At 36.5% G+C, this 57,671-nt stretch carries 51 protein-coding genes and 2 riboswitches (1 of these 53 running past the window's edge); of the genes, 24 read left to right on the forward strand and 27 right to left on the reverse strand.

The window, feature by feature from the left end; translation table 11 throughout:
• Positions 1-144: 144 nt before the first annotated feature.
• From DCS32_RS13820 to DCS32_RS13830, 3 genes are all read left to right on the forward strand, one after another.
• Complete coding sequence (locus DCS32_RS13820; RefSeq protein WP_108878813.1) at positions 145-594, forward strand: KTSC domain-containing protein; 450 nt, start codon at positions 145-147, stop codon at positions 592-594.
• A 79-nt stretch (positions 595-673) separates the two neighbouring features.
• Positions 674-2,014, forward strand: coding sequence for a DEAD/DEAH box helicase (locus DCS32_RS13825; RefSeq protein WP_108878814.1), 1,341 nt, complete (start codon positions 674-676; stop codon positions 2,012-2,014).
• Positions 2,015-2,112: 98 nt separating this feature from the next.
• Positions 2,113-2,949 (forward strand): phospholipase A, encoded by an 837-nt coding sequence (locus DCS32_RS13830; protein ID WP_108878815.1) that lies wholly within the window; start codon positions 2,113-2,115, stop codon positions 2,947-2,949.
• A gap of 96 nt (positions 2,950-3,045) precedes the next feature.
• On the opposite strand, the gene DCS32_RS13835 is transcribed toward DCS32_RS13830, so the two are convergent.
• The gene (locus DCS32_RS13835) at positions 3,046-4,686 is read right to left on the reverse strand and encodes a hypothetical protein (RefSeq protein WP_108878816.1); all 1,641 of its coding nucleotides are present in this window, start codon (positions 4,684-4,686) and stop codon (positions 3,046-3,048) included.
• 270 nt (positions 4,687-4,956) lie between these two features.
• On the opposite strand from DCS32_RS13835, the gene DCS32_RS13840 reads away from it, so the two are divergent.
• Both DCS32_RS13840 and DCS32_RS13845 read left to right on the forward strand, forming a co-directional pair.
• On the forward strand, positions 4,957-5,526 hold the full coding sequence (locus tag DCS32_RS13840; RefSeq protein ID WP_108878817.1) for a hypothetical protein: 570 nt from the start codon (positions 4,957-4,959) through the stop codon (positions 5,524-5,526).
• Positions 5,527-5,571: 45 nt separating this feature from the next.
• A complete protein-coding gene (locus DCS32_RS13845; protein ID WP_108878818.1) occupies positions 5,572-7,599 on the forward strand; it encodes a M13 family metallopeptidase in 2,028 nt (675 codons plus the stop codon).
• A 67-nt stretch (positions 7,600-7,666) separates the two neighbouring features.
• Here the strand turns inward: DCS32_RS13845 and DCS32_RS13850 are convergent, their stop codons facing one another.
• From DCS32_RS13850 to DCS32_RS13880, 7 genes are all read right to left on the reverse strand, one after another.
• The gene (locus tag DCS32_RS13850; protein WP_108878819.1) at positions 7,667-8,407 is read right to left on the reverse strand and encodes an SDR family oxidoreductase; all 741 of its coding nucleotides are present in this window, start codon (positions 8,405-8,407) and stop codon (positions 7,667-7,669) included.
• A gap of 278 nt (positions 8,408-8,685) precedes the next feature.
• Positions 8,686-9,486 carry a type 1 glutamine amidotransferase domain-containing protein gene (locus DCS32_RS13855; protein WP_204161780.1) on the reverse strand — a complete coding sequence of 267 codons (801 nt, stop codon included), beginning with the start codon at positions 9,484-9,486 and terminating at the stop codon, positions 8,686-8,688.
• An 8-nt stretch (positions 9,487-9,494) separates the two neighbouring features.
• Entirely contained in the window at positions 9,495-10,655 is a 1,161-nt protein-coding gene (locus DCS32_RS13860) for an iron-containing alcohol dehydrogenase (RefSeq protein ID WP_108878820.1), read from the reverse strand.
• Between the two features lie 35 nt (positions 10,656-10,690).
• Positions 10,691-11,689, reverse strand: a complete 999-nt coding sequence (locus tag DCS32_RS13865) for an NADP-dependent oxidoreductase (protein ID WP_204161781.1) — start codon at positions 11,687-11,689, stop codon at positions 10,691-10,693.
• A 13-nt stretch (positions 11,690-11,702) separates the two neighbouring features.
• Positions 11,703-12,335 carry an NAD(P)H-dependent oxidoreductase gene (locus tag DCS32_RS13870; RefSeq protein ID WP_108878821.1) on the reverse strand — a complete coding sequence of 211 codons (633 nt, stop codon included), beginning with the start codon at positions 12,333-12,335 and terminating at the stop codon, positions 11,703-11,705.
• A 28-nt stretch (positions 12,336-12,363) separates the two neighbouring features.
• Positions 12,364-12,948: a TetR/AcrR family transcriptional regulator gene (locus DCS32_RS13875; protein ID WP_108879301.1), complete on the reverse strand. Its 585-nt coding sequence runs from the start codon at positions 12,946-12,948 to the stop codon at positions 12,364-12,366.
• 244 nt (positions 12,949-13,192) lie between these two features.
• Positions 13,193-14,092 (reverse strand): EamA family transporter, encoded by a 900-nt coding sequence (locus tag DCS32_RS13880; protein WP_108878822.1) that lies wholly within the window; start codon positions 14,090-14,092, stop codon positions 13,193-13,195.
• A gap of 161 nt (positions 14,093-14,253) precedes the next feature.
• Between DCS32_RS13880 and DCS32_RS13885 the strand changes: the two genes are divergently transcribed.
• On the forward strand, positions 14,254-15,816 hold the full coding sequence (locus DCS32_RS13885) for an SDR family NAD(P)-dependent oxidoreductase (protein ID WP_108878823.1): 1,563 nt from the start codon (positions 14,254-14,256) through the stop codon (positions 15,814-15,816).
• 61 nt (positions 15,817-15,877) lie between these two features.
• Positions 15,878-16,069 carry a cold-shock protein gene (locus tag DCS32_RS13890; protein WP_013752123.1) on the forward strand — a complete coding sequence of 64 codons (192 nt, stop codon included), beginning with the start codon at positions 15,878-15,880 and terminating at the stop codon, positions 16,067-16,069.
• Between the two features lie 127 nt (positions 16,070-16,196).
• Here DCS32_RS13890 and thiE (DCS32_RS13895) read toward each other — a convergent pair whose 3' ends face one another.
• The 4 genes from thiE (DCS32_RS13895) to DCS32_RS13910 form a co-directional block, all read right to left on the reverse strand.
• Positions 16,197-16,847, reverse strand: coding sequence for a thiamine phosphate synthase (gene thiE / locus DCS32_RS13895; protein ID WP_108878824.1), 651 nt, complete (start codon positions 16,845-16,847; stop codon positions 16,197-16,199).
• A 172-nt stretch (positions 16,848-17,019) separates the two neighbouring features.
• The gene (locus DCS32_RS13900; RefSeq protein WP_108878825.1) at positions 17,020-17,580 is read right to left on the reverse strand and encodes a DUF4494 domain-containing protein; all 561 of its coding nucleotides are present in this window, start codon (positions 17,578-17,580) and stop codon (positions 17,020-17,022) included.
• A 193-nt stretch (positions 17,581-17,773) separates the two neighbouring features.
• Positions 17,774-18,448: a fasciclin domain-containing protein gene (locus tag DCS32_RS13905; RefSeq protein ID WP_108878826.1), complete on the reverse strand. Its 675-nt coding sequence runs from the start codon at positions 18,446-18,448 to the stop codon at positions 17,774-17,776.
• Between the two features lie 253 nt (positions 18,449-18,701).
• Positions 18,702-20,024, reverse strand: a complete 1,323-nt coding sequence (locus DCS32_RS13910) for a Na+/H+ antiporter NhaC family protein (protein WP_204161782.1) — start codon at positions 20,022-20,024, stop codon at positions 18,702-18,704.
• Positions 20,025-20,072: 48 nt separating this feature from the next.
• Positions 20,073-20,169, reverse strand: a riboswitch (SAM-I-IV-variant riboswitch).
• Between the two features lie 396 nt (positions 20,170-20,565).
• Between DCS32_RS13910 and DCS32_RS13915 the strand changes: the two genes are divergently transcribed.
• Both DCS32_RS13915 and DCS32_RS13920 read left to right on the forward strand, forming a co-directional pair.
• On the forward strand, positions 20,566-20,994 hold the full coding sequence (locus DCS32_RS13915; protein WP_108878828.1) for a hypothetical protein: 429 nt from the start codon (positions 20,566-20,568) through the stop codon (positions 20,992-20,994).
• 327 nt (positions 20,995-21,321) lie between these two features.
• Entirely contained in the window at positions 21,322-21,750 is a 429-nt protein-coding gene (locus DCS32_RS13920) for a peptidylprolyl isomerase (protein WP_108878829.1), read from the forward strand.
• Between the two features lie 101 nt (positions 21,751-21,851).
• Here the strand turns inward: DCS32_RS13920 and moeB are convergent, their stop codons facing one another.
• The 9 genes from moeB to DCS32_RS13965 form a co-directional block, all read right to left on the reverse strand.
• Positions 21,852-22,907: a HesA/MoeB/ThiF family protein gene (moeB, locus tag DCS32_RS13925; protein WP_108878830.1), complete on the reverse strand. Its 1,056-nt coding sequence runs from the start codon at positions 22,905-22,907 to the stop codon at positions 21,852-21,854.
• Between the two features lies 1 nt (position 22,908).
• Positions 22,909-24,027 (reverse strand): 2-iminoacetate synthase ThiH, encoded by a 1,119-nt coding sequence (gene thiH / locus DCS32_RS13930; protein ID WP_108878831.1) that lies wholly within the window; start codon positions 24,025-24,027, stop codon positions 22,909-22,911.
• Between the two features lie 11 nt (positions 24,028-24,038).
• The gene (locus DCS32_RS13935; protein ID WP_108878832.1) at positions 24,039-24,809 is read right to left on the reverse strand and encodes a thiazole synthase; all 771 of its coding nucleotides are present in this window, start codon (positions 24,807-24,809) and stop codon (positions 24,039-24,041) included.
• Complete coding sequence (gene thiE, locus DCS32_RS13940) at positions 24,806-25,453, reverse strand: thiamine phosphate synthase (protein ID WP_108878833.1); 648 nt, start codon at positions 25,451-25,453, stop codon at positions 24,806-24,808. The genes DCS32_RS13935 and thiE (DCS32_RS13940) overlap by 4 nt, the downstream gene beginning before the upstream one ends.
• Complete coding sequence (locus tag DCS32_RS13945; protein ID WP_108878834.1) at positions 25,453-26,226, reverse strand: hydroxymethylpyrimidine/phosphomethylpyrimidine kinase; 774 nt, start codon at positions 26,224-26,226, stop codon at positions 25,453-25,455. The genes thiE (DCS32_RS13940) and DCS32_RS13945 overlap by 1 nt, the downstream gene beginning before the upstream one ends.
• A gap of 479 nt (positions 26,227-26,705) precedes the next feature.
• A complete protein-coding gene (locus DCS32_RS13950; RefSeq protein ID WP_108878835.1) occupies positions 26,706-27,293 on the reverse strand; it encodes a thiamine phosphate synthase in 588 nt (195 codons plus the stop codon).
• Between the two features lie 107 nt (positions 27,294-27,400).
• Positions 27,401-29,260: a phosphomethylpyrimidine synthase ThiC gene (thiC, locus tag DCS32_RS13955; protein ID WP_108878836.1), complete on the reverse strand. Its 1,860-nt coding sequence runs from the start codon at positions 29,258-29,260 to the stop codon at positions 27,401-27,403.
• A gap of 55 nt (positions 29,261-29,315) precedes the next feature.
• Positions 29,316-29,519, reverse strand: coding sequence for a sulfur carrier protein ThiS (gene thiS / locus DCS32_RS13960; RefSeq protein WP_108878837.1), 204 nt, complete (start codon positions 29,517-29,519; stop codon positions 29,316-29,318).
• A gap of 94 nt (positions 29,520-29,613) precedes the next feature.
• Positions 29,614-29,708, reverse strand: a riboswitch (TPP riboswitch).
• A gap of 166 nt (positions 29,709-29,874) precedes the next feature.
• Complete coding sequence (locus DCS32_RS13965; RefSeq protein WP_108878838.1) at positions 29,875-31,332, reverse strand: sensor histidine kinase; 1,458 nt, start codon at positions 31,330-31,332, stop codon at positions 29,875-29,877.
• Between the two features lie 450 nt (positions 31,333-31,782).
• Between DCS32_RS13965 and DCS32_RS13970 the strand changes: the two genes are divergently transcribed.
• From DCS32_RS13970 to DCS32_RS13990, 5 genes are all read left to right on the forward strand, one after another.
• Positions 31,783-33,930, forward strand: coding sequence for a response regulator (locus tag DCS32_RS13970; RefSeq protein WP_108878839.1), 2,148 nt, complete (start codon positions 31,783-31,785; stop codon positions 33,928-33,930).
• Between the two features lie 675 nt (positions 33,931-34,605).
• On the forward strand, positions 34,606-35,751 hold the full coding sequence (locus tag DCS32_RS13975) for a zinc ribbon domain-containing protein (protein WP_108878840.1): 1,146 nt from the start codon (positions 34,606-34,608) through the stop codon (positions 35,749-35,751).
• A gap of 3 nt (positions 35,752-35,754) precedes the next feature.
• Entirely contained in the window at positions 35,755-36,480 is a 726-nt protein-coding gene (locus tag DCS32_RS13980; RefSeq protein WP_108878841.1) for a hypothetical protein, read from the forward strand.
• 1 nt (position 36,481) lies between these two features.
• A complete protein-coding gene (locus DCS32_RS13985) occupies positions 36,482-36,742 on the forward strand; it encodes a hypothetical protein (RefSeq protein WP_108878842.1) in 261 nt (86 codons plus the stop codon).
• A gap of 12 nt (positions 36,743-36,754) precedes the next feature.
• A complete protein-coding gene (locus DCS32_RS13990) occupies positions 36,755-36,946 on the forward strand; it encodes a hypothetical protein (RefSeq protein ID WP_108878843.1) in 192 nt (63 codons plus the stop codon).
• Between the two features lie 430 nt (positions 36,947-37,376).
• Here DCS32_RS13990 and DCS32_RS13995 read toward each other — a convergent pair whose 3' ends face one another.
• Positions 37,377-38,234 carry a hypothetical protein gene (locus DCS32_RS13995; RefSeq protein WP_108878844.1) on the reverse strand — a complete coding sequence of 286 codons (858 nt, stop codon included), beginning with the start codon at positions 38,232-38,234 and terminating at the stop codon, positions 37,377-37,379.
• A 728-nt stretch (positions 38,235-38,962) separates the two neighbouring features.
• Between DCS32_RS13995 and DCS32_RS14000 the strand changes: the two genes are divergently transcribed.
• The 6 genes from DCS32_RS14000 to DCS32_RS14025 all read left to right on the forward strand — a co-directional run bounded on the left by DCS32_RS14000 (position 38,963) and on the right by DCS32_RS14025 (position 50,070).
• Positions 38,963-39,817, forward strand: coding sequence for an endo alpha-1,4 polygalactosaminidase (locus tag DCS32_RS14000; protein WP_162533664.1), 855 nt, complete (start codon positions 38,963-38,965; stop codon positions 39,815-39,817).
• Positions 39,818-40,070: 253 nt separating this feature from the next.
• Entirely contained in the window at positions 40,071-41,600 is a 1,530-nt protein-coding gene (gene pelF, locus DCS32_RS14005; RefSeq protein ID WP_108878846.1) for a GT4 family glycosyltransferase PelF, read from the forward strand.
• The gene (locus tag DCS32_RS14010; RefSeq protein ID WP_108878847.1) at positions 41,601-43,208 is read left to right on the forward strand and encodes a hypothetical protein; all 1,608 of its coding nucleotides are present in this window, start codon (positions 41,601-41,603) and stop codon (positions 43,206-43,208) included.
• A gap of 28 nt (positions 43,209-43,236) precedes the next feature.
• Positions 43,237-44,004, forward strand: coding sequence for an endo alpha-1,4 polygalactosaminidase (locus DCS32_RS14015; RefSeq protein WP_162533665.1), 768 nt, complete (start codon positions 43,237-43,239; stop codon positions 44,002-44,004).
• A gap of 10 nt (positions 44,005-44,014) precedes the next feature.
• Positions 44,015-46,021, forward strand: coding sequence for a hypothetical protein (locus tag DCS32_RS14020; protein ID WP_162533666.1), 2,007 nt, complete (start codon positions 44,015-44,017; stop codon positions 46,019-46,021).
• Positions 46,022-46,023: 2 nt separating this feature from the next.
• The gene (locus tag DCS32_RS14025) at positions 46,024-50,070 is read left to right on the forward strand and encodes a DUF2194 domain-containing protein (RefSeq protein ID WP_108878850.1); all 4,047 of its coding nucleotides are present in this window, start codon (positions 46,024-46,026) and stop codon (positions 50,068-50,070) included.
• Positions 50,071-50,141: 71 nt separating this feature from the next.
• Here the strand turns inward: DCS32_RS14025 and DCS32_RS14030 are convergent, their stop codons facing one another.
• The gene (locus DCS32_RS14030; RefSeq protein WP_162533667.1) at positions 50,142-50,690 is read right to left on the reverse strand and encodes a DUF4251 domain-containing protein; all 549 of its coding nucleotides are present in this window, start codon (positions 50,688-50,690) and stop codon (positions 50,142-50,144) included.
• Positions 50,691-50,806: 116 nt separating this feature from the next.
• On the opposite strand from DCS32_RS14030, the gene DCS32_RS14035 reads away from it, so the two are divergent.
• A complete protein-coding gene (locus DCS32_RS14035; protein WP_108878852.1) occupies positions 50,807-52,021 on the forward strand; it encodes a multidrug effflux MFS transporter in 1,215 nt (404 codons plus the stop codon).
• 50 nt (positions 52,022-52,071) lie between these two features.
• Here DCS32_RS14035 and DCS32_RS14040 read toward each other — a convergent pair whose 3' ends face one another.
• From DCS32_RS14040 to DCS32_RS14050, 4 genes are all read right to left on the reverse strand, one after another.
• Positions 52,072-52,515: a nucleoside deaminase gene (locus DCS32_RS14040; protein WP_108878853.1), complete on the reverse strand. Its 444-nt coding sequence runs from the start codon at positions 52,513-52,515 to the stop codon at positions 52,072-52,074.
• 1 nt (position 52,516) lies between these two features.
• Positions 52,517-53,914, reverse strand: a complete 1,398-nt coding sequence (locus tag DCS32_RS14045; protein WP_108878854.1) for an NAD-dependent succinate-semialdehyde dehydrogenase — start codon at positions 53,912-53,914, stop codon at positions 52,517-52,519.
• 203 nt (positions 53,915-54,117) lie between these two features.
• Positions 54,118-54,252: a hypothetical protein gene (locus DCS32_RS16295; protein WP_262497439.1), complete on the reverse strand. Its 135-nt coding sequence runs from the start codon at positions 54,250-54,252 to the stop codon at positions 54,118-54,120.
• Positions 54,253-54,324: 72 nt separating this feature from the next.
• Positions 54,325-55,044: a DUF1223 domain-containing protein gene (locus DCS32_RS14050; RefSeq protein WP_108878855.1), complete on the reverse strand. Its 720-nt coding sequence runs from the start codon at positions 55,042-55,044 to the stop codon at positions 54,325-54,327.
• 278 nt (positions 55,045-55,322) lie between these two features.
• On the opposite strand from DCS32_RS14050, the gene DCS32_RS14055 reads away from it, so the two are divergent.
• From DCS32_RS14055 to DCS32_RS14065, 3 genes are all read left to right on the forward strand, one after another.
• Complete coding sequence (locus tag DCS32_RS14055) at positions 55,323-56,606, forward strand: hypothetical protein (RefSeq protein WP_108878856.1); 1,284 nt, start codon at positions 55,323-55,325, stop codon at positions 56,604-56,606.
• Between the two features lie 104 nt (positions 56,607-56,710).
• The gene (locus DCS32_RS14060) at positions 56,711-57,199 is read left to right on the forward strand and encodes a CAP domain-containing protein (RefSeq protein WP_108878857.1); all 489 of its coding nucleotides are present in this window, start codon (positions 56,711-56,713) and stop codon (positions 57,197-57,199) included.
• A 73-nt stretch (positions 57,200-57,272) separates the two neighbouring features.
• Positions 57,273-57,671, forward strand: the beginning of a protein-coding gene (locus tag DCS32_RS14065) for a dipeptidase (RefSeq protein ID WP_108878858.1). Its footprint extends 918 nt past the window's final position; only the first 399 of its 1,317 coding nucleotides appear in the window; it begins with the start codon at positions 57,273-57,275; its stop codon lies off the right edge, out of view.

Genomic DNA, 57,671 nt, shown 5'->3' on the forward strand with positions numbered 1-57,671 from the left:
TTTCAATTAATAGAAAAGCCTGTCATCACTGACAGGCTTTTTTTTGTTTACTCTTTATTTATAGTGTCCTCGCTATTAACTTTTTATAATTTATTAAATTACATTAAAAAGAAGTACTTTCGCGCTCTGATAAAAGCCCTGATTATGAAGAGAATAAATGAGTACAAGAAACTCTTTGGAGTTGAAAAAGAAATTGACCTAAAAATGCTTAAAAAGAGCTATCGTAACCTTGTAAAGGAATGGCACCCAGATAAGTTTCAAGATGGTGATGCAAAACAAGAGGAAGCAGAGATACAAAGCCGTCGCATTATTGATGGTTACCACTTTCTAGTAAGCATGGCACCAGAGACCAAAGCTGCAAACCTAGAAGCATATACAGAGACGATAACTAATGCCGCTATCGCAGATTACCAGCACAAAGGATTACTACTAGAAATCACATTTACAGATGGGACTACTTATGAGTACTTTGGAGTTACGAAGCCTATATATATTAAGATGGTAAATGCTGGAAACCTTAATCGTTTTGCAAAACGCAACATTTACCCTAAGCATAACTACCGTAAGTCTAAAAGACACTTACAAGAAGCATAAGATTATTACATCCTCTTACTGAAATAGCTATTGAGTTTCATTGTTAAGAGGAGATTATTATTTAATAAATATTGAGACTATGACAAGTACTTTCACAGCATTAGGTGTAATGGATGCTATCCAAGAAGCCTTAAAAACACTAGAGATTACTTCTCCTACAGATATACAGCAGCAGGCTATACCTGCAATGCTCACATCCAAAAAGGATGTCATAGCGCTCGCACAAACTGGGACTGGAAAAACGGTTGCCTTTGGGGTACCGTTATTACAGCTTATAGATCGCACAAACCCAACTACACAAGCAGTTATTCTTGTGCCTACAAGAGAATTAGGGCAACAGATACAATCTAATATTGCGGCACTTGCTGCACATCTTCCTGAGGTGAGCACTGCTGTTTTTTATGGAGGTGTAACTGTAAAAGATCAAATAGAGCGACTTAAGGAACCTGCTCAAATTATTGTAGCAACACCTGGACGTCTTATAGATCTTATGGAACGCCAAGCTATCAATATCACGCAAGCCAATTATCTTGTGCTTGATGAGGCAGATGAGATGGTGAGCTCTCTTAAAGATAGTCTTGATACTATTGTTACTGCAATGCCTAATAATAGAAGGACTTTTCTGTTATCTGCTACTATGCCAGGAGCAATCAAACAAATAGTTCAAAACTACCTTTCTAAAAACCCAATAGAAGTGAGTGCCGAAATGGCAACCCTAGGTAGTCAGAAAATTACACATGAATATGTAGTTGTTGAGCCTATTGAAAAACTAGACGTATTAATGCATTTCTTGAACTCAAGAATAGGGCAGAGAGGTATTATCTTTTGTAAAACAAAAGCAGCAGTAAACAAACTAGCCAAAAATCTAGCAATTAATAAATTTTCTTCGGGAGCCATCCATGGAAGTTTAAGTCAGCCCATACGTGATCGTATGATGGGACAGTTTAGAGAAGGGCATATTGACATTCTGGTAGCAACAGATCTTGCTGCTAGAGGTATTGATGTAAAGGAGATTGAGTACGTAGTAAATTACCACCTTCCAGAATTTTACGACATGTACGTACACAGAAGTGGTCGTACGGCTCGTGCTGGTGCAACTGGATATGCGCTTACGATATTACAAGAAGAGGAATTAAAAGAAATCCCTGAGTTTGAACATGAGTTAGGTATTTCTTTTTCCGCTTTCGCGAAAGCGTCACCACAACAAATAGAGGATAATAATACGGTGCTTTGGGCTAAGAAAATCTTCAAAACGAAGCCTAACAGAGAAATTGCTACGGAGCTAAAAGAGAGTGTACACGCAGTTTTTCATCACTTGACTAAGGAAGAACTTATTGATAAACTTATGGCAGAGCGCATTGCATCTGTTCTTAAAAGTATCGAGCCTAAAGCACTTCCAAAGAAGAAGAAAAGGAAATAGGATCTAAGGACAGAGAGTTGTTTTTTTCTTTCACTGATTCAGTTTAAGTATTAAATTACAATAGCTTAGCTTTTACATTAGTAATTTCATATCTTAAAATGATGAAAAAACAACTTCTCATAATTGTTCTACTCTTATCTTACGGCCTTTCATTTGGACAAGAAATCACACGTGAAAAATTTAATGATTCTTTACAAGGTTTACCTTCATTTTCTAGTTACCAAGATAATTACTTTGTAACCGGCTTACCAACTAATAGAGATATAGATCGCAATAGCGCAGACGCTAAGTATCAAGTAAGTTTCAAGCAAATTATCTCAAGAGATTTACTTCCATTTGAGTCCTATTTGTACTTGACGTATACACAAAAGGCATTCTGGAATATTTATAAAGAGTCATTACCTTTTAGAGATGTAAATTTTAATCCCTCTATCGCGATAGGTAAAGCTATTTTCAATAAGGATAATCAATTAAGAGGTATAGCATCACTTGAATTTGAGCATGAATCTAACGGCAGAGACAGTATATCTTCTCGCAGTTGGAATCGTATTACCGCTGGATACACAACACCTCTTTTTAAAAATACTACGGCACGATTTGAGCTCTGGTTACCTTTTGGTTACCAAGAAAGTAATGCAGACTTATTAGACTATGTAGGAGTAGGGGAAGTGCATATTAATCATGAGATTAAGCATGATAAGCTCACGTTAAATCTTATGCTACGTAAAGGACTAGGTTTTGATGGCAGAGGTGTAGTGCGCTCTAGATTATATTACAACCCTTTTAAAACAAGTAAACTTAACCAATACATCATGCTTGAGTGGTATTTAGGTCAAGCAGAGTCATTACTTGATTTTCAAAAATCTAGTAGTATTATCAGACTAGGCTATGTGATTAAGAGTACAGAGTTTAACTGGTTTAGAAATAGGAAATAGTAGGCTTACTGTTAGAGCACAACTATCATTTGAGTCAAAGTAATGTGGTTGTTCATGTAAACAGTTTTCAAAAAGACTAAGGAAAATAGTAATAATTTATAGCTTGATCCTCAAAGCTCCACCTGCTGTTCTATACATATCACCTTGAGTAAGTCCGCCAGTTGCAGCAGCAGCGTCACCTGCAAAAACAGGCAACCCAGAAAAGTTTACATCTACCGCTTTAATTTTACCATTAACTTCTAGTTTTTCAGTTAAGACAGCATTGTTTGTACCTATCCCTACATTTCCATTATCATCAAGACGCATTCTCAATTTATTGTCAATAGTGCCGTCTGTTGATGTATGAAAGTCTATACGACCTGGCATGTCTGAAGCTCCAGTACGATTATTTGCCATAGAACCCATTCTAATAGCAGATGCATTACGATATGCAGTACCATCATAACCCTGAGCTTCCATGTTGTAGAAGTTTGCATTCGCCTTACCTGATACAGCAGTGGGATTGTTTTGTGTACCAAAAGCGCTACGTATGTGAAATGAAGTAATGTTTGTTCCGTAACTGTGAGCATCAAAATCTGCATCCCCACTAAAGTTATCATCTCCATGTATTTCCAGGGCTTCTCCTGGAGTATCTGTGCCTATACCTACGTGACCATTTTTTAAGATGGTGAGTGCATTATTGAATGTGGTAACGCCACCAGTCCTAAAACCATTTCCTACACTAAAAATACGATCTTCACCTACAGTTATAGATGTCGACGCTGGTGTGTAATCTGTGTTATATAAACCAACGGCAACTTCACTATAAGAACGCGCAAGCAAGTTGTTACCTAAGGCAACACTACGATCACCAGTAGCTCTAGATTCACTACCTATTGCTATAGCACCATCTGTATTAGCAATATTTGTAAATCCAAATGCAATACTATTAAGTCCTGAAGCTTGATTGAGACGTCCTAGAGCAAATGAGTTCTCGGCTGTTGCTTTACTTGTGTTTCCTAAAGCAATTGAATGTAGACCTGTTGCGGTACTAGCAACTACACCGGCTATTGAGAAATCGCCTGTAGCGGTCGTATTTCGACCCATCGTTGTACTATATGCCCCAGATGATTCATTAGAATATCCAAAACTTGTAGCACCTTGTCCTGAAGCAATATTATCACGTCCTAAGGAAACAGCATAATCACCTGAAGTATCACCTCCACGACCAATATTTGTGGAAAATTGACCGCTAGCAATAGTATTATAGCCTAGCGCTACGCTATAATTTCCTCGTTTTGAATCATCCCATGAATCGTCGTCATTATATCCAGCTCTAAAGGCTCCTCTACTTTTATCAAAAAATAGACGTCTATCATCATCACCTCCAGTGATATTTTCAAGAGTAGTGCTTCCTACTACAAAGTCGTCAACCTTTCTATTTGTGGTATTTCTTATAACACCACCTATACTTATAAACTCACCCTTATTATCAATAGGCACCCATATAGTACCATCAAAATACCAAAAACCCTCATTTCCATCATCTTGAAAAACCAACAGCCCTTTTACTGGAGAGTCAATATCTTCTTTCTCAGTTTCTGTCATTCTTGGAATGAGAATACCTGCTTCTGTAGAAGTGATATCGAGCATGCTTGATGGGTCTGGAGAGGTAGTACCTATTCCAACTTGCCCAGTTAACGATAAATTACCGAGTATGGTGCAAGCTACTGCTAAGAGGTGATTTTTGTAGTTCATAGTGTAATCTTAAATGTCAATGCGTTGATTTGGGATTCTAACATTGCCCGCAAGATAAGTATATTGCATATTTTTAATTTGTAAGATTATACATAGCTCATGGTTGCTTAATTCTTTTTAAATACGATTAAATGCGTAAAATTATAGATGTAGTACTCAAATACGAAAAAAGATGTAATTATTGTGTTATAAAGTGTTGATATAAAACTTTTTACAGTAGCTCTTAAATATTAAATAGCTGCACATTACTTAATTTAATTACATTTGAGAATGATAAAAAAGCTTCTTTTTCTCCTCGTAATCAGTTTAATTTCAGTTTCTGCCACTTCACAAACAGAGCTGCCTTCTCTACAATTTTGGAATAAGCTCAAGGCTCATTGCGGTAAAGCATACCAAGGAGTACTTGAAGAACCTAAAGAAGATGAGGCTTTCGGTGGTAAACAACTCACCATGCATGTTCGTTCTTGTAATGAAAACGAGATTAGAATCCCATTTTTTGTAGGTGATGACAAATCTCGTACGTGGATACTGACAATGAATGACGGTATTATCTCGTTAAAACATGATCATCGACACGAAGATGGTAGCGAGGATGAAGTAAACTTTTATGGAGGTACTGCTAGTAATGCTGGAAAAGCTAATATTCAATTTTTTCCTGCAGATGTCCACACACAGCAAATGATCCCTGGCGCAGTGACTAATGTATGGTGGATAACTATAGATGAATCTTCATTTACATATAATTTAAGAAGACTAGGCACAGATCGATTATTTACGGTTGTGATGGACCTCACAAAGCCTATAGAAACTCCTGGGGCTCCATGGGGATCAGAAGATTAATCTTAATTCTTACATTGATAGTATCTAGATTAAAAGTATAATATTATGAAAAATCTCATTTATTCGGCAGTGATTGCTGTTTTGGTAATTTCTTGCAACACTAAGAATGACGGTCAAGACGAAGCTCATAAAAAGCAACAAGCTATTACCTTTGACGGAATAGATACTTCCATTGCACCGGGAGATAATTTTTACAATCACGTCAATAAAACATGGTATGACAATGCCGTTATAGCAGATGACCAAGTAGGAGTAGGAGCCTATAGATTTTTAAATATTCCGCAGCAAGAGTTATTAAAGAATATCTTAGAAGAGATTTCAACGCAAACTCACCCTAAAGGTTCTGTAGAGCAACTTGTAGGTGATTTTTATGCTTCAGGTATGGATACTTTGAGTATTGATAAACGAGGGATTGAACCTATGGAGCCTATCCTCAATCGTATTGAAGCAATAAATAATATTCCTGAAATCATGAATTTTGTGAGCACGCAAATCATGAGCGGAGATTATTCGGTAATAGCTCCTTATATTGCTCCAGACCAAAAAAATAGTAAGGTTAATATTTTACATGTTGGCCAGACTGGTTTGGGACTACCTGACCGTGATTATTATTTTAATGAAGATAGCTCATCAAAAGCCATACAAGAGGCTTATAAAAAGTACCTAGCTACCCTGTTTGAACTTGTGGGTGAAGATAACGCTTTCGCGAAAGCGGAAACAGTATACAGCATTGAACAACAACTTGCGAGTGCTCATAAAACACGTATCGAGCGCAGAGTGATAAAGGATAATTACAATAAGTTTTCTGTGGAAGATCTAGCGGCTAAACAAGCTGCTATAGGTTGGCCAAAAATGCTAGAGAATTTAGGAGCAAGCGTAGATTCCCTAGATGTTAGACAGCCCGCATACTATGATGTATTAAATAGTATGTTGTCAAGGGTGCCACTAGCGCAATGGAAATTATATCTCAAGGCTCATTCTATAAGTAGTCATGATAATATCTTGAGCACTCCTTTTCAAGATGCTGCATTTGCATATACTAAGGTGATTTCTGGACAGTCTGAGCAACAATCTCGATCTAAACGCATGGTGCGTAATGTAGACAGGCAAATAGGGTTTGCATTAGGACAATTATACGTTAAGCGCTACTTTAATGAGGATGCTAAAAAGAGAGCGCTAGAGCTTGTAAATAATTTTCAAAGCGCACTTGAAGTTCGCATTGAGAACCTAGCATGGATGAGTGATAGTACTAAAGTAAAAGCTAAAGAAAAGCTGTATGCTATCAATAAAAAAATAGGATATCCAGATGTATGGCGTGAGTATAATGTTTCAATCGATAGAGGACAGTTTTTTGAAAACGTAGTAGCCTTACGTAAAGATAGTTACAACTATGAACTTAAACAATTGAACAAGGCACCGAATCGTGATGAATGGGGAACAACTCCGTCCACAGTAACAGCATATTACAACCCATCACTTAACGAAATTGTGTTTCCTGCAGGAATATTACAGCCGCCGTATTTTGACCTTTATGCAGACGATGCTGTAAATTATGGAGGTATTGGTATGGTAATAGGTCATGAGTTTACTCATGCTTTTGATGATCAAGGAGCGCAGTATGATAAGGAAGGAAATGTAACTAACTGGTGGACGGATGACGACTACAAAAAATTTAAAGCAAAGACGCAACAAATTATCGAACAGTATGATTCTTTTACTGTGTTAGATAGTGTGCACCTTAAAGGAGCACTCACAGTAGGTGAGAATACTGCAGATAATGGCGGAATTGCAATTGCGTACGATGCTTTTAAAATGACGGAGCAAGGAAAAGACACTGTGTCAATAGGAGGTTACACTCCTAATCAGCGATTTTTCATGTCTGTAGCTCGCATATGGAGAGTAAAGACAAGAGATGAGTATTTACGTAACTATGTTGCTACAGACCCACACTCACCACCTATGTGGCGTGTAAATGGTCCTCTTATGAACTTTACGCCTTTTTACGAAGCTTTTGACGTTACTGAAGGACAAGAGAACTTTAAAACCAAGGAGGAGCGTATAGAAATTTGGTAAAAAAATAGGGTATGCTTTCGCGAAAGCATACCCTACATTATTCTTATTATAATTCTTATATATGAGCTTATTTCTGCTCGCTAGGAACGATATACACATCATTAATATTTACACGTGCTGGCTGACTCAATGAGTAGTAAATAGCGTTTGCAATATCTTCAGACTCTAAGGTTGTCATTTCTTGCATTCCTTCCATCATTTCCTTAACATCCTCATCTGTGATTGTTTCAGTTAGGCTAGTACTTACGGCACCTGGCTCGATAGAGGTAACGTTAATTCCATATTCTGGAGCTAGCTCTTGACGTAATCCTTCAGAAAACATTTTTACAGCGCTTTTTGTAGCGCAATACACAGCTCCACCAGGGAAATAACGATGTGCTGCCATTGAAGATATATTTATAATATGTCCTCCTTTATTCTTTTTAAGTTCTGGTAAAACGGCTGCAACTCCATTTAATACTCCTTTAATATTTACATCTACCATTTGCATCCACTCATCTGTTTTGAGTTTTTCTACAAACGATAGAGGCATTAAGCCCGCATTATTGATGAGGCCATCTACTTTTCCAAATTCTTTTACTGCAGTCGCAACACCTTTATCAAAGTCATCCTTGCTTGTTACATCTCCTGCTGCTACAATTGCCTTTCCACCATTATCGGTAATTGATTTTTGTAACTCTTTTAGTTTATCTTCACTACGAGCCATTAATACCACATTTGCACCGTGTGATGCTAGTTTGTGCGCGGTTGCTTCTCCTATACCACTTGATGCTCCAGTTATGATTATTGTCTTATTTGTAAGTTCCATAATTTTGTTTTTTTATAAAGTTAAGTGGACTTTACAGCTTTACCATAGGTCTTAATGGTATTTTAAGAAGGTGATAAGAGTGTTTTAACGCAGTGAAGGCAACCTACCGGGTAGATGTTAATTTCACTAACATTCATAATTTTAATGTCATTTATAAGTTTTTACGCTTTCGCGAAAGCGTGACTTATCAAAATAGATTAGACTAAAGAAAACCATATTTGATTCCATAAAAAAAGGTTGCCAGATGGCAACCTTTTTTACTTTTAGAAGGGAATCAATTATTTGATGCTCTCTAATAATTTATCTGCTACTAGTTCTGATGAAGCTGGGTTTTGACCTGTAATAAGGTTTCCATCTTGGATTGCATATGCAGCCCAATCTTCTTTTTTAGAATAGATACCACCATTTTTAGTTAGCATGTCTTCTACTAAGAAAGGTACTACCTCAGTAAGTTGTACAGCCTCTTCTTCAGTATTAGTAAATCCTGTTACTTTTTTCCCTTGTACTAATGGGTTGCCATCAGTTCCTTTTACATCTTTCAATGCAGCTGGAGCGTGACATACGAAAGCAACTGGCTTATCTTGACTATTAAATTTTTCAATAAGTGCGATTGACTTTGCGTCATTTGCAAGATCCCATAATGGTCCGTGACCTCCTGGGTAAAATACCGCGTCAAAATCGTCTGCATTCATATCTGCAAGCACTTTTGTGTTTGCGATAAGATTCTTTGCAGTTTCGTCTTTATCAAAGCGCTCTGTAGCTTCTGTTGCAGCGTCTGGTGAGTCACTACTTGGATCTATAGGTGCAGCTCCTCCTTTTGGAGTTGCGATTGTAATATTTACACCTTTATCGAGTAATGAATAATATGGGGCAGCAAATTCTTCTACCCAAAATCCAGTTTTCTTTCCAGTGTCTCCTAATTGGTCGTGTGATGTTAATACAAATAAAACGTTCATTTCTTTTTCTTTTTTGGTTTCTGTTGTTACTTCCGAAACTTTTTCAGAAGTTGTTTTTGATTCTTTACAGCTCGTTGCCGTAATAATAGTAAGCACAAGTGCTAGTGATTGGATAATCTTCATAATTGTTATTAGTAAGCCATTTTTACTATTTTCTCCACATTATCGGGAGTTAATGATTGGTGTTCTCCTAATCCTTCCCAACCACGATCTGTAAAACGTTTAGAGATTTTCTCTGCGGTTCCTTCGTAATCTTCTGTATAATCAGAAAGTTTAGTGTCTATACCTAATTGTTGGAAGAATGCCTCCGTTTTCTCAATAGCAGCATAGGCTTTATCATCTACACTACCTTCAGTAATGTTCCAAACACGTTCTCCGTATTGTGCTAGCTTCTCTTTCTTTGCCTCAAAGTTGAATTTATAGTGACTAGGAGCAATAACTGCTAGTGTACGAGCGTGGTCTATCCCAAACATTGCTGTAAGTTCGTGCCCCATCATATGCACAGCCCAGTCTCCAGGAACTCCTTTTTGGATTAATCCATTAAGAGCCATTGTACAACTCCACATAAAATCTGCTGCGGCTTTGTAATCTGTTGGGTCCTTAATAACAGTAGGAGCTACCTCAATGAGGGTTTGTAAGATACTTTCTGCAAAGCGATCTTGTAAACGAGCACCAATTGGGTATGTCATATACTGCTCAAGAACATGCGTGAATGCATCTGTAAGACCATTTGCTAGTTGGCGCTCTGGAATAGAAGTAATTACCTGCGGATCTAAGATAGAAAATACTGGAAATAGTCCAGGACCTCCCATAGCAAGTTTCTCTTGAGTTTCTTCTCTAGTAATTACTGATCCTGAGTTCATCTCAGATCCTGTAGCTGGTAGTGTTAATACAGTTCCAAAAGGCATTCCTTTCTCAGTCTTGATATTCTGTGTAAGAATATCCCAAGGCGTATCTCCTTCATAAAGAGCTGCAGCCGATAAGAACTTTGTCCCATCAATTACAGATCCACCACCCACAGCAAGTAAATAAGTAATTTCTTTGTCCTTGATTACCTCAAGTGCTTCCATAAGTACTGCATACTCAGGATTTGCTGGTATTCCACCAAACTCAGTGACATCTACATCTGATAGCGCTGTTTTTACTTGCTCATAGATTCCATTTTTCTTGATACTTCCACCACCATATAATAATAGCACCTTAGCATCTCCAGGAATTTCTTCACTTAGCTTTGCAATCGTATCCTTTCCAAAAATAATTTTAGTCGGATTTTTAAATTCAAAATTGTTCATCGTATTTTTCTTTTTCTTTTCTCTTTCAATATTTCTTAGATCTTTACGACCATCTTCCCTTTGTTTTTACCTTCAAATAAATCAATAAAAGCCGTTGGGATATTTTCAAAACCTTCTACTACAGTTTCTGTGTATGTAAGTTTACCCTGAGATAACCAGGTAGCCAGTTGTTTCATTGCTTCAGGAAATTTCTCTGCATAGTTTGAGACAATGAAGCCTTGCATTAGTGCGCTATTCTTAACTAAAAACGGTTGTACACTCATACTCATAGGTATTTCTGTATTGTTGTATACAGAGATAGCTCCACAAATAATCATTCTTGCAAAGCGATTAATGTTTACGAGTACTGCGTCAGAAATTGGTCCGCCCACATTATCAAAATAAACATCAACACCACTAGGAGCTGCTGCTTTTATTGCTGCTGCCATATCATCTGTAGTGTTGTAGTTGATAGCTGCATCAAAACCAAATTTTTCCTTGAGCATTGTTACCTTCTCATCAGTTCCCGCAATACCTACTACGCGTAGTCCTAAAATCTTTCCAATTTGTCCTACAACGCTACCTACTGCACCAGCTGCACCAGAAACTACCAGCGTTTCTCCAGCCACAGGTTTTCCTATCTCGTGTAAACCTAAAAAGGCTGTAAGTCCAGTCATTCCTAAAATACCTAGGTATGCACTCAGCGATGCTTTTGACGGATCTACTTTAAGAAGACCTTCACCAGTATGCACTTGAGCAGTAGACCAGTCTAGCATTCCAGATACATAATCACCTTCATTAAAAGCGTCATTATTAGATGCTGTTACTTTTGCAACTACACCAGAATGAATAGGCTTTCCTATTTCAAAAGGAGCTATATATGACTTTGCATCACTCATTCTACCTCTTAAATAAGGATCTACAGAAACATATGCTGCCTCTACCAAGATTTCACCCTTACCAGCAGTAAGCGCTGACTCATCTGTAACAAATTCAAAATTTGATAAAGATGGCGTTCCTTCTGGTCTACTTTTTAATAATATACTTTTAGTCATCGCTATCTTTTTTTTAGTCAATTACAGTTACCATATCTTCCATAGGCTTTCTCACCTTCACAAGATTTACTAGCCAGTCTTCATCTTCTTTTCTGTAGCCCAAAGGAAGTAGTACCGCACTACGTAATCCTTTTTCGCGTAAGCCTAAAATTTTATCTACCTCTGTAGCATCAAATCCTTCTAGCGGGGTTGCATCTACTTTCTCATAAGCAGCAGCTATAATTGCGTGCGAAAATGCGATATACGCTTGTCTTGCAGCGTGCTCAAAGTTTTCTTGCTCATCCTTTTGTGGATAAGAGTCTAATAACATCTGGCGGTAGTTTTCCCAACCTTCATTTTTAAATCCTCTTATATCATTAGTAAGATCAAACATATAGTTAATTCTTTCTGGTGTATAAGTGTCCCAAGCTGCAAAGACTAATAAGTGTGAGCAATCGGTAATCACAGACTGATTCCAAGCTACAGGTCTTATTTGTTCTTTGATATCTTGGTTTTTAATCACCATAACCTCAAAAGGTTGAAGTCCGCTTGAAGTAGGAGCAAGTCTTGTAGCTTCTAAAATTCTTTCAATTTTATCTTCGGCTACTTTTTCTCCATTCATTGCCTTTGCGGCATATCTCCAGTTTAATTTATCTAGTAATTCCATGTTCTTAATATTTGGTTTCTTGTTGTTTTTATTGACATACTTTAATGCTACTCCAGGCAGATTGATAAGCTTCTTCCAAGTGAGTTTTGTCTAGTTGAAATGCTCCTCGCTTTTGGGTCATCATTAAAAATGAAAGCGGATTAATAGCATATGCGTATAATATAAAATCTGATAATGGTTTAATAATTCCTTCCTTTTTTCCACGTTCCCATAAGTCGAGTAGGGGCTGCAAGTGTTTTATTCCTTCTTGTCTACTTTCCTCATCAATCATAGGAGTATTATCACACTGTGCAAGAAACATTGCTTTCTCACATTCTTTTAATTTAAAATCTGCAATACGCTTCCAGATGTATTCAAAACCTGACTCTACTGGGAGCGAAGCATCATAAGATGCAAATGCATACTCTGTATAAGAAGCCTTAACTTCTATATAAGTTTTATTAACAAGGTCTTGTTTATTTTCAAAATAAAGATAGATAGTGGCAGGAGAAACGCTTGCCATTTTGGCAATTTTACTCATAGGTGTAGCGTGAAAACCATTATTGTTTACAAGCTCTATGGTCGCCTTTACAAGCGCATTACGTTTATCTATACTTTTTTGAAGTTTTGCCATGTTATCTAATTGCTGGTGCAAAGATAACATCAAAAATGAACGTTCATTCTTTTTTAACAAACATTTAATTTGACGGCAAGTATATAAGAAGGTTAAGGCTTCAGAATAAGAATGACTTTCTAGTGAAAAAAATCAAGTAGGTAGGGTATTACGCTTTCGCGAAAGCGTAAAAAGAATACAAATTATTTATGATGAAAAATTATCTATGGAATATTATAAGTTAGTCATGCCAAACGGCAGCGTACTATGAATATAAAATGAGGAAGACGCCAATTAATATACCTGCAAGCGGGACCAATTTCTTTCGCTTATTCTTTTCCTTAAATACTAGACCACCTATGACTACTGCTATTATAAGTTGGCTACGTTTTATTGCCGAGAGTAACATGATAAGTGCATCTGGATCTTGAAGTGCTTTGAAGTAAAAATAGTCGGCGGTTTGTAGTAGGATACCCACTGCAATAATCGTCCATCTAAAGGTAAAGGCTTGTCTTTTTTCGGCTTGAGGAAACCAAGTAATCGCTAGAATGGCTAGTAACATTAAAATAGTATACCAACAAAACCAAAACTGTAACGTTTGCGGATTGAGCACCAAATTCTGAATTAAGAACTTGTCGTACAATCCGCTGGAGGCTCCTAGAAAAGTAGCACCTACAATTGCAAAAATCCATTTGTTTTTTCTAAAGTGAATCCCTTCTTTCTTACCAATATTTGCATACAGAATTACTGATAGAATAATCACAAAGAAACCCACCCATTGTAGTGCTTTAGGTTGTTCTCTATAAATAAATATTGCTCCTATAAATGTGAAAAACGGTCCAGCAGATCGTATAGGTGTGACTATGGTGATAGGTAAGTGCTTTAAAGCTTGGTATGCTAGAATCCATGAAGCGGTCATAATCATGGATTTTATAATGATAAAACCATGCGTTTTCCATGGAATAGGGGTGATGTAAAACCCTATTTCTTGAGTGTATTCTGGAAAAAACCTTGAACCTATAAAAAATGGCAATATTAATACAAAACCAGCACATAGTGTGCCTAGCAATACTGGTAACACCTCATTACCTTGTACTGCATGTTTCTTCGCTAAGTTGTGTAATCCCAGAAAAAGTGCGGCCAGTAAGCCTAAATACATCCACATGGCGCGAATATACTTTTTTGTGAGATTTTAAAGTGCGTAGTATTGAGGATTCTCAAAGCTTTCGCGAAAGCGTAACTCAAATACATAATATAACACCCACTTTTAAAGAAAAGGTCAAAAGAGTATAATTACCTTTGCAAAAAATATGATTGCAGTTCATTATGCCCGAAGATCAAAGTAAAAACGCCCAAGATAAAAGTCTCTCTCAACAAGAAATTGATGCATGTATTAATACATTGCAGCAACTAGTAGCCGATACAAATCAGCTTTTTGAGCTTCCAGAAGAACAGCGCACAGAGCTTCTTAAGGCCTCGGGAATGTTATCTCGTCCTAATAGAGATGAGTTTCAACGCAGGAGGAAGGACGCCAAGAAGGCTGCAAAGCGTAAGATGATTGCCAGAGATAAGCACGCTCGTAAAACTACAGGAATACGCTCTGCTAGAGAAGCTGCACTTTTTGTAGCACCTAAGTTACTTGGCGCAGCTGCAATTCCAGAAGATACTCCAGAACTTGAGTCTCCAAGAAACTGCTATGTATGTAAAACAGTATACACAAAGCTACACCACTTTTATGACACGATGTGTACTTCATGCGGTGATCTTAATTATGCAAAACGTTTTCAAACAGCCGATCTTAATGGTCAAGTAGCTGTAATAACTGGATCGCGATTAAAAATAGGATACCATATAACCCTCATGTTATTACGCTCTGGTGCGACGGTGGTAGCAACCACACGTTTTCCAGCAGATAGCGCTATACGATATGCAAAGGAAGAAGATTATGGTGACTGGAGCGACCGCTTACACATTCATGGACTGGATTTACGTCATATACCAAGTGTAGAGATATTTTGTAATTATATAGAACAGAAATACGATAGACTAGATATTTTAATAAATAATGCAGCACAAACGGTGCGTAGGCCATCTGGTTTTTATTTCCACTTAATGGAAAATGAAAAACTACCAGTAGATCAACTTCCTAAGCTCGCACAACCACTCTTACAAGATCACATTACCTGCTTGAAGGAGTTATCAGATTTAAGCGTGAGTACTGCAAAAACTAGTAAGAATAATGTCTTGCCGGTTACCTGGCATGGGCCTGAACCTGGAATAGGACTACGCAACTCGGCAGAGCTTTCTCAGATTCCTTATAGTTTTGATAATTCGTTACAAACCAGTGAGGTATTTCCAGAAGGAAAACTAGATGCAGATTTACAACAAGTAGATTTACGTAAGACTAATAGCTGGCGTTTAAAACTAGGTGAGATAGAAACTACTGAGATGGTAGAGGTACAGCTAGTTAATGCTGTAGCTCCTTTTGTATTGTGTAACCGTCTGTCTAATCTTATGATGAAGGAAAATACTGGACAAAAGCATATCATAAATGTATCTGCTATGGAAGGTAAATTTCACCGTTTTAAAAAGGAAGATAGACATCCTCACACAAATATGGCAAAGGCTGCATTAAACATGCTTACACATACTTCTTCTGCCACTTTTGCAAAGTCTGGGATCTATATGAATGCCGTAGATACGGGGTGGGTGACGGATGAGGACCCTGCAGAGCTATCAAAAAAGAAAGTAGAAGTACATGATTTTCAACCTCCATTAGACATCGTAGATGGCGCTGCCAGAGTGATGGATCCGCTTATTGATGGTATTAATACAGGAAAACATTGGTCAGGAAAATTTTTAAAAGACTATTTTCCTATAGATTGGTAATCTTTAGTTGTACTTTTGCTCCGTGATAAAAAATAATCACAATTATTAAATACATTATATTATGAATAACGGAACAGTAAAATTTTTCAACGATACCAAAGGATTTGGTTTTATTACAGAAGAAGGTGTTGAAAAAGACCACTTTGTACACATTTCTGGGTTAATCGATGAGATTCGCGAAGGTGATCAAGTTGAATTTGAACTTAAAGAAGGTAACAAAGGATTAAACGCAGTAAACGTAAGAGTTATCTAATACATATACTTCAAGTTTTAATAAAAGCCCATCTATTAAATTAGATGGGCTTTTTGTTTGTGATCTTTTTCACGCTTTCGCGAAAGCGTAACCAAAACCAATCAACATTTATATAAGCAACGCTTTTTTATTCAAAACTATGACGCTGTTCATGTGTAGATGATGCGCCCAGCAGCTCATTAAACGAGCGAATGCTATTAAAATCTGTTGTAATGGCCTTTGAAACTGCAATACCATCGATACCCGCTTCCAAAATATTTTTGACATCATCAAGTGTGATACCACCCACTGCAAGAATAGGAGTAGTAGTAGCTAGCTCGTCAATGATTGCTTTATAACCAGAGGTTCCTAGTGTTTTCGCTGTGGTTTCTTTTGTGGTAGTAGTGCTGTAAGGCCCTAGACTAATATAATCTACTTGCTTCTCAATTAGTGCCTCACAATCTTGTAAAGTATGTGCAGTACCGCCTATAATTTGCCAAGTGTATAAGTGTTTTCTAGCAGTTATAGGGCAGGCATCTCCGCTTCCTAGATGCACTCCATCTGCTTTTACCTCTTTTGCAATTTTATAATCATCATTAATAATCAACCGTGTCTGGAAATGAGCTGTAATTTCTCTAGCTTCTTGTGCAATGGCTAGCAGCTTCTTTTGAGAACAGTTTTTTACACGTAGCTGCACAAGCTCAGCACCAGCATTACATGCTTTTTGTATATGTTCTATATGTTCTATATGCTCTTTAAGAGCGTTTCCTTGAGATATATAATGAAGTTTTGGAATCATAATCTTCTTATTTAACAACTACATAAGACAGCTATACAGTAATGTAGCAAAGATACTCATCCCGCATGGGTCTTACTGTAGTTATGATGGGCATGTGTAATAAAAATAAATAGGCTGCCTATAAGTATATAAACAGCCTCTTTATAGTAAATCTTATGTAAGATCGTCTGGTTTATTCTTCTTCGGTAACAAGTGAGTCTGCCATGGCTTGCTCTTTATTCTCGCTATAATCTACAGGAACAGAATCTTTAATTCTAGTAAACTCCTCTAGACGTTCTAGATCTTCTTCTTCACCAGAAAAGTATGGGAACACATCCATAATAGGCGACTCAGATACTGCCGGGATTGTATATTCACCCATTGTATCTTTCATAGTCATTACCGTATTTTCATAAGCTTCCTTTACATCATTTGCCTGTACTAGTAAATACTGGTTAGTCTTACGTTCTTTACCGCTTTCCTCATCATAAGCGATGAGTGATACACGAGATTTAAACCATCTATCAGAATTTTCAAATGGATGAATCTCTGCATAGTTAGCTACTTTTATGTTTGTTATTTTGATTTCTTCGCTATCACTTAAGTAAGCTGCCATTTCTTGCGTTATTCTACTCTCTGCTTCTGTATATGATATTGCATCAACTAGAAAAGGCTCTGTTTTTACCTTTTGCGTTCCAGATGCCTCATCAAATTTTCTATATTTTACCTTACACTCATACCAAGTTGCACTCATATCTCTTTTATTTTAAGGTTGCCAAAAATAGGGGTTAACTCTAGGCTAAAAAGTAAAAAACAACAATAGATATTCACAATCTCAAAATCCTTATGCTAGCTCTTTTAGTACGAGTGATTTACTTAAATAATTAAAACAAAAAAAGCGCCATCTGTAATGTACAGTGACGCTTTTCAAGTTGGGTATTATAAAATTATTTAGTTGGTAAAACCACAGTATCTACTACGTGTATCACACCATTAGACTGCATTACATCTGCAATCGTTACTGTAGAGCTGTTTCCATTTTGATCCATAAGAACTACTGATGTTCCTTTTACAGAAGCCATTAATTTACCACCGTTTACAGTTGTAAAAGTAGCTGTACCATTATTCTTTTTTATCTCGCTCATAATAGCAGCTGCATCATATTTTCCTGTAACTACGTGGTATGTAAGTACACCTTGTAAAGCTGTTTTACTTTCTGGCTTAAGTAATGTAGCTACCGTTCCTTCTGGAAGTTTTTCAAAAGCAGCGTTTGTTGGAGCAAAAACTGTAAATGGACCTTCACCTTGTAATGTTTCTACAAGACCAGCAGCTGTTACAGCAGCAACTAGGGTAGTGTGATCTTTTGAGTTTACAGCATTCTCTACAATATTTTTAGAAGGATACATTGCTGCCCCACCTACCATTACCGTCATTTCATCCATCATGTCTTCACCCTCAGACATTGTATCGTCCATCATGTCCTTTCCTTCAGACATTTTATCATCCATCATCTCTTTTTGGTCTGCTGCTTCTTCTTTACCCATATTTTTAGAACCTTCACATGATGCAAGTGATAAAAGTCCTGCACAAAGTGCCATTGATAATACGTTTACTGTTTTCATAATTGTTTAGTGTTTGTGTTATTTAGATTTACATATATAACGCAGCAACTTCTCGTACGGTTCTCGGTAGAGTTTGATTTTGGGATAGGTTTAACAGTAAAGCGCTAAATTCTTATGAAATGCAAATTTAAATATGAAAAGAGGCAATTTGGTTAAAAGTGGATTTGTTTGGTATATCTCTTTTTCCGCTTTCAGAAAATTTTTATAGGTATACAACACGTTCGTAGTGCTCAAATTGTGCTTTGCGATGTACTTATACAGCTTTCGCGAAAGCGTGTTTCTTTGTATCACTTCTAAAGATGATGTATAAGATAGTCACTACAAACAGCAATAGTAAATACCAAGTATTACCTACAAGATCTAAGTAATTGATATTACCTTTTGAAAAACTTAGAATCATTAAAACCTGCGCTCCATAAGGAAGTAAGCCCTGAAAGATACATGCAAAAATATCTAGAATGGAAGCTGTTTTCTTATTGTCTAAGGCATATTCATCATTTATCGTTTTTGCGATAGGACCAGCAACAATAATGGATACCGTGTTATTTGCAATTGCCATATTGATAGTGCTCACTAACGCGGCAATACCTAATTGTGCAGTTTTTTTACTTTTGATGAGTTTTTTAATATTTACTAAGATAAACTCAATCCCGCCATTACTAGCTACAAGAGCTGCAAGACCACCAGTAAGTAGTGACAACAAGAAAATCTCGGTCATATTTGTAAAACCTGTGTAAGCAATTTTAGTAGACTCTATAATCGTAAAATCACCGTAAATAATACCTAACAATGCTGCTGCAAGTACACCTACAAGAAGCGTTACAAAAACGTTGAGTCCTATGACAGAGAGGATAATGACAAGAACATAAGGTGCAATTTTAATTACGTCATATTCATAAACAACAGTCTCTGTTACATCTGTTGTGAGATCTACTCCTTGAAAAATCAAAATAGCAATAGTAATTAGCGCTGCGGGAACAGCAATCTTTATATTTTGCTTGAATTTATCACTCATTTTTGTACCCAGAGATTGGGTCGCAGCAATCGTAGTATCTGAAATTACGGAGAGATTATCACCAAACATACTACCACCTAGCAAGGCACCACAAAGTATGGCAAGGTCTGCGCTACTTTTATCTGCAAAACCTACCACAATGGGCGCTAGCGCGACAATTGCACCCACAGATGTCCCTGTAGAAACCGATAAAAACCCAGCAATGACAAAAATACCTACATATATATATTGTATCGCAATATAATCTAAGCCTAGGTTTACAATCGCATCCACACTCCCTGTGGCATTAGTAATTGCGGCAAATGCGCCAGCTAGTAAGTAAATGAGGCACATGGTTAAAATTTTATCATCACCACAACCTTTAAGTAGGATGTCAATCTTAGCATTTATAGTCTGTTTAAACATTATAAAAGCCACGATGATTCCTGCGATAACGGCCATAGGAGCGGGCAGCGCATAAAAGTCATCTTGATAAATACCAACTCCTAAAAATGTAATTACAAATACAAATAGCGGAATTAGAGCTGAAAATTTTGGGGTAATTTGTGTAGTCTGTGTCATGTTCTTCTTCATTCTTGCAAGGAGATAATAGCAATTTAGATAGAAGTATGAGTTAACATTGGTTCCAACTAATTGGCTTATCTATTTAGCACCTTGCTCGTTATTGCAGGTTGCTATCTCCTAATTGAGATTCTTGATAAATAATTTAAGGGTGCAAAACTAGTGTTCAAATAATATTCTAAACCTTAAAAAAGGTTAATTTTTCAATATTTATGTAATTAAATAGCTGAAAGTATAATTTGTACTTGCATACAGTCATTTATAAGATTGATATTATTTTAAACGATTTGTACTCTGACGATATCATCCCACTTACATTACACGAGAACTCATTTATTTTTATAATAGACTCATCAATCAATTATTTATGATATGGTTGACCTGTATAATTAGTTTTTAATATGCGTTTTAAGTTTTTTTTACGCTTTCGCGAAAGCGTAACATTCATCTAGAAGTACATTTTTTTTACCTTTTTACTACATCGTTATGGGGGTTATACAATACTAATTTTTTAAAGAAATATTTATCTTTGCACCCCATTATGAAAAACGAAACATTACAACTAATAGAATTTGTCACAAGCGAACTCTCGAAAGCTGGTTTTACTATTGCGCCAGATACTAATAGAGTTGCAGGCCTTGACTTTCTCATCACAGCACCTACGGGTAAAACAAGCGAGCTGCAACTACGTTCTATCCAAGTAGAAGATGAGGAAAGTATTAAAATACAAAAGCTTGATTATGGACAGGTTGCAGGACACCGTTTTTTGGGTCTAGTGACAGTAATAGAGGATGCTCCAAGAGCATTTTATATCATTCCATCTGCTACGTTTACAACTGCAGATAATGTGATATTCTTCGAGCACACTATGGAAATGATGCCGCATTTGAGTCACTGGGAGTTAAAAGTATTTACAGGAGCCATTCCTAAGTTGGCTCAATATGAAATAAGCAACTTTTACAAAATTTAATAATCTATTTCCTACTAGTAAAAGATTACCAATAGCACTAGCTTCTTATCGAATAGCGTTCACGGTTCACTGTGATTAAGAGTAGTTTTGTGCACAATTCAAATGAATCAAAATCGTGAGAGGGGCTCACGATCTTTGACTTTATAAAGGTCTGGCAGAGGTGTCAGGCCTTTATTTTTGAGATAAAATTGGATATTATGAATCATCGTAAAAGTACATATCACAGTACAAGCTTTTACAGTATCCAGATTCATTGGTGGATTCCTTCGTAAGCCGATTTTCTTCTTGTAGTTTTGCAAATTATAATTCGATTAAAAACAAGTAATTATGAGTAAAGTAAAAGGAAATGATGTAGTAAAAGTACACTACACAGGAAAATTAGAAGATGGACAGGTGTTTGATAGCTCTTTACAAAGAGAACCTTTACAGGTAGAACTTGGAAAAGGCCAACTTATCCCAGGATTTGAGAATGCTTTAATAGATATGGCGGTTAACGAGAAGAAAACGGTTACTATAACTAAAGAAGAAGCATACGGAGACGTACAACAAGAGTTATTTCAAACGGTACCCAAAACACAATTACCTGAAGAAATCAAACCTGAAGTAGGAGTTATATTAGTAGCTTCTAGACCTGATGGTTCTGAGCAGCAGTTACGTGTATCTGAAGTAAATGAAGATCACATCATTGTAGATGCAAACCACCCACTAGCAGGACAAACTCTCGAGTTTGAACTTGAATTACTAGAAATCGCATAGTACACGATTTTTATAAGATATAAAACGCCTTAGCTATGCTAAGGCGTTTTTCTTTTACAGAATGAAAATTTATTTTAAAAATTATGTAATGGACCAACAGTCTATAAAACAGTCCCTGTTAAATATAAAAGACTGCACTTAACATTTTCTTTTTGCAATAGCTCGATTGCCTTTTTACTGCGTACACCAGCTTTACAATACACAACCAGATCTTTATTTTGCAAGACTTCTTGTATTCTACTCTGTAGCTCGCCTAAAGGAATATGTTGGCCTCCTATATGATGTACTGCTCTCTCATGATGTTCTCTCACGTCTAGGAGATTGTATTTTTCTGAATGTTTATTAATCTCATCTATTATAATACCCATATTGTCTACAGAAAACTCACATTGTAACTCGTACTCATCTTCAAGACGATTAACTATGATACTTGTATCTTTTTCAAATCCTAAAATCATTTGATTCATAGTTATCATATTGTAGGTGAGCAATTTGCCAGAAAGCACTTCACCTATTCCACAGATAATTTTTAAGACCTCATTGGCTTGTAAAGATCCTATAATTCCTGCTAGTGCGCCTAAAACTCCTGCCTCAGAGCAGTTGGGCATTTCATTCTGTTTAGGTGGTGTTGGGTATAAACATCTGTAAGTAGGACCATTTTTATAATTATATACGGCCAGCTGACCTTCAAATTTATAAATAGAACCCAGCACAACAGGTTTACCTTTTAATATAGCAGCGTCATTTACTAGATATCTAGTAGCAAAATTATCAGAACCATCCACAATAATATCATAGTTTGCAAAGAGTTCTAGCGCATTATCTCTAGTAAGCCGCATTGGGTATGTATCAAATTTGATATAAGGATTAAGCCTTTCTAAACGCCTTGTAACTGATATCGCTTTGTTACTCCCAATATCATCATGAGTGTATAAAATTTGACGTTGCAAATTGGATTGCTCAACGACGTCTTTGTCTATAATACCAATTCGACCAATACCAGCAGCAGTAAGGTATTGTAAGACTGGGCACCCCAAGCCACCTGCACCTATGACTAAAACGCTTGTATCTTTAATTTTTAATTGACCAGCTAGTCCTATTTCATCTAGAATAAGGTGTCTGCTATATTGTTGTTTTTCGGCGGTTGTTAGTTCCATGCTAAGCAATTTCAAAATAACTTTTATCCCAATCTTTCCAAACGGCTTGATAGCCTTTAGATTCAATCATTTGTTTAATTTCTTCGGTATCTCTTTCGTCTGAAATTTCAAATTGCTCTAACGATTGTGGGTCCACGACGTAGCCTCCAGGGTTTGTTTTAGATTGCGCACTTATAGATGTAATCCCTAGACTTATGATGTTATTTCGGAAGCGTTCACTTTCTCTAGTAGACATAGATAACTCCACATCTTCATCTAGTAATCGATATGCACAAATGAGCTGTACCAGATCTGCATCTGTCATTTCAACCTTAGGTTGTACTTCTCCTTGGTGAGGTCTTAATCTAGGGAAGGAGATGGAATACTTAGTTTTCCAGTAGGTTTTTTGTAAATATTTTAAATGTAAGGCTGTATAAAAACTATCTACACGCCAGTCTTCAAGACCAAACAATGCACCAATACCTATTTTATGTACTCCTGCTTTGCCAAGCCTATCTGGTGTATCGAGACGATAGTCAAAGTTTGATTTCCTCCCCTTAGGATGATGTGTTTTGTATGTTGCTTTGTGATAGGTTTCTTGATATACTAACACAGCATACAATCCAGCATGAATGAGCTGTTCATATTCCTCTTGATCTAGTGGCTGGACTTCTATGCTAATGTTTGAAAAATGATTTCTAATGAGTTCAATAGCGTTCTTTAAATAAGAAACACCAACAGTTTTATTTGCCTCTCCAGTAACTAACAAAATATGATCATATCCTTTAGATTTTAAAAATGCAACCTCCCTTAAAATCTCGGCATCACTAAGTGTTTTACGAGGGATTTTATTAGTCATACTAAACCCACAATACGTACATATGTTTTGACACTCATTAGATAGATACATCGGTATATACATCTGGATGGTGTTACCAAAACGCTTCTTAGTAAGCGCATGACTACGCTGTGCCATTTCCTCAAGAAAGTCTTTGGCGGCAGGAGATATCAGCGCTTTGAAATCGTCCAAATCAATTTTTTCCTTATTAAGAACATTACGTACGTCTTGTGTTGTATAACTATAGATTTCTTTCTCTACGGTATCCCAATTATAAGTTTCAAAAGTATTTCTAAAAGACATAACGAGTTGTTTTAATTAAGAAAAGAAGTGAGCGGACTACTAGCTTGTGCATATGTTTTTATAGGTGCTAGTGTTGCATTGTGAGCCATTCTTCCAGCCTGTACTGCCATTTTAAATGCCATTGCCATAGCTACTGGATTTTTAGACACTGCGATGGCCGTGTTCACTAAGACAGCATCAGCTCCTAACTCCATAGCATAAGCCGCATGCGACGGACTACCAATACCTGCATCTACAATTACTGGTACATTACTTTGCTCAATGATAATTTCTAGAAAGTCTACCGTTTTTATTCCTTTATTAGTGCCTATTGGTGCTCCTAAAGGCATCACACATGGTACACCCACATCTTCCAGTCTTTTACACAACACAGGATCTGCGTGTATGTATGGCATCACCACAAAACCTAATTTTACTAGTTCTTCGGCGGCTTTTAGGGTTTCTATTGGGTCTGGTAAAAGGTATTTGGGATCAGGATGAATTTCTAGTTTTATCCAATTAGTTTCTAGTGCTTCACGCGCTAATTGTGCTGCAAATACTGCTTCTGTTGCAGTTCTTACTCCAGAAGTGTTGGGAAGTATATTCACATGAGGACGCATAATGCTTTGCAGCATAGTGTCCTCCTCATTGGCAACATCTACACGCTTTAGAGCAACGGTTATTAGTTCGCTCTCAGATGCTATCAAAGCCTCTGTCATTAAATGATCTGCGCTAAATTTACCCGTTCCAGTAAATAATCGTGAGCTGAATTCCTTATCTGCTATTTTTAAAATATCGTTCATCTATTTTCTATTGTATGATGTTGTTCTTTATTTAATGAAGCTGCTAGTGATTGCTGGAAGGCATCTATCTTTGTAAAATCATTGGTAATTTCTCCAGATACAGCGATTCCATGAATACCAGTTTCAAGAAGATCTGCAACGTCTTTTATAGTTATTCCTCCGATTGCGATAATGGGAGTTTTAGTTTTTAATGTCTCTGTAATTATGTGATAGCCATTATAACCTAAAACCGGACTTAAATTCTTTTTGGTAGTTGTAAATCGTAAGGGACCAAGACCTATATAATCCACACCTTTGTCTATTAATGATAGACAGTCTTCTAGCGTATTTGCAGTACCACCTATAATTTGCCAAGAATACAAATACGTTCTAGCGAGAGTAGGGCAGGAGTCGGTTTTTCCTAAATGCACACCATCTGCTTTTACCTCTTTTGCTACTTCATAATGATCATTGATGATGAGTTTTGTACCATATTGAAAAGTAATTGCTCGCGCTTCTTTGGCTATATTGAGCACCTGATCTAGAGGAACATTTTTTAAGCGCAGCTGTACCAGTGTTGCGCCATGAATACAAGCATTCTGTATGTTATCAAGATGCGCTTCTGGCGTATTACCTTGAGAGATATAATGTAGTTTTGGTATCATTACGACTTAATTTTCATTATTGGGTAACTGTGTTGTCCCAGTAAGTTATCCGTTGAATTTAAAAAGGTCTCGGTATAATATTTTGCGTTCATTGAAGCCTCTTCAATGTTTTGCCCTAACATCATATTACTCGCCAGCGCAGCCGACAGCACACAACCGCTTCCATGTTTTTGTAACACTTTTTTTGCCTTTGGAGCAATACGTTTTACAACCGTTTTACTGTGGTAAATCACGTCCCAGCCTGTTTTATCCTTTCTATGTCCACCTTTTAAGTGAATATTTGTCAAGCTGCTTATGTGTTCTATCGTTTCTTCAATATTGAGGTCTGGATACAGCAGTTGTATCTCATCATAATTAGGCGTAATTATATAGCATTGTGACCATATTTTATCCAAAATATCTTGATGCTCGAGGCTATGAAAATCAAAACCAGCACTCGCTTTTATGATGGGATCTACAATGATTTTTATCTCAGGATTAAGCATTTGTAACTTATCTAAAACAAGCGACAGTACTTCCCATGATTCTATAATCCCAATCTTTACTACGGTGATTTCAAACCGTTCAAAAAGCGTTTCTATTTGTGAAATAATTACAGCTTTGTTTATCCACACACATTCTTTAAAGTTGATATCATTTTGAACCGTAACTGCTGTACAAACTGATAAACCGTATAGTTGGTGCGCTTCAAATGTTTTAATATCTGAAGTTATCCCTGCGCCACTTGATGGGTCTAGGCCTGCAATGGTTAATATGTAGTTATTCGTTTTCAATGATATTTTACTGGTTTTATTTGGGCGTTCCTTGTTTTCTTCTGCTATTTATGTGGGCGTTCCCTTTCAGGTCAGGCTTTCGCTACTCGCTTTTTATGAATGAAATATTCATAAAAGAGCTCAGACATGCCACTCAATCCTTAACGCGAACTGTTTTATTGTTTGTACCTGTTCTCTAAATGTGACGTTCTTGCTTCTAAACTATCAACTGGACTCTGCTATTCTTTTTTAAAACTTTATTTGGGCGTTCCCTTTCAGGTCAGGCTTTCGCTACTCGCTTTTTATGAATGAAATATTCATAAAAGAGCTCAGACATGCCGTTCAATCCTTAACGCGAACTGTTTTATTGTTATCTTTTTAGTCCTGTAAATATCACTTTCATGCGTTTAAAATATCCTCTAATCTTAGTATAGCCTTCGGTGAGCGCAGTCGAACCGCTCAATCCTTAACGCGAATTGCTTTATTGCGAGTTGTAGCTGCTATCCAAATGCTGCTTTAATATTTTTAAAACTCTGCAGCGGATTTTCTGCTTTCCAAATACTTCCCAACAAAGCGATTCCATTATATCCAAGTTTTTTGGCCTGTTCTAGATTTTCCTGATGAATACCTCCTAGGGCTACGATTGTTTTATTGCTATCAGTTACATCAAAGCCACGTCCATTATAACCTTCCTTAGATATGGAATTAAACACAGGACTCAAAAAGTGGTAATCAAATTCAAAATAGCAGTCTTCTAGAGTTTTCAAATCATGAAAGGAGGAGCTTATCGTTTTTCCAAACATGTTTAATCCTCTAAAATACTTGCCAGGATTGTCTATGTGATCTATACGATGTTGCTCATTAAAATGAATTCCTTTTAAACTAAATTCATTAATGACCTTATGGTGATCGTGCACTACAATCCTATCATGAAACGCAGGATCAATCTGCTGTATATAGGTGCTATAGTCCTCATAACTTTTATGAGGCTTTCTTACATGATAACAAGCTAGTCCGTCTTCAAATAACTGGTGTAGTATTTTTACTTCATTAGGAATATCATTTTCTGGCGATAGTACGATAATCATGTTTTTGAGTTAAGGATTGTAATGAAAATCCTTTTGCCTTTTTCTGGCAAAAGATTGCAGTGGAAAGCCTGCCCACGCTTTTGCAGCGTGGGAACTCCCACATTTTTTTACAGATATACTTCGGAACCTTTGGCTTTAAATTCTTTTGACTTTTCCTCCATTCCTTTTTGGATGACTTCGTTATCGACAATTTTATTTTCAGCAGCAAAATCTCTTACTTCTTGAGAAATTTTCATGGAGCAAAATTTTGGTCCGCACATGGAGCAGAAGTGTGCGATTTTTGCACCTGCTGCTGGTAGCGTCTCATCATGATATTCGCGAGCGCGCTCTGGATCGAGACCAAGATTAAACTGATCTTCCCAGCGAAATTCAAAACGTGCCATACTCAACGCATTATCGCGATGTTGCGAACCAGGGTGACCTTTGGCCAGATCTGCAGCATGAGCAGCAAGTTTATAAGTAACTACACCAACACGCACGTCTTCCTTGTTAGGTAATCCAAGGTGTTCTTTTGGAGTAACGTAGCACAACATCGCACAACCGTACCAGCCTATCATAGCGGCACCAATACCTGAGGTAATGTGGTCATATCCAGGCGCAATATCTGTGGTTAACGGACCTAAAGTGTAAAATGGAGCCTCATCGCATACTTCAATTTGCTTCTCCATATTTTCCTTAATCATATGCATAGGCACGTGACCAGGACCTTCTATAAAGCACTGCACATCATGCTTTCGAGCGATTTGTGTAAGTTCACCTAGTGTCTCTAGTTCAGCAAACTGAGCCTCATCATTTGCATCTGCTACAGATCCTGGACGTAAACCGTCACCTAAAGAAAAGGCTACGTCATATTGTTTTAAAATCTCACAGATATCTTCAAAATGGGTGTATAAAAAGCTCTCTTTATGATGTGCAAGACACCACTTTGCCATGATAGATCCGCCACGAGAGACGATACCTGTCACACGCTTTGCGGTCATAGGCACATAACGCAACAACACACCAGCATGAATCGTAAAATAGTCTACGCCTTGCTCTGCTTGTTCAATTAGAGTGTCTTTAAAAATCTCCCACGTGAGATCTTCGGCAACGCCATTTACTTTTTCTAACGCCTGGTAAATAGGAACCGTTCCCACGGGAACAGGGGAGTTGCGTATGATCCACTCGCGGGTTTCATGTATGTTTTCTCCAGTAGATAAATCCATGATATTATCTGCTCCCCAGCGGCAAGCCCACACGGCTTTTTCTACTTCTTCCTCAATGGACGAGGTAACTGCCGAGTTTCCAATATTTGCATTAATTTTCACCAAGAAATTACGTCCTAAAATCATAGGCTCTGCTTCTGGGTGGTTGATGTTTGATGGGATTACGGCACGGCCTCTTGCAACTTCTGAGCGCACAAATTCTGGCGTGATTTTATCAGGAATAGACGCGCCAAAATGTTCTCCTTTATGTTGCTTTCTAATCTCCGTCATTTCATCGATACGCTGATTTTCGCGAATAGCGATATACTCCATTTCTGGAGTGATGATTCCTTGTTTTGCATAATGCAGCTGCGTAACATTCTCTCCTTTTTTTGCACGCATAGGCTTCTTTAAAAGCTTAAAACGCATATGGTCTAAGCTTTTATCGTTAAGACGCTCATTGCAATAGGTAGAGGAGTAGCTGTCCAATTGTTCTACATTATTGCGTTCTAAAATCCACGACTCGCGAATGCGTTCAATCCCGCTGTGAATGTCAATGTTTTTGCTAGGATCTGTGTATGGTCCAGAAGTATCATACACTGTCACTGGCTCGTTTGGCGTTTTCTTTTTGGTCATGGAATCCACAGTATCACTAAGCGCAATCTCGCGCATAGCCACTTTAATTTGTGGATGTATCTTACCGTTTACGTACACCTTTTTTGAATTAGGAAATGGATTTCTAGTAATGCCGCCTTGCTTAGGCGCAGTGTCTCTATTTTTCATCTTTGTTGATTAATTAATGATGTTTTCTTACTCTTGAAGTACCTAGAAGTCGCTATTATCCACCTTGTGTGGCTTTGATAATAAGTACAGCATCGCCATCATTAGGGATGGTAGAGACCCACTGTGATCTGGTAATAATGTGCTCATTAATAGCCACAGCAATCCCACTAACAGAAATGTCGAGTTGGGTAAGAATCTGGTCTAGTGTAACCTGTGCTGGAAATTGATACGAGGTGTGATTAACCTTTATGTTTATCATGTTTAATACAATTATGAAGCATCATGCTTCGGTTATATAAACGATAAAGGAATGAGAAGGATAGAATTAAAAATAGAGGTAGCGCATAGTCATACAAAGACCTCTAACTTTTCCCTACGTTGGTATTAACCAAATCAGGTTCTAAGGATTTTTCTCAAACTAATTTAATAGCTACTCCTAAAGTTTAGACTCTAAAAGTAGTAATTATTCTGAACTAGACGAGAGAAAATATAAGAAATTTATAATGTTATGTTTTGGTAGGTAGGTTTTTATAGGGTTTTGGAACGCAATCTGTTTATTAAGAAATTACATAACATAGTCTTTTATAGACCGTGTAAACCAGCTTTTCCTCGCTCTAAAAATGCATTACAAAATGAGTGCCTTCATTTGGTGTACTTGTACAGAAGAGTTCGCCTCCATTCATTTCTACGAAATCTTTTGTGATGAGTAGTCCAAAGCCAGTTCCTTGCTCTCCTTTAGTGCCTAAAGTGGTCTTAGGAATACAATCTTTAACGAGGTTTTTGTGCCAGCTAGTTGTCATTCCCACACCGAAATCTTGTACGCCTATTTCAATACCCTGAGGACCTTTCTTGCTTGATAATATTACATTTTGATTCTTTGTGCTGAATTTGATAGCGTTTGAGATGAGATTACGTAAGATTACTTTGAACATGTTTTCATCAATAAATAGGGTAGGTGTTTCAATTTCAAATAATAGCATTACATCTTTCTCTTTTGCTGAGCGTTCATATTGCTTAGCTATAGATTTAAAAATTTCTTTTATATCACAATCCTTTTTATTTAGCTTAATTCCTTCTAGCTGGTTATATGACCAGTCTAATAAAGCGCTCACCATAGCAATTCTATCATCTAATTCATTTTTGAGACTTTGTGATATCTCTTTTAATTCATTATCCTCAATTTGGTTTTCGAGTAGTTTAACCAGCAAGGAGATATTATGCAAAGGTCCTCTAACGTCATGTGTTAGTAAAGAGAACAGCTTGTTTTTAAGAGAATTGACAGATTCAAGTTCGTGGTTTTTACTTTCTAAATCTTCCTTTGCAATTTGTAGATATTTCGTTTGCTTATCTACTTCCAAGGCTAGAAATTTATTGGTTTCTACCTGTGTTCTCATGTTTGACTTCTCTATATATTTAAACTTATAGCTAACTAATATTGAGAAAAGAATGAGTTGTAGTGTGATTAACATAGAAGAAATCAATACAATTAAGTATCTATCTACATTGTACTTGTCTTTTACAAACCATGCACTTATATAGATAACTGAGGAGAGTAACATTGGTGCATAAGCATATAAGTAATACTTATTAAACTTTTCTTCATTAAATAATCGAATCGCAGAGAATATGTTCAATAATACAGCAAGCATTGCAATAACCGCAGCAGACATTACTAGCGAACTATGTAACCATCCAATGTTGAATGTCAAAAGGTTCAAAACATATATCACTGGGATCAATACCGAGCTATATTTTAAAAAGGTATAGCTACGTGAAATTTTAGGATGATTACCGCTATGAATGTTCAAATAATTCATGGTAAACAGCAAAAAGCCAAAGGTGGTGACCATTGCGGTGATAAGCGATCCCTTCTCTTGAACTATTTCAGGAAGATAACCATCTGGAAATAATGACCAACTCCAATGCAATGTAAGTCCAAAAATAATGATGCAATAGTGACATAAAATCCTATGTCTCAAAATTAAAAATGATACCAAGTGGTAAATTCCAAAAACACCAAAGATTGCTGTAAATATGGAAACCATTAAATAATTAATATCAAAACTATTCATATGGGGCTATTGTTAGTTAAGAATGTAATACGAGTACCATAACTAAGAATCTGTGATTTTTCATCTAGATCCTTAATTACGTTTTAAAAGCTTAAAACATATATAAAAGGCAATTACAATTAGGGGTTATAATAGTTTAAATATGAAGTAGTTGTCTTTGTAATATAGTAAAAAAATCAATTCATATATAAATTATTTATTTAAAAGTCATTAAAAATAATTCTGGATAATCTAAAATTACATTGATAAACATTTAAAGATGCTATGGTATGTATGGCTTATTAATTCTATTAAGACGGCTTACTTATTATTTTATAATATGAGGCGCAAGCATCTTAAATTAATGAAGTGAGAATTATATATTAGTACGTCTATTTTATCGTAATAATTTATTTTCCAGTGACTTTTAAATTATTCTTTGCTATCTTTTAATGCCCCAAACATCATATATTGAAAAATAAACTTCTTTTAATCTTACTTGCATATTGTTATTACGTCCCTGTTATATCACAAAACAGGGCTGATGGCGATATAGATAGCGTCAGTATTTTAATTTCCTTATCTAAGGATGAAAATATAAGCGGGAATTATAAAGATGGGTTAACATTTGCAACCTCTGCAGTACAATATGCAAATCAAGGTAAGAATAAAACCTTACAGGCAAAGGCTTATGTGAGCTTAGCAAATACGTATCAAGCTATAAAAGATTACGCTTCCGCGAAAAAGTTCTATAACCTGGCACTCGGTAAAAAAACAGATGACTATTTTGTAAACGTAGCCTCGCTTAATGGATTGGGCAACATATACTCAGCTGATATAAGCACAGCAGATAAGGCCGCAGCTTATTTTGAAAAATCTATTGTATATACCTTAGATGCAGGTAAAACTGTGCACTCATTTTATACCTACTATAACATCGCTGGCATGTACCTTAATTTTAAAGATCCAGATAAGGCATATCCCTACATTCTAGAAGCCGAAAAGTTGTTACCCAATATTGATAAAGAAGACCCAATATACAGCCTCTTACAACAGTTAAATTTTGCTATTTATCACAATCAAAAAGAAAATCATAGACTAGCGCTCACCTTTATTAACAAAGCACTTGAGATAGGAGGGGAGCATAGCCTCACCAGAGAACTCATAGATATCTATGATTTTAAAAGTGAGATACATCAAGAGCTAGGAGAATATGATGAGGCTCTAGAAAGCCTAAGAAAGCATTTCTACTATAAAGATTTAGATTTTAATGAAGTGAAAAATCTTCAGATAGAACAAGTTGAAGCAGACTTTAAAGTAAAGGAGTTCCAACAAAAAGCCGAAGCATCTCAATTAAAATCCAACGTTATTTTTATAGGAGGTATTGGTGCGCTGCTATTTTTAAGTACTGCCTTTTTAATCTTTTATAATCGCAAGAGGCGATTATCATTCTTAGCACTTGAAAAAAATAATAAGGCGCTATTACAAGCAAAAAATGAAGCCGAACACGCCCACAAATTAAAATCTGAGCTATTAGTTAATATAAGTCACGACTTAAGAACACCTCTGTACGGAGTAGTGGGTATCACAGAGATGCTTATAGAAAATCCTTCTATTATCAAGACTAATAAAGATCTTTTGAATGCTTTAAAATTCTCTGGAGATCATTTAAAATCTGTTGTAAATAATATATTAAGGATTAATGAGGTAAAGTCTAACACCATTTCGGTTAAGAGGACCAAGGTTCACTTACGTAACCTCTTAGAGAACATTACCACCTCATTAAGTTATCTCTCAAACCAGCAAGAAACTGATCTAGTTTTAAATATTAGTGATGAGATTTCCACCTACTATATATTAGATGAAACTAATCTTACAGAGGTTCTTTTAAAACTCATTGATAATGCGCTTAAAAACACAAAAAATGGCACTGTAACCCTTAGTGTACATCTATCAGAAAGAAAAGAAGATATAGATCACATAGTTTTTAAAGTCTCAGACACTGGGTCAGGCATTTCTAAAGAAAATCTAGCAGTCATTTTTGATAGTTTTAAACAAGGTAACACAGAAGAAAATACCTCCTACGGAATAGGTCTTGGATTGCCTATCGTTAAGTCCTTAATGAAAGTTATGGGTAGTACATTATCCGTAAAAAGTAATGTAGGTCTAGGTTCGCAATTCTCATTTATATTGGCATGCGAAGTTACCCATGAGATTGATGAGCAATCGGTGGTTCCTGAATTGAAGTGTCTAAAAATACTAGTCGTTGAGGACAATAAAATCAACCAACTCGTAACTCAAAAACTAATAAGCACGCTAGGTCACAAGTGTACCATTGCTATAAACGGAAAGGAGGCAGTAAAAGAATACCACAAGACCCATTTTGATCTCATCTTAATGGATCTCAATATGCCTGTGATGAATGGCTTTGAAGCCTCAGAAATTATTTCTTCAGAAAATAAGCATATTCCAATCATAGCATTAACTGCACTAGAAATAAGCGAGGTAAAAGAGCGATGTCATAATGTGGGCATACGTGATATTATTAATAAGCCTATAAATAAAGAAGCGCTTGAGGATATCATAGAGGAGAATGTACATTGTATAGATAACATCTAGATATTTAAAGTATTCATCTTCCCCCTTAGAGTTCATAATTCCTCGCTGTTAAACAATCAACATCTAATTTAAGGTAAATAAAAACTGTAAGTGAGCAGTAATATGCCTTAGACTTTTATAATGGATAGTTAATCGCTTTTGTGGTGGGGACATTACAGAAAGGAATTGGACGGTGAATTTAGTAACGAAAATATTTTACGTACATGAATAAAGACTCTGTGATCTCGTCATATCTGTAACTATGTCAAATAGCGCTGAAAAGCGCGCTATCCACTCTTTTTCTAGATATATCAATTTGTACTATAATGTTCTGCGTTATGTAACTTTGCTTAGGAACAAAGCACACGATACTGTGTATCTTCTTTTAAAAAGTTTCCTTACCTAAACTTTATCTAAAATGTGAGTGGAACACTCTTTAAAGCGTTGGCTGGAGTAGGGTGGAGGGAAAGTGTGTGGAGTGGACTGTTTATTTATATTCCTTGTTTAAAAAGATATATTTCTTAAATGTAACTTGCTTTTAATCATTATGTTAATTTCTTGTTTATAACTCTCCTTTGTTTTTCCATATTAACTAAGAAGTAGTTTTATTTTTACTTTTCCTTTATAATAATTCTCTTAAACAACTTTATTATAATTCTTACCCTAAATTTAATGGGTGACTAAATATTTGTAAAAATGAATAAAATTGATTGTGCTAATTGTGGAAATAAACAAAGTTTAGATTCAAACTTTTGTAGTAATTGTGGGAATAAATTTAAGTGCGATTCTTGTGACAAACCACTTTTGAAGGATGCAAATTTTTGTTCAGGTTGTGGTAAAACCATTTTGACAGAGAAGAACAACAAGGAAGCTCTTAATACCATAAAATTTAAGGAAACAAAAGATGAAAGGTCTTATGAATTAGCTTTTACTGATGAAGTTGGTAAAGATGTATCTGAACTAGTTACTGGAATGATTAAAGGCACACCAATTATGCTTGGAGCAAATAATAAAGATGCTAGGAGAAATTTTAATAATGAGTTAGATGACGAGCGAGATAATCCAGATATTATTGATGTACCAGAAATAAAAAATGCTAGTAGGAATGATGATTCTGATTCAATGTCTAATCTTGATTATCCTCATTTAGATGATTTATCAATAAAGATGGATTTTAGTGAAAAAGAATGGTTGATAATCTATGCATTTTATGTCTCAAATTTTGGAGCAAGTACTTTTTCGAAAGAATCTGTTTATTCTAAATATAAAGAAGAAAGAATAACAGATTCAAGATTTAAAAATTTAGGTACAAATTGGAAAAATGCCTTTAGAAGTTCTTTTAAGACCAAAAAAGTTGGAGAGTTAATGTTTACAGATGATGGAATTAAGAATGTAAAATCTTTAATGTCTGGCAATAAAAAAAGCACTGTAAAAAAAATATCATCAAAAAAAGAGACTACTAAAAAAGTAAATAAAACTGAAGGCAAAGGAAGTAAAAGTTCATCCAAAGTTGTTGCAAAATCTATTACGATAGAAAAGTTTGATATTTACCATAAGGATATTACTCTAGAAAAATTTCTAGAGAATCTAGATAATCCAACTTCTACAAATGAAAGAATCTTGATAATAGGATATTATATAACTCACATATGCAAAGAAGAATCTTTTAGTGATGGAAATATTGATTATGCATATAAAATTTTAAAACTCGATAATAGACCAAGCTTATTAAGACAAACAATTGCAAATGTCAAGAATCGTGATTTTTGGTTAGATAAAGATGGTAAGAAATGGAAAGTTTCAAGAGAAGGGGAAATATTTGTAGAAATGAAAAATAAGTAATTAATGAACATATCAAATTATATTGATTCAGTAGAAGGCTTTTCCTCAAAGACTAATACAGATAAGGTCATATATATGGCCTATTTTTTTATGGCTGTTAATGATGCCAAAACCTTTTCCATTCAAGATATTGTAGGATGTTTTCAAGATGAGCATATAAAATTGCCCAATCATATACAACAGTTATTACATTCAAAATCAACTGGAAAAACACCTGTTCTAATTAAAAAAAGCAAAGGTGTTTATTCTTTGTCGAGAGATACAAATAAGAAATTCGATAGTATATTTGGTATTGAAAACATTAGTATAATACCATCCACAAATCTTTTCCCTATTGAGCTTTTTAATAATACAAGAGGTTATTTAGAAAGTGTGGCTAAACAAGCGATTGTATGTTACGATTACGGACTATATGATGCCTCTTTAGTAATGATTAGGAAACTTTTAGAGACTCTAATAATTGAAGCGTTTGAGAAATTTAATAAATCATCTGAAATACAAAATCACGAGGGACATTTTTATATGTTAAGTGATTTGATAGGAAAATTTTTAAATCATAGTGATTGGAACATTGGTAGAAACACAAAAATAGGTCTCCCAAAAATCAAGAAACTTGCAGATGTTAGTGCACATAACAGAAGATTTGTAGCCAAAAAACCTGACATTGATAATGTAAAAAGTGAATTACGTTTTACGATAGAAGAATTAATCCATTTAATTGATTATTGAGATGAATAAAAGACGAAATTTTTGTGAAATTGAATCTTCGGAAGGGTCTTTATTTGTTCAAGAAATTGCGGATCCTAACAAAGTCTATCTAGTAGAGGAAAAGGATTTTGATGATTCAAGTAAATCTGGTTTGATTGGGATTACCTGTATAGTTCTTGAATACAAAGAAACTATTGACGAATTAATTTATTCAATAAAATCTCCTGAAACTATTATTATAATGAAAAGAGGACATTTAGCCAGTGTACTATTTACCGATTAAGCATTTTTTTTAATGAATAAAGACTACAAAATAGAAGCTTTTACAAATGATGATAAGCGTGCTAGAAAATATGCATTCATTATAAATGGTAAAGATGAAAAAGAAGCGTTACTTAATGCTCAAAACCATATAACAAATAGTTATAAGGATAGTGATTTTTATGAAATAGAAATGACATTAATTGGAAATAGCTTGACTCAATAGTTGTTTGGTTTTTTAATTAGTCTCGGCCTCAGAAAACTTTAGTTAAAACAATAGGGGAGTTGAGTTTGAAGCTCTTTAAAGAGTTAGACTTTATGATTAATAATTTTTAATTCAAGAACATAATAACTTTACATTCGTAAGATTAACAAAGACTTTCTAATGTCTAGCGATTAAAACGTAGATTATTTTTTGCTGTAAATTTAACGTCACAATATTATTTTCTTTTTAATTAATTAAAATAAAACGCGATATTCAATTTTCTTTACGACAGAATATTACATTCAAAATAAGAAATTATAGTGGCGAATTTTAAATAACTTTAATAGCTTAAGATTAGTTTATCTTGAAACCAGAGAAATAATTGATATAAAAAATTCCTAAGTTAGAAAAAGCCAATGCATAAATCATTGGCTTTTTTAATCATTATAACTTATTTTTTATTGAAGTTATTAAGATCCGAAAGTGTGCTTACAAAAATTAGATCTAATTTATTCGGTATTTGTCTCTTTATAGATTTGTTAACTTCCTTCTTAAATTCCGTAGATATGGCTTTAGAATATGTGTTCAAGGAAGCAACAGCATCTAAAGAGCCCCCCAAACCAGTTACGATTGTGTCATTTACACTTCCTCTATACTCGATAAACCCTAAACCTCCTATTGTTTCAAACGTTTTAATTTTACTCGGATTTGATATAGTATTGGGTCTATTCATTAGGGAGATGGCGATTGGATCATTTGCACTGTACTTATTAAAGAATTTTTCATTGAGTTTGATACTGTGGTATACAAGGTTTAATGTAACTTCTTTTTCAATACTTTGATTGTAATATGGTTCCAATACATCTTGGGCTTCATCTTTATAGCTTGTAGGAAAAATACCTTTAGCAATCATTCCATCAAGAATATCGGAAAGTGATATTTCAACTTTAATCGTTTTCTTTATTTTCTCTACTGCATCCCTGCTGACCGAACCATAATCATATTCTATCCAACTAGTATCTATCTTAGTATTAGCTTCGGCGACGGCCTTTGTATTGATATAGAGTCCTCCTATAAGTCGGCTTCCCAGTTCTTTGAAGCCTTCCTCCGTAAAGGATACAGGCTTAAATTTAAGACGTTGGTAATTTAGAATCTTAGGTGATCCAAACGGTAGGGGGTTACATGTTTTAGAACTTCCAAGCTCAATACAAAGATCACTTTGCTTGATTTTTGTACCTAAAACCCGAACGGAACTACAAGACATTAAAAGCAATGTTAGGGACAACGCCCCAAGTAAAAAATTTTTCATAATAATTAGAATATGGTTAATGCTGTAAAGTACTAAATAACAATATTTTAAAAAAATCTTATTATAAATAAAACAGTCTAAGTATCTCGACAATTGAAAATTAATATTACTAACATCTTAGTTAATTGGGAAATCAAGATTTTCACATTAGAAATTCCTAAACATGCCAAGTTGGAAGCAAATAATTTCTATTCAACATAATATTGAAGCAATCAGCAAGAATTAGTAAACCAAATAACTACTTGAATAAGTGTAAAGAAATTTACATTGGCTGTAGAGTTGGATATTTTTTTACTCTTGCGTAAAGATCCATAAGAATCGCTCAAACAAAAACATCCCGCACATTTTCACATATAAGCGAATTGTAACCAAAAGAAAAAACAAACCATTTTACGGCTGTAAGTATTGATCAATTAGTAAAAGAGTTTTTAGATTAACACTAACAGGATTTGGTGAATCTCTTGAAGTCAACTATAGCAGCAAGTCCGAAAAAGAGTTTTGACATAATCACTAACGATATAAAACACCTTTGGTGTCGTTATATCTGTAACTATGTCAAATAGCGCTGAAAAGCGCGCTATCCACTCTTTTTCTCAGCATATCAATTTGTATTATAATTTATATTATGTCAAATAGAATATTTGATAACCTTATACCTCTTTATTAATTGTTGTTCTAATAATATGTACTGCACAGCGTTATACATTCCTAATAATTAACTAATGGCTATGCGTTTCTTTTCTTTTATAGTTGGTGTGTGCTTTATTATTTCATGTTCTGATACCGATACTACGATTACTACAGATGATGATGTGGTAATTCTTCCAGAAGATCCAGATGTGATTATGCTACCAGATACTATTGTGTTGCCGGCTGTTGGTGCTAGTTTTGACTGGCAGCTTGATGATGTAACTTCGTCAAATGAATTTGATGCCACAGTAATTGATGTAGATGCTTTTTCTACATCATCAGCGACGGTGCAACATTTTAAAAATCAAGGTAAAATAGTGATCGCTTATCTTTCTGTGGGTTCTGTAGAGAATTTCCGCCCAGATGCAAATCAGTTTCCCGCAGCAGTCATTGGTAATGTATATAATGGTTTTGAAGATGAAAATTGGCTAGACATTCGCAATATTGACGCGCTGGCGCCCATTTTGCGTGCTCGATTTGATATGATACAGGCTAAAGGTTTTGATGGTATTGAACCAGATAATATGAACGGTTATCAGAATAATACTGGTTTCTCGCTCACTCAGACAGATGCCATTGTATTCTCTAGATGGCTTATTAATGAAGCACACGCTAGAAATTTACATATAGGACAGAAAAACGCAGAAGAACTGGTGCCTAATCTGGTAGATGAATTTGACTGGATTCTTACAGAAGATGCCTATGCAGATAATTTTCAAGTCGAGGCACTACCCTACATTATTGCTGGTAAAGCGGTCTTTGTCACAGAGTATAAAGATGCCATGTCCCAATCCCAATTCTTAAACACCGTATGCCCAGATGCTGCGGCAAATCAATATAGCGCTATTTATAAAAATCGTGATCTTACAGACCCTGTGATTAGTTGTAACTAGGGGTCATTATCTGCGTTATAATAAAGCCTGTATAGTACTGCAATAGCCTTGGTTTGTAGGTTCAATTTTTCGCGAAAGCGTTCTATATTAAGAAAAACACCACTTTAAAACAGTTTTTAGGGAGATTATACTGTAAATGAGTCGCTTGTGATGCATGATATGTTTGTAAATTAAAGCACTTTTATCGCATTACTAGTATTTACATTGATATTAATGACCTATTATTGCGTTCTCACATGTGTATGAGTTATTTATGAATACTACCAGTGTAATGCTTGTTCTTGAAGGAACCTATCCCTATAATGGTGGAGGTGTTTCTACCTGGGCGCATATTTTATGTAATCGTGTGCATGGGGTGGATTTTACCTTGTATGCCATTAATGCCAACTTTGAAAAGGAACTCAAATATGAGCTAAGTCCTAATGTGGTGCGCACCATCCAGGTGCCATTATGGACGCCAGATGAGCCGCATGACTACATGAGTTATGGGGAGGAATATTACAAGATTATAGCCAAAAAAGAAGGAACTTCAAATAAGCAAATTCGCACCCTATTTATTCCCCTATTTACAGATTTACTTAATTTTATATATACAGATAATGCTCCTATAGCATCACTAGATACTATATTTTATGGGCTATGGCGCTATTTTGAAGATTATGATTATAAGGAAACTATGCGCAGCATGGCAGTATGGGATGCATATTGTGAAGCCATAGATACTTACAGTAGCACGAGCCGCAACCCTACTGCTTCCCTCCTAGATCTTACGGTGGGCATGCGATGGATCTATCGTTTTTTGATTCCGCTTTCTATTGTAGACGTGCCTAAGGTGGAGGTTGCTCATCTCACCCTCAGTGGCTTTGCGATTATTCCAGCTCTCATCGCACATTATAAATATGGAACGGCAATCATGCTTACAGAGCATGGCGTTTTTATAAGAGAGCGACTACTTGCCATAAACGCCTCCGAATATCCATTTTTTCTTAAAAATTTACTCATTCGCTTTTCTGAGAGTATCGCCCGCTTGTCTTATTATAAGTCAGAAAAAATAATCTCTGTAAATCTATTTAATAAAAGGTGGGAAGTGCTTTATGGAGCAGATCCTGCAAAGATTGAGGTTATTTATAACGGGATTGATGAGGAGTTATTTACACCACGTCCTAAACCAGCACACCTTGTAAATGTGCCTACAGTAGTTGCACTTGCTCGTATTTTTGACCTCAAGGACGTGCTTACCATGATACGCACCTGTGCACTGGTACAACAAGAAATCCCAGAGGTGCAATTTCTCGTATATGGTGATGATACTGCGGTGCCGTCATATACTAGTGAATGTCTGGCACTCATAGACCAACTCCATATGGGTGATCATTTTAAATTAATGGGGCCAAAAAGTAACCCTCACCTACTCTTTGCCGAAGGTGATATCTCTATTCTCACGTCTATTTCTGAGGGATTTCCCTATACGGTGATAGAATCTATGGGATGTGGTGTCCCTGTGGTAGCAACAGATGTGGGCGGTGTGAGCGAAGCGCTAGATGAGCATACCGGTTTTGTATGTAAGCCTAAAGATGCGCAAGCCCTTGCAGAGAAGGTGATCTTACTGCTACAAGATAAAACGCTGCGCACTGCTATGGGAGAGCGCTGCCGCCAGCGTGTGCTTGATCATTTTACACTTGACACTTTTATAGGTTTATATGAGGACGCTTACGCGAAAACTGCCCAGCGGTTTACTAATAGCCCTACATTTATACCTCGTAACACGATCTCAAAAGTTTAAATGCAGCATCACAACGCAATACAAGAACTTACGGCTGCTATTATAGCTCGCAACGGTAAACCCGTAAACGAGCTTGTAGTACGAGCAACCATTGAGTCGCTAGGGATACGCGATATAGATGTGCTTCCCTCCTATGGTCTTGAAAATATCGCACAGCTTGCCGCTCATATTTTTAAGGAACTAGATGCACCTATGTATTTGCGATCCAAAAATAAAAGCGAACTCCAAGCAGAGAGTAAGCATGAAAAGCGTGTGCTTTATTCTAGCTATGCCTCTGTGCAGCTTTCTCATTTTGTAAAAGATTATGCTACGGGCATGTTCCACCTGCTACCTGTGTTTTTACAAGTGGCAGCCATTATACTTTGTGGCTTCTCATTATGGGCTTTTGTAGGCTTTAATGAGTTACAAGCCACCGCAGTCGTGCTAGGTGTTATTATCGGACTTGTTGCAACAGGTGGTTTTGTACAAGCCATAGGGAAACAGGTTTCCTTTTACTGGTATCATGATGATTTTATCATGACTAGACAGGCTATTGTAAACTTGCTTAGTACGGCTATAAAAACACTTTTTGGCACGTTTGTGTTTATAGGTGTTACTAATTTTTTCTTGCACTTATATCCTTATCAATTTGTGCTCATCACCTTTGTGTATGCCTTTTTAATAGGAGTCCTTTTACTAGTTCTCGCGCCTTTATATACCATCAAGCAGCGCTGGATGATCTCTATTGCCATAGGCGTAGGAACGTTACTAGCACTAGGTTTACATTATTATACAAGCATACACGTATATCTCGTACACTGGATTGGGATCAGTGTTGCTATTATAATAAGTGCCATTCACTTACACTTTTTCTTAAAGCGCATTATTGCTACAAAGCAAAAGGTTACAAATGCTCCGCCAGTAATGATGCTCTCTGCCTATCGCAACTTTAGCTACTTTTTTTATGGGACATTTATTTACATGTTCATATTTACAGATCGTATTATAGCCTGGTCCTCTAGTGTAGGTCGCAATCTACCGTATATCATCTATTATGAGAAGGATTATGAGATAGGTATGGATCTTGCCATAGTAGTCTTCTTTTTACTCGCAGGAGTGCTAGAATATAGTATTGCCTCTTTTAGTAGATGGTTAGATATAGGGCAGCGCAGTCTTACATATAAAGACCGCATAGCCTTTGGCTCACACATGATCACGCTTTATACAAGACATCTCGCAATACTGGGCGTTACAACTCTTTTAATAGCAGGATTACTCTATGCGATTGTTACACAGCCCTGGGGATATCAAGCGGCATTTAATGAGGCTATTACTGCACTAAGCATACGAGTGCTTATTATAGGTGGTTTTGGCTATCTGTTTCTTACTATTGGTATGCTTAATGTATTATACCTGTATACCCTTAACAGACATAAAAAACCAGTAGTTTACATTACAATTGCCTTTTTTATTAACCTCATTGTAGGCCTTTTGGCCAGTAGATTATTAAGTTATGAGTATGCATCGCTGGGCATGCTTGCGGGAGCTATTGTATTTATGATCTATACCACTCGCGAGGTAGTACAGTTTTTTAAACAACTAGGATATCACTATTATGCGGCTTATTAATTCTATCATTGTTATTATCGTTCTGGCTATGACACAGCAAGCGCTCACGCAGCAATCTTATGAGAAAATTCTCTTTTGTTATGGAGATTTATATCCAGAAAAAACAACTGGATATGACCTCGTGGTGCTAGAACCCATACATTTCTCTGCTCAAGATGTCACAGTATTTAAAAATAATAACAAGAAAGTTCTCGCATATATTAGTCTAGGAGAGGTTAACGAAGCAGCTCGTCACTATGAAGCGCTTAAAGGATTTACCCTAGGAAAAAATGATATTTGGAACAGCCATGTACTTGATATTGCTAACCAAGAAACGCGTGCTGCACTTCATACACTCATCGCGGCACATATAGAAGGTAAGGGCTTTGACGGTATTTTTATAGATAATATTGACAACTATACCCAGTGGGGACCTACACCAAAAAAATTGGCTGCTCTCGTGGAGTTTTTATCTGAGGTAAAGTTACGCTTTCGCGAAAGCGTGATACTACAAAATGCAGGATTACTCATTATGCAAGACACCGCGCCTTACATAGATGCAGTAGCTGTAGAATCTGTAGCAACCGATTATAATTTTAGCACAAACCACTACCGATTGAGAGCTAAAAAAGATTTTAAATCAAGGCTTGACAATGTGCTAACCGTTAAAAAACAGTATCAAAAACCAATTCTTTTAATAGAATATGCAAATTCAAAAAAGTTAACAAAGGAAGTTACAAAACGACTCGCTGGTTGTAAACTTCCCTTTGTAGTGGCACAAATAGATTTACAAACCGTCCCAAAAAGTTATGAGTAACTTATTGATAATGCGTGATTTATTCTTTACACCATCTATGGTGTACGGACCGTTGCGTATTATTTTACTTGTAATTTTTATATTTCTAGTAAACAAACTAGTTTCTAAAAAAAGCTCAAACCAGTCTGGGCTCAATTATTTTATACCGCGTTACGTTGCTTTTGTAAGTGTTATTGTGCTTCTAAGCCTTGCTCTCACAACAATTAACGCTTATGATGCGTTCACAACACTCGCCATATTATTAGTTTGTGTTGTTATTATATTCTTAAATCTCAATGGCAAGAGTGCGATATCTAAACAGCTCATTAAAATAAGACGACGCACCATATTATACACGATACGTAACCTAGAGCAAGGTAAAGACCTCATAAGTACGATTAACTTTAAGAAAACCCAACAAGAAAATGACACCGATGATCTAGAGGTACGAAAAACAGATTACTTGTGGCAGATGGGTATTGTGGTAGTAATCGCGGTGCTTACGTATCTGTCTAGGTATTACTTCTTCAATTTTGACACATTTGCCCTCTCCGACTTATGGTATGAAGATTTTGCCAAAATCAAAAATCTTACTAACCAGCAGTGGTTCAACTCAGAAGGTGTACTCATGGGAGAATATGCTTTGATACAGCTATACGGCAGTTTTACAAGCATAAGTGATGTGATTGCTCTGCAAACGTTTGGATTGCTAGAGAATGCAGTATTAGGCGTTGTCATTTATTGGACAATCTCACAGTGTACAAATACTAATTATGTACCAGGATTAGTAGCTGCTTTTGTGTTTATGTTTTTTTATGGATTCTTACCGCTCAATATTAATTTAATGACGCAGCATAAGCCTACATTCTTAGCGCTTTCACTAGCGTTACCGGTGTTTGTTTATTTGTGTAAGCCTAAAACATTACGTAAAACACCGTCTTCCTACTTTTTATGGATGCTGTGCTTTTTTTGTGGTATTGCCTTTATAGACTTCTTTACCACAATCTGGGTATTGCCTGTGTTCTTTATAGCTGCACTTATAACCGTTACAAGTGATAAAAGAAAATACTACCTACGTGCACTTGTAGCATATGTGCTCGCACTCTTACTATTTACCACAGTGTACTGGATATCATTTAATTTTGATCTAGATGCAATGGCGCTTTTCATAAAGGCAAATACGTACTCGCTTAAAGCATATACATATGTCCCACAATTAATAGTATCTCTTAGTGAACTACTGGGATATTATCAAGTGATAAGCGTATTACTGTTACTCATAGCTATTATAACAAATACATTTATAAAGAGATCTTTAAAAAATATAATTGCCTTATTAGCAATGTTTTGTATCTTCTTTTGCTTACCATTACTTCAAATAGAAATTATAGATACAGATCTTCTATATCAAGTGATAGCTGTTTGTATTCCACTGTTTATAGGAGTGAGTGTTTACCTTATAATCACGATTATTAATAGCATGCTACCACCTATTAAGACACCTATTTATGGACGTATTATTGCTACTGTTATTCCGCTTATAATCGCTTATGCAGCGTTTCAGAAATCTACTTTACAAAATATTCCACCGCGCAATTTGACCAGTGAGTATATTATGGAGGCTTATGATGCGCTAGATGATGAGCTTCTTCCCTATTCATTTACCGTTGTAAATACAGGCATGGCTTTAGAGATGAGTAAAGACCATCATTTCTTTATGACCTATGATGATTTTACCACTTCCTACGAGCAAGCAGATGCATTGTACGTAACAAATAGAAATAACAAGTCCTTCTTTAAAAAGTATCCAGAAGCAACATTATCTAAAAGTATGTTTGTCTTTGTATATGAAGAAAAAGCACAGTTAAGCAAATCAGATAGGCTTAAAACAAACCAGCAACAGGAAGTAAGCGAAGTCATCACTAGACTCCAAGATAAAGGTAGAGTTGTGCGTGTTTTTGTAAAAAAACCATTACTCACAGTTTACGAGATTGTAAACGAACCAAAGGCTACCAAAATAAACGATTTGCTTTTTTAATTATGCAACGCACACAACCACATATATCAGTCATAGCTATAGTATCTATCATACTTTTCGGTTTATTTTTGGGCTGTGAGAGAGATCTAGATGACATCAAAGAGCAGAATAGTCGTACCATTTATGACACGGAAAGCACGAGTCCTCTTGTAGCGTTTATAAGTGATGCAAAAGACTATAAAAACCAGAGTTATCAATCTCATATACGTAAAGCAGCTACCTATGCAAAGCTTCCCTATGCACAGTTAGATAAAGAAGATTTTAATAACGAGCTTCTCATTGATCCATCTACTCGGGTACTCGTAATCACAAACACAAAGGGATTTAACAATAAAGCTTTTGAACGTATTGTTTCTTTTGTCGCAAATGGAGGTACTTTGTTTTTACCTACGATTACCACAAATAACGAATATGCCTTCCTGGCAGGACTTATTCCTACCACAAACTTTACAAGTGATCCTAAGGCAAGTGGATATTCCTTTCAAACAAACGTGCTACCTGGACTTCAAGGGACACGCTTTAATGATGATAACCAACACGGGGCATTACTACGAGAGAATTTTAGGGATGACATCAAGATACTAGCTACTGCGGCTACTAATAGTGAGATTCCAATGGTTTTCCAAAGACCATTAGGTAAAGGAACTGTGATCGCGATAAATAGTAATCAAGATGGTAAAAAAGAAGATAGAGGCTTATATTTTGCAGCTATACTTTCAGGTTTAGAGCATGTACCCTACCCTATTGCAAATGTGAGCACCATTTTTATAGATGACTTTCCTGCGCCTACGTATGAGACCGTGCGATTACCTATTTCAACAGAATTTAATCTCTCTGAGACTGCATTTTATCATGATGTCTGGTGGCCAGACATGCAACGACTTGCTAAAGAAGAAAACCTTGTTTATACAGCGGTAGCTTGTTTTGACTACAGAAACTTAGATACGCCTCCCTTCTTATTTTCAGAGTGGGATAAATCTATGGTTAAGAAGGATGGAACACTGAAAGTTTCTGGTGATGTTGCCGTAAGTAATGTATTAAGAGCTGGAGACGAATTTGGACTTCATGGTTATAATCATATCTCCCTGGTAGAAGATGAATGGGATAACCCAGATTTTATGGAAACAGCACTACTCGCTGTACAAAAAAAATGGAAAGCTAGTAACTTTGGAGCTTTGCCTAAAACCTATGTACCTCCATCTAACCGCATAGATAGTTTGGGTTTTGCAGCCTTACAAAGTGGTATGCCTTCTGTAATTTATAATAGTAGCTTGTACTTAGGCTCTTTTAAAGAAGGCGGTAATCGTGAGTTTGATACAGAGCCTTACAATGACCACTTTTTTAACTTTCCAAGAATTAGTAGTGGTTATGTGGTAGATGAGAATATACAGTTTGATTTACAATCGCACTACTTATATACAGGTATCTGGTCACACTTTATTCACCCAGATGATGTGTATCAAATCCCTAATCCAGTAAACATAAGCAGCCGCGGAAATTATGCGTATCGTAATTCTGAAGGATTAAGATGGAAAGCTACCTATAACGGTAAGCAAGGAATGTTTCCTGCTTTTAGTACTTTCTTAAAACGTATAAGAAAACAATACCCGATGATGCGTTCTTTAAAAGCGCAAGATGCCGCTAGTTACACTAAGGAGTGGCGTTACACAGAGTACACACATACTCAAGAGAATGCCGTGTATAAAGTTGGGTCTATAGAGGAAACAGATCAAGATGAGTTTTTCTGGTTTTCTTACAGTCGTGCAAATAACAATGCAAGCTTTGAGGCCATATTAAAAAACGAGGGATACACGTTTACAAAAACACCTTTTCTAGAAGGAAATTTATATAACATCACTACCAGCATGCCCTCCATACGTTCTGTATTGCCTCGTAAACAAGAGATGACTCCTTCTTTACAAATTATCTTAATAGAGAATTTGATGAAAGATTATGAAAAATATCTTAATAGAGTTCCCATTTTTAAAGACATAGATGAGGAGGTTGCTTATCTCATTTCTCAAGGTAATATTCAAGAAGCCATTACACTCTTGGAATCTAAAATTGCTAGTGCCTCTATAATTTCAAAGGAAGATTATATCACTTTATACCAATACTACGGATGGCAAGGTGCTCAAGAAGGTTTTTATGAGTTTTTAGAGCAGCAATATGCAAAAGGACAACCTGGACAACTCATTGTTATTTCAAAAATAATAGGTGATGCAAATGATTATCCTAATGATGTGATAAAGAAAACCTGGATGCGCAGGCAGATTGTGGTGTATCCAAATGATAGCTTACTCAAAGCGAGATACGATAGTTACTTTTCTACACCGCAAGAAATTACAGAAAGTAATAATAGAGCTTTAGAAGAAGCCTTTCTAGCTGCATCAACTATCAAGGAAAAAACAGCGCTATTACCAGAGCTACTAGCTGCAGATTCTGCTATTGCTACGGTATTTATTAGTGATCTCGAGCCTTGTGTAGATATAGAAGTACAAAACATTGCCCATCTTATCGCACAAGCACTTGCAGATCAAGGCAACTATGCTAAAGCAATTGCATGGTCTGCATGTACAGATAAAATAGCTGCTAAGACGCAACAACAATGGCTTCTTAATACAGGAAATTATGAACGCTTAAAGAAGGAAGACTTTAAAGCTTATATTTCTTACTTAATCGTAGAGCAACCTGCACTTATTCCTGTAGAACTCATAGATAGTAAACCATGCTCACTAGACTTAACTCCAGAAGAAATTGCGGTAGTAGCCTACGCCTTTGCAAATCAGAGCTCGTATAGAACTGCTTATAACTGGTCCACTTGTGATGATAATTTTAAAGTGAGTGAGCAATTGCAATGGCTTGCTGCGATGAAAGCTATAGAAGAGATGGAACTAGTTTTTACCTCCTACATTTCAAAAAATCCAGAAGATAATGCGCTTATTCTCAATATGGCAACTCGTTACAGTGAGTTAGGCGAGATCACAAAAGCATGGAAGCTAGCAAGCTCATTGCCAGACTATGAGATAGCAGCTGCGCTCAGAAAGCAGCTTAATGTTGATGTATTATATATAACCCCAACACAACAACGAGACTTATTTGACAATTATAGTACGTTCTTTTATTCAGAAACGATAGATACATTAAATAAACAACTTAGAACCACCACCAATGACTTTATAACTAGTAGCTCAAATGTGCTAGCAGACCGCCTAGAACCTACTTCTATTAGTAATCGCATAGGTTATGGTCATTATGATACCCGAGGAAATAAACATGTATTTGGTATTACTCAAAATAGACCTTTTGAACTACAACTCACGACACAACAACCCGCAAATACACCTATTAGTTTATTTGGCGCTTATTACTCTTTAACTTCAAGGAGCAAGTATTTGAAGCCTACATATACAGGAGAGTTAGGTATAGAAGTAAGCGATACAGGAAGTCTTTTTTATCATGCAGAGGCGGGAATCTCTTACAGTAAAGATTCTTTATTTAGTAGTGTCCAACTGTCATTTCAACCAGCCATAACTGCTCCAGCTTATAATCTTGATATTTATAGAGCCCAGTTAAGTGTTTATGAAGAGTATAAAATTAATAAGAACTGGCAGCTCGTCGGGGCTTTGGAAGGCAACTATTATACCGACGGCGTAGTAGATGGGTTACTTAACTCCTCGCTTAGATATCAATACTCATTTTCAAAAAAGAACATGCTCATCCCGTACATTGAAGGAGCAGGTATGCTAGGTACGGCAGATAATCGTTTGGGATTTCCGTACTGGACAATTAAGGAACGATTATACGGAGGTGCTGGCCTAGCATACAGCTATGGTTATACGCCACAAGGGCTTTCTGTGCGTATGGATGCTGCACAGTTTTTTGACACTTTTTCAGATAGTTTCCAGCGATATAGAGCTAATGTTTCTGCTCCATTATACGGCTCGCTATTGATTAACTTTAATGCAGAATTCTACACTTTAGAGAATTTTTATAGCAATAATTTCACGCTAGGAATGACGTATTACTTTAAGAATAAGAAAAACTAAGTAACTATAGAAAAGTGTAATCTCTTTGTAGACTTGAGATGTTACGCTTTCGCGAAAGCGTTATAAAAAAATTATTCTGCATCTAAGTCCATAAATCCATCATAGCGAATGCTTGTGCGCTGCACACTATTTACAGAAATCTGTACTTTCTTGGTATTAAAAAATTCTATAAACACCTCATAGGTTTCAGCATCTTGAGATATAGAAAATGTCATCTCTGTGCGATCTGTTTTCTTGTCTTTAGTAATTTCAAAGAATTTAGGAATTCCAGCAAATTCTACACCATTTGATGAGTTGTAGCCACCGCCCATCCTGCGCTCGCCATAATACGGTAAATAAGCGCTCACGCTATCATTATGTATTTTGAGAAAGTTACCGTTACCCAGTAAATTGATGCGGCTACCGCTGTTACCAACCCCTAGCCCATTGTTTACTGCTAGTTGGTTGAGTACATTACTTGCCAGCGGGTATGCCCAGGTTGCTGTAATATCAATCTGGCGATTGTCTATTAATTCTTGTACACGGCTTGCTGTTGCGAGCTCCTGCTGCGTCATGGGTTGCTTAGTTTTACACGCGATTGCGAGTATAAGAAACGGTATGATGATGATGTATTTTTTCATAGGGTGCAATTTTATTAGATAGATAGCAAAAACTATTCCTTTGTGGGGTGTTAACAAGGTGTTAGATTTTACATAAAACGACCATCGCTCGTAAGGCATTCTTGTACTTTTGCCGAATGCAAAAAACGAAAGGATCACAAATAGAATTTATCGCACTTATGGCGGCTTTAATGTCTGTCACCGCACTATCTATTGATGCCCTGCTTCCAGCACTTGATATTATAGGTGTTGCGATACAAACCAAAACTCCAGCCGATAATCAGCTACTTATAAGCATGATCTTTTTAGGTCTAGGCCTGGGACCACTTGTCTTTGGACCATTAGCCGATGCTAAAGGTAGAAAATCTTCTGTTTATTTTGGGTTTACCATCTTTATAATCGCTTCATTTATATGTATGTACACACGTAGCTTTGAAGTAATGATTTTAGGTAGGATATTACAGGGAATCGGACTTTCGGCACCGCGTACCATCTGTATTGCAATTATAAGAGACCTTTATGAGGGCGATTATATGGCTCGTATTATGTCTTTTGTAACCGTTGTATTTTTACTAATCCCTATCATCGCTCCTGCTATGGGTAAGGTGATTCTAGACACCTGGAACTGGCAGGCTATATTTCTCGTGCAAGTATTCATAAGTATCTTGGTGATGCTATGGTTCTGGAGACGTCAAGAGGAGACACTCAAAGCAGCAAATAGAATTCCGTTTTCTATGAAGCGTATCTCAAAAGGCTTCCGCGAAACCATAAAATACAAGCGCACCATGGGCTTCACGATTATACAAGGCTTTATCGTAGGTTCATTTATTGTGTACATAAGTGCTAGTCAGCAAATTTTCCAAAATCAATACGGACTCGTAGATGAGTTTCCTTACATTTTTGCAGGTCTTGCCGCGGCTATAGGCGCTGCTATCTTACTTAATGCCAACTTTGTGGTTCGTTTTGGGATGGAAAAAATAATAACTGGTTCCCTCATAGGCTTCTTTATCGTGTCCTTATTATATGTGATTTTATTTAATGATGTGCTGCATCCTTCGGTGTATGTGCTTATAGGGTTCTTTGCGATGCAGTTTTTCTGTATAGGTTTTATGTTTGGAAATCTTAGAGCGCTAGCGATGGAGCCTGTAGGCCACATTGCCGGTATAGGAGCTGCTATTACGGGTCTTATTTCTACACTTATGGCTGTTCCCATCAGTGCTTTTATAGGTCGTTTTATTGAAGAGACCACGCTCCCACTCTTCATTGGTTTTTCTTCGTGTGCCGCAATATCACTCTGTATTCTATTCTGGATAAAGAAAAAGGCTCCAAGAACAGTTGTCTTGAAGCCTTAATATTGCTATAGTGGTTTTTAGTACGCTTTCGCGAAAGCGTAACTCCATAATTACTCGTTCCACACCGCAGCGGCTTCTTCTCCAAGAAACTGTTGCATGTTAAACTCTTGATCACGTGCCTTAATATCTCTAGCGTAAAACATATCGCTATAGATAAAGCCAGCATTTTTTGCCATGTCAGCAGAAGCTCCGTAATAGATATGCTCAAATCGAGCCCATCTCGCTGCGCCTAAACACATCATGCAAGGCACACAACTCGTATACAAATCACAATCTGAAAGATCCTTAGTACCCAGTGCTTTGCAAGCTAGCTGAATACAGCGTAACTCTGCATGCTGCGTAGGATCTTGCGAACCTCCAACGAGATTATGACAAGCCGCAATGACCTGCCCAGAACGAACAATGACGGCGCCAAAAGCGCCGCCACCGTCTGTATCTTTACCTTCTCGAGCTAGCGCAATGGCTTGCTGCATAAAAGATGATTGATAACTCATATTATTCAGTTTCTGCTAGTAAAATAGACTTAGCATTTACAAATTCTTTAATCCCGAATCCTCCATGCTCTCTACCATATCCAGAATCTTTTACTCCTCCGAAAGGCATCATAGGCTGTGCAAGACCGTACGAATTGATGAATATCATTCCTGTATCAAAGTGTTCTTGTGCCAGCTTGACTGCTGCTTTTTCGTCTTTAGAGAAAATTCCTCCTCCTAGTCCAAAACGGCTATCATTTGCTATGCGCATTGCATCTTCGTTATCTTTTGCCTTAATTAAAGAAGCTACCGGCCCAAAGAGTTCGTCATCATAAGCTGGTTGTCCAGGTTGTACGTTACTTAGTACCGTAGATGGGTAGTAATATCCCCTTCCGTCTGGTATTTCTCCTCCAGTTTCAATTACTGCTCCTTTTTCTACACTTTCTTTTACTTGGTCGCTTAGCAACTCCTGTAAATCTTTACGTGCGATTGGCCCCAGTTGGGTTCCCTCTTTATTAGGATCTCCCATGACCACATCTTTCATTCCTTTTACAAAGCCTTCCTTAAATGCATCATACACTTTATCTACTACGATAAAACGTTTTGCAGCAATACAGGTCTCACCATTGTTTATGATTCTACCTTGTACACAAGCTTTTACAGCTTCTTCTACATCTGCATCATCAAGTACGATGTATGCATCGTTACTTCCCAGTTCTAATACTGTTTTCTTAATAGATGCTCCAGCAGTTTTTGCTATGATTTTTCCTCCAGCAGAACTTCCTGTAAATGTCACGCCACGTACTTTATCATTGCTTATCACTTTATCAGACTGTGCATGATCAATTACAAGTACTTTAAAAAGTCCTTCAGGCACACCAGCTTTAAGTAAAAGCTCTTCTATTAATAATGCGCTTCCCGTTACATTCTGAGCGTGCTTTAATAAAATCCCGTTACCCGCTAGTAAGTTGGCAATGGCAACTCTAAGTGGTTGGTATGTTGGGAAATTCCACGGCTGAATGCTGTAAATAACACCCTCTGGAGAAAAGTTGATAATTCCTTTTCCACCATCTAGTAGTGTTCTTTCTATAGGTTGTAATTCTTTTACTCCGTTTTCGGCAGTATATTCTGTGATGGCGATACAAAGGTCAATCTCACTTTTTCCTTGTTCAATGGTTTTACCCATCTCGTCGGTCATGAGTTGTACAAGTTGGTCTTTATAATTTTTAAGTTGTTCCCCTATATTTTTTATTACAGTAGCTCTATCATCTAGCGATTGCATTTTCCAGTCGTTAAAAGCGTCATGACAGTTGTCTATCGCTTCTGTAACCTGATCATCTGTAAAATATGTATACTCCTTAATTGATTGTTCGTTATGAGGATTTATGGTTCTAAAACCTCCTTTTATTTCTCTTTCCATTGGTAATGTTTTTTTTGTTGTTGTAAAATTACGAGGAGACTACTTGCTGAAAATGCACTTTAATAGTATTTAAGAGTAGTGTTTAGAGAAGTTTAACGAGTAAGGAATAATCATTACAACAAGAAAAAGCCACTACCTTATATGTGGTAGTGGCTCTTTGTTAGTGGTTTAGCTTAAAAAATCTTACAAGTATGATATAAGTCTTACTCGTTATCTAAAGTAACCTCTCCATTACCTTTAATCTCAAATTCTTCTTTTGGGATGGTACGATTAAAGTTTGAAGATCTTCTGTGTGCATCTTGAAAATCTGCGTGCTTTTTGTTCTTTGTAGTATTCATAGCTTTATTTTTTTTTGATAAAGGTATTTTAAAGCATCATAGCTAGTTGTTAATCAAAATGCTAATTCAGAGTTATTTAACGTTTTGAGCTGCCGATGCTACAATCCCATTCTCTGGTTCTGTAACGTAAATAACCACTGTAATATCGTCATCCTTTGCTACCCACGAAGGAATACTAAGCGCTACTTCTTGTTGACTATAAGAAGCTTGTTCTTTTTTAAAATTTGCTACGATGTGCGTATTCTTTAAGGTTTTGTTTCGGTTTTCTCCTCTATTTACAATGGTGGTTTTTTGCCTTACAGTGAGAGCATACACAATTGTAGCATTATCTGGAAGCTCTTTAAAATTTGCTTGAATAGTAACACCTTCCGCCATACGCGCTACTGAAGCAATAGTAACTGCTGACTTGTTTATACGACTAGTTTCACTAGCTACTGCTCCCCTTAGCTCCCTTTCATTAGATCCTACCACATGATTACGACCATTAATAACTGCTTGAGGAGTATAAACGCTCCTTATATTGAAGGTACGACCATATTCATATTGGTGATTTGTATTACTAGCAGATGCATAAGGATCTTTCCAGCCTATATAGTCCCAATAATCTACATGATAAGACAGGATAATAACGTCTTCCTTAAGTTCTTCAGATAGACGAGTTATTAATTTATCTGCGGGTGGGCAACTGCTACATCCTTGTGATGTAAATAATTCAATCACCGTAGGAGATTGACCGATTGCTGTAAATATGGTACCTAATAATAAGAACGATGTAAGCAGTATTGATTTCATAAAAAGTATTTTATAATGGGTCGAACGCAGATAGGTTCCATTACATAGACGAGATGAGCATAGAAATCATACCATAACAACATTATCACTAAAAATGGTTTGTCAAAAAAATTATCTAGCTAGTTTACAATATTTTACATCTCTTTAATTACATCAAATTTTCGCGAAAGCGGTACTACTACCCTACTCGGTATAGAGTGCTTTTCAGACTTTGGCACGCTACTTGTAATTACCTAATTGTGAACATCAATCCACGCAATTAATTAAAAACGAACATTATGAAACATCTTGCATTATTATTTATAGGACTACTTACCTTCTCGGCAAGTACCTATGCAGCAGAAGAAGATACATCAATACGACGCGGTACCGTATATGACGGTAGCAAGTATATTTTTGTAGAAAACGGTATCGAATTTTCAGTATTTCCAGATGGAGAGTTTGATTTTTACATACCACAATATGTAGAAGGAGTAAGCCTTTCTGTAAACGCTGGGCCAGTAGGCATAAGCTTTAACACAGGTTTTGACTACGATCCATACGTACAGTATGATGAGTATGGAGCTGTGATACAAGTAGAAGACACTCCTTTATATTATGATAATTATGGACGCCTAGCACAAGCAGGTGACGTACGTATCAACTATAGAGACAACAGAATATCTCGTGTAGGAGGACTACAGATTTATTACAACAACCGCGGACTATTTTCTCACTATACAGGCTTCATCAACGTGTATAACAGAAACTATGTGTTCCACCCGTACCACAATTACTACTACAGACCTGTTTTTAACAGATGTCTAGTATTTAATACACCATATAGAAGATATTACACCCCAGTACGTTATAACTATGCATTCCATAGAAACAATTATAGCAGAGGTTACAACCGTGGGTATGCAAATGCTCGCCGTGACTTTAGACGTCCAGATAGAGGTCGTGTAGCTCATAATAATGGTAGGCGTGATAATGTAGATCGTAATAACGCTCGCTTTACAAGAGCAAACACAGGACGTGTTGCAAGTCGTGCAAATACTACTACTACTACAAGAAGAAATAATACTTCTACACGTAGAACATCTAGCGCAAATACATCAAGTAGAAATGGCCGTGTAGCACAATCTACAAGCCGTAATGGAGCACAGCGTGGTACTGCTACTACAACGTCAAGAAGAAGTACAAACAAGCGTGCTGTAATCTCTAATCGTAATGAAACACAACGAGGAAGACCTACAGTAGCTACTACACCTAGACAACGTCCTACGGCATCTTCTAGATCTGGTAATAGCGTACGTAAAAGTACTCCTAGAACAACAAGACCTACAACGCGTACTACAAACAGAAGTACTAAGTCTGTAGCAACAAATAGAGGATCACGTACACAGTCTAAAGCTGCACCGCGTACCTCACAAAAAAGAGCGTTATCTACTAAGAGTAGAAGCTCAAGTAAAGTAAACACTCAGCGTTCTTCATCTCGTAAAGCTGCACCGCAGCGCACTAACAGAAGCTCAAATAGCAAGTCAAGTAGAAGCACATCTACGAGATCTAGAAGAGGATAAGAATTAGATTTTTGGTTGGTTAGTTTGGTAGACCCTAGTTGCTATAAGCGCTAGGGTCTTCTTTTTTTTATAACTTAGCTACTATTAACCATAAGTATCTAAATATGAGAATTTTAAATGTATTACTCGTTCTGGTAGTGCTTAGTACCAGTTGTAAAAAGAAAAAGAAATCTAACACCACCACTAGTCCGCCCATTACCTCTACAAGCAACAGACCCAGTGATAGCGCTAGAGAAGCTGCCATCTTACAGCTTGTAAATGACTATCGTGACTCTCTGGGTATCTCCACTTTGAGAACTACTACCCTATCTCAAGCCCAAGCCCTTGATCACACTAATTATATGGTAGACAAGCGACTTATGAGTCATGATAACTTTTTTAAGCGCAGTGATTACTTAAAGTATAAAGGTGCCACCTCTGTAAGTGAGAATGTAGGTAAAGGGTACCGCACCGCTCAAGGAGTTGTAAACGGCTGGCTCAATAGCCCTAAGCACAAAGCAGCTATAGAAAGTGATGCCACACATACCAGTATTGCATCCTTACAAGATGCAAACGGTATATGGTACGACACGCAGCTTTTTATAGACTTTTAAGATAATTACGCTTTCGCGAAAATGTGAACACTCAATTTCAGTATCTTAGGAGTTTCAAAAACCATAATAACCAATGATTAGATTCCTTACCATTACCGCTTGTTTACTAGCGATGTTTTCTTGTCAAGAAACAAAGAAAAAAGAAGTAGCACCACCAAAAGAAATGACGGAGGCCGAAGTACTAGCAAAAGCCAAAGAAATACACAGCAACGTGATGACACTAGACACGCATTGCGATATAAACGTAGATAATTTTACGGATACCGTAAACTATACACAAAATCTTGCTTCACAAGTAAACTTACCTAAAATGCAAGAAGGTGGTCTAGACGTGCCGTGGTTTGTAGTATATACAGGACAAGGAGAGCTCAACGAAGAAGGTTACAAAGCCGCTTATGAGAATGCGATGTCAAAGTTTGATGCCATTCATAAACTCTGCGAAGAGATTGCTCCAGACCAAATCCAGCTAGCT

It is taken from the genome of Dokdonia sp. Dokd-P16, from assembly GCF_003095655.1.
In the GTDB taxonomy this organism is placed as follows: Bacteria; Bacteroidota; Bacteroidia; order Flavobacteriales; family Flavobacteriaceae; genus Dokdonia.

Coding starts and splice junctions, on each gene's coding strand:
- DCS32_RS13845 (WP_108878818.1), top strand. CDS start 5,572: ATGAAAAATCTCATTTATTCGGCAGTGATTGCTGTTTTGGTAATTTCT.
- DCS32_RS14020 (WP_162533666.1), top strand. CDS start 44,015: ATGCGTGATTTATTCTTTACACCATCTATGGTGTACGGACCGTTGCGT.
- DCS32_RS13985 (WP_108878842.1), top strand. CDS start 36,482: ATGAATAAAAGACGAAATTTTTGTGAAATTGAATCTTCGGAAGGGTCT.
- DCS32_RS13890 (WP_013752123.1), top strand. CDS start 15,878: ATGAATAACGGAACAGTAAAATTTTTCAACGATACCAAAGGATTTGGT.
- DCS32_RS16295 (WP_262497439.1), bottom strand. CDS start 54,252: ATGAATACTACAAAGAACAAAAAGCACGCAGATTTTCAAGATGCACAC.
- DCS32_RS14015 (WP_162533665.1), top strand. CDS start 43,237: ATGACACAGCAAGCGCTCACGCAGCAATCTTATGAGAAAATTCTCTTT.
- moeB (WP_108878830.1), bottom strand. CDS start 22,907: ATGGAACTAACAACCGCCGAAAAACAACAATATAGCAGACACCTTATT.
- DCS32_RS13935 (WP_108878832.1), bottom strand. CDS start 24,809: ATGAACGATATTTTAAAAATAGCAGATAAGGAATTCAGCTCACGATTA.
- DCS32_RS14035 (WP_108878852.1), top strand. CDS start 50,807: ATGCAAAAAACGAAAGGATCACAAATAGAATTTATCGCACTTATGGCG.
- DCS32_RS13900 (WP_108878825.1), bottom strand. CDS start 17,580: ATGAGTGCAACTTGGTATGAGTGTAAGGTAAAATATAGAAAATTTGAT.
- pelF (WP_108878846.1), top strand. CDS start 40,071: ATGAATACTACCAGTGTAATGCTTGTTCTTGAAGGAACCTATCCCTAT.
- thiS (WP_108878837.1), bottom strand. CDS start 29,519: ATGATAAACATAAAGGTTAATCACACCTCGTATCAATTTCCAGCACAG.
- DCS32_RS13835 (WP_108878816.1), bottom strand. CDS start 4,686: ATGAACTACAAAAATCACCTCTTAGCAGTAGCTTGCACCATACTCGGT.
- DCS32_RS14000 (WP_162533664.1), top strand. CDS start 38,963: ATGCGTTTCTTTTCTTTTATAGTTGGTGTGTGCTTTATTATTTCATGT.
- thiE (WP_108878824.1), bottom strand. CDS start 16,847: ATGATTCCAAAACTTCATTATATATCTCAAGGAAACGCTCTTAAAGAG.
- DCS32_RS14010 (WP_108878847.1), top strand. CDS start 41,601: ATGCAGCATCACAACGCAATACAAGAACTTACGGCTGCTATTATAGCT.
- DCS32_RS13820 (WP_108878813.1), top strand. CDS start 145: ATGAAGAGAATAAATGAGTACAAGAAACTCTTTGGAGTTGAAAAAGAA.
- DCS32_RS13875 (WP_108879301.1), bottom strand. CDS start 12,948: ATGGCAAAACTTCAAAAAAGTATAGATAAACGTAATGCGCTTGTAAAG.
- thiH (WP_108878831.1), bottom strand. CDS start 24,027: ATGTCTTTTAGAAATACTTTTGAAACTTATAATTGGGATACCGTAGAG.
- DCS32_RS13865 (WP_204161781.1), bottom strand. CDS start 11,689: ATGACTAAAAGTATATTATTAAAAAGTAGACCAGAAGGAACGCCATCT.
- DCS32_RS14050 (WP_108878855.1), bottom strand. CDS start 55,044: ATGAAATCAATACTGCTTACATCGTTCTTATTATTAGGTACCATATTT.
- DCS32_RS13905 (WP_108878826.1), bottom strand. CDS start 18,448: ATGAAAACAGTAAACGTATTATCAATGGCACTTTGTGCAGGACTTTTA.
- DCS32_RS14060 (WP_108878857.1), top strand. CDS start 56,711: ATGAGAATTTTAAATGTATTACTCGTTCTGGTAGTGCTTAGTACCAGT.
- DCS32_RS13995 (WP_108878844.1), bottom strand. CDS start 38,234: ATGAAAAATTTTTTACTTGGGGCGTTGTCCCTAACATTGCTTTTAATG.
- DCS32_RS14055 (WP_108878856.1), top strand. CDS start 55,323: ATGAAACATCTTGCATTATTATTTATAGGACTACTTACCTTCTCGGCA.
- thiC (WP_108878836.1), bottom strand. CDS start 29,260: ATGAAAAATAGAGACACTGCGCCTAAGCAAGGCGGCATTACTAGAAAT.
- thiE (WP_108878833.1), bottom strand. CDS start 25,453: ATGATACCAAAACTACATTATATCTCTCAAGGTAATACGCCAGAAGCG.
- DCS32_RS13975 (WP_108878840.1), top strand. CDS start 34,606: ATGAATAAAATTGATTGTGCTAATTGTGGAAATAAACAAAGTTTAGAT.
- DCS32_RS14040 (WP_108878853.1), bottom strand. CDS start 52,515: ATGAGTTATCAATCATCTTTTATGCAGCAAGCCATTGCGCTAGCTCGA.
- DCS32_RS13965 (WP_108878838.1), bottom strand. CDS start 31,332: ATGAATAGTTTTGATATTAATTATTTAATGGTTTCCATATTTACAGCA.
- DCS32_RS13950 (WP_108878835.1), bottom strand. CDS start 27,293: ATGATTATCGTACTATCGCCAGAAAATGATATTCCTAATGAAGTAAAA.
- DCS32_RS14025 (WP_108878850.1), top strand. CDS start 46,024: ATGCAACGCACACAACCACATATATCAGTCATAGCTATAGTATCTATC.
- DCS32_RS13920 (WP_108878829.1), top strand. CDS start 21,322: ATGAGTAAAGTAAAAGGAAATGATGTAGTAAAAGTACACTACACAGGA.
- DCS32_RS13990 (WP_108878843.1), top strand. CDS start 36,755: ATGAATAAAGACTACAAAATAGAAGCTTTTACAAATGATGATAAGCGT.
- DCS32_RS14045 (WP_108878854.1), bottom strand. CDS start 53,914: ATGGAAAGAGAAATAAAAGGAGGTTTTAGAACCATAAATCCTCATAAC.
- DCS32_RS13885 (WP_108878823.1), top strand. CDS start 14,254: ATGCCCGAAGATCAAAGTAAAAACGCCCAAGATAAAAGTCTCTCTCAA.
- DCS32_RS13840 (WP_108878817.1), top strand. CDS start 4,957: ATGATAAAAAAGCTTCTTTTTCTCCTCGTAATCAGTTTAATTTCAGTT.
- DCS32_RS13880 (WP_108878822.1), bottom strand. CDS start 14,092: ATGTGGATGTATTTAGGCTTACTGGCCGCACTTTTTCTGGGATTACAC.
- DCS32_RS13910 (WP_204161782.1), bottom strand. CDS start 20,024: ATGACACAGACTACACAAATTACCCCAAAATTTTCAGCTCTAATTCCG.
- DCS32_RS13860 (WP_108878820.1), bottom strand. CDS start 10,655: ATGAACAATTTTGAATTTAAAAATCCGACTAAAATTATTTTTGGAAAG.
- DCS32_RS13980 (WP_108878841.1), top strand. CDS start 35,755: ATGAACATATCAAATTATATTGATTCAGTAGAAGGCTTTTCCTCAAAG.
- DCS32_RS14030 (WP_162533667.1), bottom strand. CDS start 50,690: ATGAAAAAATACATCATCATCATACCGTTTCTTATACTCGCAATCGCG.
- DCS32_RS13855 (WP_204161780.1), bottom strand. CDS start 9,486: ATGAAGATTATCCAATCACTAGCACTTGTGCTTACTATTATTACGGCA.
- DCS32_RS13870 (WP_108878821.1), bottom strand. CDS start 12,335: ATGGAATTACTAGATAAATTAAACTGGAGATATGCCGCAAAGGCAATG.
- DCS32_RS13915 (WP_108878828.1), top strand. CDS start 20,566: ATGAAAAACGAAACATTACAACTAATAGAATTTGTCACAAGCGAACTC.
- DCS32_RS13850 (WP_108878819.1), bottom strand. CDS start 8,407: ATGGAACTTACAAATAAGACAATAATCATAACTGGAGCATCAAGTGGT.
- DCS32_RS13830 (WP_108878815.1), top strand. CDS start 2,113: ATGATGAAAAAACAACTTCTCATAATTGTTCTACTCTTATCTTACGGC.
- DCS32_RS13825 (WP_108878814.1), top strand. CDS start 674: ATGACAAGTACTTTCACAGCATTAGGTGTAATGGATGCTATCCAAGAA.